The organism is Arthrobacter sp. NPDC055585, assembly GCF_053619115.1.
The window spans coordinates 55,774-112,274 of sequence record NZ_JBSHIT010000007.1 but is presented as its reverse complement, the minus strand read 5'-3'; the positions used below and the strand labels follow the sequence as shown (position 1 = coordinate 112,274).

Sequence of the window (56,501 nt, the reverse complement as noted above, 5' to 3'; positions counted from 1 at the left end):
CAGCAGGACATTCAGTCCGGCGGCACCGATCGCCGCGTCGGTCTGCCCCTGGCGCCACGGACGGCCGAGCGTGTCAGTGATGACGACGCCGATGTCCACGCCAAAGTCCCGCTTCAGCCCCCGGCACAGGTCCCGGGCGGAGGCGTCCGGATCGGCGGGAAGCAGCAGGATGGTCCCGTCCGGAGTGTTGCTGGCGTCCACGCCGGCAGCCGCGGCGACAATACCCAGCCGGTTCTCGACGATCCGGGTGACACCGCCGGGATGTTCCCGGGTGGCCACCACACGGACGGTTTCCTGCTCCACTGCGTCGTCGCGGAGCCCTGCGTCCAGAATGCGGCCTTCGGCTTTGGAAACGATCTTGGACGTCACGGCCAGGATGTCTCCGTCCCGCAGGTCCAGTCCGCAGGCTGCGCCGATGATCTTCACCAGGTCGTCTCCGGGCTGGATTTCCCCTATGCCGCGCACCGGGGTGAGCACCAGGGTGCCCGAGGCAGCCGGAGCGTGGCTGGTACCGGGCCGAAGGTCTTCCAGAGTCACCGGTGCAGCTCCGGCAGTACTGAAGCACCGAATACTTCGATCCAGTCGCGCTGGTTACGTCCCACATTGTGCAGATAGACACGGTCGAACCCGAGGTCCAGGAATTTCTGGATGTACGCCCGGTGGACGTCCGGGTCCTCGGAAATGAGCAGCCGTCCGTCAAAGTCCTCGGGCCGCACCAGGCGGGCCATCTGCTCCAGCTCGAAGGGCGAGCGGATGTCCGCCTTGGGGAACTTCATGCCGCCGTTGGGCCATTCGGTCATGGCGTTGGCGAGGGCCTCTTCGTACGTGGGCGCCCAGCTCATGTGCAGCTGCAGGACCTTGGGCATTGTGTCCGGATCCTTGCCGGCCTCGCGGGCACCGGCGTCGAACCGGGCAAAAAGGCCTTCAATCTTCTCCAGCGGCGCACCCACAGTAATCAGGCCGTCGGCATGCTTTCCCGCGCGCTTGGCCGTTACCGGCCCGGCGGTGGCCACGAGGATCTCCGGGGCAACTTCGGGCATGGTCCAGAGGCGGGTGGATTCCATCTTGTAGAACGTGCCGCTGTGCCGCACGTCCTTGCCTGCCAGTGAGGCGGCGAAGAGCTTGGAAATGATCTCGATGGCTTCGAACATCCGGTTGATGCGTTCCGGTGCCTCGGGCCAGTACTGGGCGGTGATGTGCTCGTTCAGTGCCTCGCCGGATCCCAGGCCCAGCCAGTGCCGGCCCGGGTACATCGCAGCCAGCGTGGCGGACGCCTGCGCCACCATTGCCGGGTGCCAGCGGAAGGTGGGTGCGGTAACCCCGGGCCCAATGTCTCCCTTGGTCCGCTCCCCCAGCGCAGAGAGGACGTTCCACACGAACGCCGACTGTCCCTGCGCCGGAACCCACGGCTGGAAATGGTCCGCCGCCATGACGCCGGAGAAGCCGTGTTCCTCGGCGTAGGCGGACAGTCCCACGGCCTCAGTGGGGTGGAACTGCTCGAGCATGGCCGCATAGCCGATCCGCAACGGGGTTTTCATGCAGCCACTATAGGCCAGCAAAGATACCCCGCCGGGGAACGGCGTGTTTCGGGCGTGCTAAATTCAGCCGCGCGCGGTGACCTGAGGAAGGAGGTCCTCGGCGGGCGGGGTCCACACGGCCGGATCGGCCTGGACCTGGTCGCCGGAACGGATGTCCTTGACCTCGTGGGTGCCGTCTTCGGCGGTGAACCAGACAAACGGAATGCCGCGGCGGTCCGCGTACTTGATCTGCTTGCCGAACTTCTCGGCTTTGGCTGCCACTTCGACGGCGATGCCGCGCCCGCGCAGCGCCGCGGCGACGTCCTGTGCGGCGGACCATGACTCGTCGTCGGCCAGGGTTACCAGGACGGCGGTGGGAACCGAGCGGCTGGCCTCGGCGAATTCCTGGCTGAGGATGCGCATCACCAGCCGGGTGACACCGATGGAGAGCCCGACGCCGGGGAAGGTCCTGTTGCCCTTGGAGGCCAGGGAATCATAGCGGCCGCCGGAGCAGATGGACCCGAGCTGTTCGTGGCCAACCAGCACCGTTTCATAGACAGTTCCGGTGTAGTAGTCCAGTCCACGCGCGATCGACAGGTCCGCGATGACCTTGCCCGGGGCACGGCGGGCGGCTTCGGCGATGACCTGTTCCAGCTCGTCCAGGCCGGTGTCCAGCAGCTCGTTGTTAACCCCGAGGGCACGGACCTGCTCCACGAAGGACACATCATCCGTGCGGATGGAGGCGAGCTCCAGCGCCAGGGAGGCCTGCTCCGCGGTGGCACCGAGTTCTTCCTGCAGCAGTTCGGCGACCCGCTCCGCACCGACCTTTTCCAGCTTGTCGATGCTGCGCAGCACACCGGCGGTGTCTTCCAGCCCGATGCCGCGGTAGAAGCCTTCGGCCAGCTTGCGGTTGTTGACGCGGATCCGGAAATCCGGGATGGGAAGGGCTCCGAGTGCTTCGGCAATGACCAGCGCCAGCTCGACGTCGTACCGGAACGGCAGTTCGCCGTCGCCCACCACGTCAATGTCCGCCTGCGTGAACTCGCGGGCGCGGCCTTCCTGCGGGCGTTCTCCGCGCCAGACCTTCTGAATCTGGTAACGGCGGAAGGGGAAGGCCAGGTGTCCGGCGTTCTCCACCACATAGCGTGCAAACGGAACCGTCAGGTCAAAGTGCAGGGCAAGCTGGTTCGGGTCCTGCTTGGCCGGGGTGTCCCCCTCCTCCGCCTGCAGCCGGCTCAGCGCGTAGACTTCCTTGTCGATTTCGCCCTTGCGCAGCAGCTGTCCAACGGTTTCCACCGCACGGGTTTCGATGTTGGCGAAGCCGTGAAGTTCAAAGGTGCGGCGCAGTACGTCCAGCACATGGAGTTCAACGAGGCGCTCCTGCGGTAGCCATTCAGGGAAACCGGACAGTGAGGCCTTGCGTGCCATGCGGCAGACTCCTTAGGGATCAGGCGGCCAGCTGCGCGGCGCGGGGCAGCGCGCGGCGGGCCAAAGACTGGGAAAACACACAGGCGGCGTGCCTAAACTGTGTGCGGCACCCATTTTAGCTGTTCCCGGGCTCCGGACCGCCATTGCAGGGTTCCAGGGCCCGAAGCACCCATTCCGCATTCCCTACCCCAGGAGGACGGCAGTGAGAGCCGCCAACCAAAACAACCGGACCGCCCGGCAGCTGCGGGTCCGCATGGAGGCCAGAGAGGCGTTCGAGCGCGAACTCCGCCGCCGCCGGCTTCGCGACAACGCCTTTGCGGGAGCGGCCGGAATGCTTGTCCTGGCGCTGACGGTGGCGCTGCAGGTCTTCTGGTTCTCTTCCAACCCCACCGCAGATGACCTGGAACAGCTCAGGGACCAGGCACGGATCGAGCAGAGCGCCCCGGCTCCGTCCCCGGAGCAGGCTTCCCCGTCGCCCGGCCCATGACCCGGCTGCGCAGGGACTCCGTAATAACGCAGGAGACCGGCGGGTACCCGATAATGGGTAAGGTAACGTCAGGGCTTGAAGTTCCGGGAACATTTTGCCGCCGACGGCGCGGCAGACGGCGCCCGGTACGGACAGCCTTCAACCCGGTGACGAGAGATTCGTTTACCCTGAAGTAATGGCTCTGCGGGATTCGCTCAGCGGCCATCCATCGAGTGAAAGACTTTTAGCGGTGACAGACAGTCAGAAATCCGACGAAACCACCGGGAACGTTCCGGAAACCCAGCGGCCCTCAGCCCCCAGCCCTGCAGCATTTGCGGCCCGGCGTCCGGCGCCCGCTCCGGCAGCCCCGCGTCCCGGAGCCGCTGCGCCGGCACCCGTAGTGGCTGCTCCCGCTGCGCACACAACTCCGCTTGACGAAGCCGCGCAGTTTGCCCGCGTCGAGGAGGACGGACACGTCTTCCTGATCGTTGAAGGCGAAGAATTCCCCGTTGGGCAGTACCCCGATGCCACCCGCGAGGAAGCACTGGCCTACTTCGTGCGCAAGTACGACGACGCCGTCAGTCAGGTGATCCTGCTGGAACAGCGCATTGCCGCCAAGGCACCGGCATCAGACATGCACAAGACCCTGAAGCACCTGGCTGCCCAGGTGGCAGAGCGCAAGATGGTCGGCGATGTGCTGGCACTGGATGCCCGCATCGCCCAGCTGCAGGCCGGGATCAAGGCCGCCGAGGCAGCCGAGCGCGCCGAAGCGGAGGCTGTCCGGGCCCGTGAGCTCGCTGCCCGCGAAGCAATCGTGGCCGAAGCCGAAGAGATCGCTGCCAAGGACCCTGCCACCATCCAGTGGAAGACCAGCAGCAACCGGATGAACGAGCTGTTTGAAGCGTGGAAGGCAGCGCAGAAGAACGGCCCCCGTCTGGGACGCAGCAACGAAGATGCGCTGTGGAAGCGTTTCCGCTCCGCACGCACCGTCTTCGACCGGCACCGCCGCGCCTACTTCTCCCAGCTGGACAATGAGAACGCCGAGGCCAAGCGCGCCAAGGAAGCACTGATTGCCCGCGCCGAAGCGCTCTCTGATTCCACGGACTGGGGCAACACGGCCGCCGAGTACCGCCATCTGATGGACGAATGGAAAGCTTCCAAGCGCGCCAGCCGCAAGGACGACGACGCCCTGTGGGCCCGTTTCCGTGCCGCGCAGGACAAGTTCTTCGCTGCCCGTCAGGCTGCCAACGAAGTCATCGACGAAGAGTTCGCTGCCAACCTCGTGGTCAAGGAAGCCCTGCTGAAGGAAGCCCAGGAAATCCTTCCCGTCACGGACCTGAACGCTGCCCGCAAGGCCCTGCAGTCCATCCGGGACCGCTGGGAAGAGGCAGGCAAGGTTCCCCGCGCTGACATGGGCCGCATGGAAGCCGGCATCCGCAAGGTCGAGGAAGCCGTGAAGGCAGCCGAGGACGAGCACTGGCAGCGCAGCAACCCCGAGACGAAGGCACGCACCAACAGCGCGCTGACCCAGCTCGAGGCTGCAATCGCCACCCTGCGCGAGGAACTCGCTGCAGCGGAGAAGGACGGCAACGCGAAGAAGATCGCCAACGCCCGTGAAGCCCTTGAGGCTCGCGAGCAGTGGCTCGAGACCCTTCGCCGTTCGGCCCAGGACTTCTCCTAGGCAGTAGGTCTCCCAGACACTAGGCACCACAGGCCCGGACCCCGCTTTTCCACAGGCGGGGTCCGGGCCTTTCGCTTTTCCCGGCAGGCAGGAAGTCTTGGGGAATGATCCTCCCCTGCCCGGATCCCGGCGGCATCCCCGAGGTGACGTCCACGGGCGGCGCTATCTTCCACGCCGGCGGCGTCTTCACCCTTCCGGAGCTGCAGGGCATGTGCCGGGACGGACTGGTGACGCACGTGTACGGCTCAACGTTCCTGCGCTGGGATGTGCAGGCCTCCCCGCTGGCACGCGCCCTGGCGGCGCAGAACAGCCTGCCGCAGCCGGTACGCGGCCGCTACGCCTTTGGCTGGCTCACTGCCGCCTGGATTTACGGCTGCGCGCCGGCACCGGACCGGCTGGCACTGCTGACCGACTTCCGCCGGCGCAGTACAGCCTTGCCGCCGTTCAGCGGCGCCGTGCTGCATGAAGTGGCCCTGGGCCCGGCCGACCGGACCCGGCTGGGACCCGTGCCGCTGACGGGCCCGCTGCGGACCGCGTACGACGTCGCACTGCATTTCGCGCCGGAGGAATCAGTTCCGGTGCTGCTCGCCATGGCCGCCGGCCCCGGCTTGAACTGCCGGCCTGCGTACCTGCGCACACTGCTTCAGGGCGGCCACCGCATCCCGGGGACCCGGCGCGCGCTGGCCGCCGTCGATCAGGTTGAATTCGAGCAGGCGAAAGCGGAGCTGCCGGCAGGCGAGGCAGCCGGGCGATAACCCGGCGCAGGTCCCTATACCCGGCGCTGGTCCCCGGTGGTCCGGTAGACGTCGTAGACGCCGTCGATCCGCCGGACGGCGCTGAGGATGTGACTGAGGTACTTGGGATCGCCCATCTCAAAGACGAACTTGGACATCGCCACGCGGTCGCTGGAGGTGTTCACACTCGCCGAGAGGATGTTCACGTGGTTTTCGGAGAGGACCCGGGTGACGTCGGAGAGCAGGGACTTCCGGTCCAGTGCTTCCACCTGAATTTCCACCAGGAACACCGAGGACTGCGTCGGTGCCCAGTCCACGGCCACAATGCGGTCCGGCTGGTCCCGCAGTTCCTGGACGTTGCGGCAGTCAGTGCGGTGCACCGAGACACCCGAACCGCGTGTCACGAACCCAATAATCGGATCCGGCGGCACCGGGGTGCAGCAGCGGGCAAGTTTCACCCAGACGTCGCCGACGCCGCGGACGGTCACGCCGGAGTCGGAGAACTTGGGCCGCTTGGCATTGGCTGAGGAAACCGGGGTCTCCGCAAGATCCTCCTCGGCACCCTGGTGTCCGCCCATGAGGGAGACCAGGTGCTCGATGACGTTCTGCGCCGAGGTGTGCCCGTCACCGACGGCGGCGTAAAGCGCCGAGATGTCCTGATGGTGCAGTTCCTGGGCCACGGCGATCAGCGCGTCGTGGGTCATTAGCCGCTGCAGCGGCAGGTTCTGCTTCCGCATGCCGCGGGTAAGCAGGTCCTTGCCCTTTTCGATCGCCTCTTCGCGGCGTTCCTTGGTGAACCACTGGCGGATCTTGTTCCGGGCCCGGGGGCTCTTGACGAAGCCCTGCCAGTCCTGGCTGGGGCCGGCGCCCTCGGCCTTGGAGGTGAAGATCTCCACCCAGTCGCCGTGCTGGAGCTCGCTGTTCAGCGGAACCAGTTTGCCGTTGACACGCGCGCCGATGGTCCGGTGGCCCACTTCGGTGTGGACGGCGTAAGCGAAGTCCACCGGAGTTGACCCGGCGGGCAGGGCCATAACCTCGCCCTTGGGGGTGAACACAAAGACTTCGCGGGCGTTGATCTCGAAGCGCAGTGAATCGAGGAACTCATCCGGGTCCGAGGTTTCCTGCTGCCAGTCCACCAGGGAGCGCAGCCAGCCCATGTCCGAATTGTCCGGAGCGGCTGATCCGTTCTTCGCGCCGTCCTTGTACTTCCAGTGCGCGGCCACACCGTATTCGGCGCGGCGGTGCATGTCGTGGGTGCGGATCTGGATTTCGACGGGCTTGCCGCCGGGACCGATCACTGTGGTGTGCAGTGACTGGTACATGTTGAACTTCGGCATGGCGATGTAGTCCTTGAACCGCCCGGGCAGGGGGTTCCAGCGCGCATGCAGTGCACCAAGGGTGGCGTAGCAGTCGCGGACCGAGTCCACGAGCACCCGTACGCCCATCAGGTCATGGATGTCATCAAAGTCTTTGCCCCGCACGATCATCTTCTGGTAGATCGAGTAGTAGTGCTTGGGGCGGCCGGTGATGGTGGCCTTGATCTTGACGCTGTGCAGGTCCTCGGCGATCTGGCTGCGCACGGTGGACAGGTACTTCTCCCGCTCCGGAGTGCGGTCCCCCACCATGCGGACAATCTCGTCATACACCTTCGGATGCAGTGCCGCGAAGGAAAGGTCTTCAAGTTCCCACTTGATGGTGTTCATACCCAGCCGGTGTGCCAGCGGAGCGAAGATTTCCAGTGTCTCCCGCGCCTTCCGGGCCGAAGACTCCGGGGAAACGAAGCGCCAGGTCCTGGCGTTGTGCAGGCGGTCCGCCAGCTTGATCACCAGCACGCGGATGTCCTTGGCCATGGCCACGACCATCTTGCGAACAGTCTCGGACTGCGCGGCATCGCCGAAGGTCACCTTGTCCAGCTTGGTGACGCCGTCCACCAGCATGGCCACTTCCGGGCCAAACTCGCTGCGGAGCTCATCCAGTGAGTAGGCGGTGTCCTCAACCGTGTCATGCAGCAGGGCGGCCGCGAGGGTGGTGCCGGTCATTCCCAGCTCGGCAAGGATGGTGGCGACGGCAACCGGATGGGTGATGTACGGGTCGCCGCTCTTGCGCTTCTGGCCCTCATGGCAGCGTTCAGCAACCAGGTATGCCCGCTGGATGAGATCCAGGTCCTCGCGCGGATTGCTGGCGCGGACCGTGCGCAGCAGCGGTTCGAGCATCGGTGAGTAGGCGGTGCCGCGTCCGGCCAGGCGGGCCAGCCGGGCCCGGGTTCCGTGCCGCCGGACCGGGGCAGGTTTGGGCGCAGGCTTCGGGGCAGGGGTGAGTTCCTGCCCGGGCCCAGGTTTAACCTGGACTGCCGCAGGCGTCTTGCTGCCCGAACCCTTCTCCGGGGAGTTCACCGTTCCCGGGACAGAGTTATTCTCCCGGTCTTTTCCTGCGCTTTCGGCAGGCGTCGCGCTCTCGGCCAACTGCTGCCCTTTCTTTCCAGATATCTGCCCAGTCTATGCCCCCGGACTGCTGCACTTACACCACCGGTTCCGTTCTTCCCCTGACGGGAGTAACGGAACCGGCGGAAGCAAAGCGGTGTGGGACTTAGGTGGCGGCTGCGGGTGCTGCGGCCGAAGCCTCGTGCTCACGCCGCTCAGTAACCCGCTTGCTGTGCTTCACGATCTCCGGCTCGCGGCGGCGCAGCCAGGCGTACAGCGGTGCGGCCACAAACAGGGTTCCCAGGGTGCCCAGGATGATGCCGATGAACAGCGCCAGGGAGAGGTCCTTCAGGGTGCCGGCGCCGAGCAGGTAGGCACCGATGAACAGCACCGAAGCGACGGGCAGGACGGCTACAACGGAGGTGTTGATCGAGCGCACCAGCGTCTGGTTCACGGCCAGGTTTACCTGTTCCGCGAAGGTCCGCTTGGTCTGTTTCTCCAGGTTGGCCGTGTTCTCCCGGATCTTGTCGAAGACCACCACCGTGTCATAGAGCGAATAGCTCAGGACGGTCAGGAAACCGATGATGGCCGACGGCGTCACCTCAAATCCGCTGAGCGCGTACAGCCCTGCAGTGACGATCATGACCACCACCAGGCCGGTAATTGCGGCCAGGGACATTTTCCAGGTCCGGAAGTACAGCGCCATCAGCAGGGCCGCGAGGGCCACGAAGACAATAAGGCCGATCAGGGCCTGACGGCTGACGTCATTGCCCCAGGTCGGGCCAATGAACGTGGAGGTCACCTGGTCCTCATTGACGCCGTAGCCCTCGGCCAGGGCGGTCTTGACGGCCAGCGTCTGGTCGTCGCTCAGTTCCTCGGTCTGGATGCGCATGGTGCCCGGGGAAATGTTAGTCACCCGCGGGTCGGAGCCGGAGACAATTTCGTTCACGGCTTCCTCGCCCACGGACACCGAGGTGTCCTGGACGCCGGAGACCGTGAATTCCGAGCCTCCGCGGAAATCGATGCCCAGGTTGAAACCGCCCTTGACGACCGGAATCAGAATGGAGAGGAGGACGGCGGCAGCGGCAACCATAAACCACAGCCGGTAGCGGCCCACGAAGTTGTAGGACCGCTTGCCGGTGTAGAGCTCATTGCCGAACCTGGCGAACGCGGGAAGCTTACCCATCAGTTGCCCTCCTTCTCCGCGTCGCGGCCGGAGCCTGCCATTGAATCCTGTTTATCCTCTGCCTCACCGGGCTTGTCGGATGTGTCTTTACCGCTGCGCTCCGCAGCTGCCCGGCGCTCAGCGATGGTCATGCGGCGCTCAGCCTCGCGGGCGGCACCCTTGTTCTTGGTCTTGGCGGTGCTCGCTGCCTTGGAGGCACCGGCGGCCTTGCCCGCAGGAGCAGGGGCAGCGGCGTCGTTGTCCGCGTCAGCGGCTGCCGGCTCGCGCAGGCGTCCGGCACCGCGGTACACGGGCACAGCTCCCAGGCGGGTTGCGTCCAGCCCGGACCACTTGTGGCCCTTGCCGAAGAACTTGGTCTTGGCCAGCAGCACCATCACCGGGTGGGTGAACAGGAAGACGACGAGCAAGTCGGCAATTGCGGTCAGGCCCAAGGTGAAGGCGAAGCCCCGCACGTTGCCCACCGCCACGAAGTACAGCACGACGGCGGCGAGCAGGTTCACTGCCTTGGATGCCAGCACGGTGCGTTTGGCACGCTTCCAGCCGTTGTCGACGGCGGAGACCAGGCCCCTGCCGTCGCGCAGCTCGTCGCGGATGCGCTCGAAGTAGACGATGAAGGAGTCGGCGGTGAGGCCGATGGCCACAATCAGGCCCGCAACACCTGCCAGCGAGAGCCGGTAGTTGTGTGACCAGCCGAGGATCGCGATGGCCAGATAGGTCAGGATACCTGCGACGATCAGCGAGGTGATGGTCACGAAGCCGAGCGCCCGGTACTGGAAGAGCGAGTACACGGCAACCAGGATCAGGCCGATCACACCGGCGATCAGGCCCATACGGAGCTGGTCGGCGCCCAGCGTGGCGGAAACCTGCTGCTCGCTCTGAATGTCGAAGCTGATGGGCAGGGCACCGTACTTCAGCTGCTCGGAGAGCGCCTTGGCGGTTTCCTGCGTGAACTGTCCGGTGATCTGGGCATTGCCGTCAGTGATCAGGACGTTCATGGACGGGGCGGAGATGACCTGTCCGTCCAGGACAATGGCGAACTGGTTCTGCGGGGAGCCGTCGCCGAAGCCGAGCAGCCGCTCGGAGACGGCGCGGAACTTCTCCGTGCCTTCGCCGTTGAAGTCCAGGTTCACGGCCCATTCGTTCAGGGACTGGCCCTGGCCGCCCTGTGCCATGCCAAAGCTGGCGTCTTCAAGCATTGAACCGGGAACTTCCACCGGCCCCAGGATGTACTTGCCGGCGGTGCCCGGCTCACAGGCCACCATCGGTTTGTCTGCCGGAGCAGGTTCGACCGAAGCTTCGAGCGCAGCGGGATCCAGGCAGTTCGTGGACTCGAACTCCTTGTACAGCTCGGGGGTCACCCAGTTCATGTCCGAACCGTTTTCCGGTTCAGCCGTGGGCTGGGGCAGCGCCTCGTCCGGGGTCGGCGTTTCCGCCGCGGGTGCCTGGCCCGGTCCGCCCATGATGACGGAGCGGAACTCCATGGCAGCCGAGGCCTGGATCAGTGCCCGGGTCTCGGCCGTGGGCGTGCCCGGAAGCGAAACGACGACGTTCCGGCCGGACTGCGTGGTGATCTCAGCTTCGGAGACGCCGCTGCCGTCCACGCGCTGGCGGATGATCTCCACAGCCTGGTCCAGCTGCTCCTGGCTGATCTGCGAATCACCGCCCTGCACCTTGGGGGCAAGGATCATCTGGGTGCCGCCCTCGAGGTCAAGGGCGAGCTTGGGAGTCCAGCTGGCGTTGCTCCACATGGAGCCGCCGCCGAGCAAAAGGGCCAGGGCAGCAAAAAGGACGCCCAGCCAAATGAGCGTCTTTTTTGCTGCCGGGCCGGAGCCGGTTCGAGGCATAGGGGTTTTCCTTTAGGGCGTAATCGCCGGAGACAGGTGGATCCGGCGGGCCTGCGTCAGTGGTCTTGCCCGCAGGTCCTCGGAGAGTCTAGTTGTCTTTCTTGTTCTCACGGTCGAGGCGCTTGAGCGTTTCGTCCGGGGTCTCATCCTGCGGCGCCTCGGCAGCGGCATCACGCGGACGCTCCTGCGCAATCTCACCGGTAAGCGAAGATGCATCATCCGGAACGACGGCGTCCTCGGTTTCGGTTTCTTCGGGCTGGGCAGAGACAACCTTGGTCAGCGCCTGCAGGTGGATGGTGGCGGTGTTGCCGGGAGAAAGTTCCAGGACAGCCTTATTCTCTTCCTGGTCCACGGAAACGATGGTGCCGAAGAGACCGAACTGGGTCATTACCTCAGTTCCGGGAACCATCTGGGTGCGCTGCTCCTGGATGGTCTTCTGGGTCTTCTTCTGCTTGCGGAACATCATAAAGATGAACACACCAAGCAGAAGCGGCAGCAGGAGGCTGGACAGCGAAAAACCGCCCTGAGCGCCTGTATCGGTGGTCGTCTGGGCCAAGACATTCAAGAACACGAAGGGTTCCGTTTCTGTTGCGGTATGTATCGGTATGCCGGAATCAGCGCACCGGCGGAGCGGACGTCAAAACAGTCTAAGGGGAAAACGCCTCACCGGGCGCTTAAGTTTCCGCCTGCTTTTCATTGTGCAGTCATCTGCCGCCGAATGCATCCCGGGGCAGAAGCTGCTCAGTCCTGGCCGGGCTCCCCCGGCGCAGGTGCTGCCTCGCCCGTAAACAGTGCCTCGGGGATGAGCTGGGCAGCGGCGTCGGGCATCCGCAGACCAAGGTGTTCCCAGGCCGCGCGGGTGGCAATGCGGCCGCGCGGCGTGCGGCCCAGCAGGCCCTCGCGGACCAGGTAGGGTTCCGCCACGGTCTCCACCGTTTCCGGCTCTTCGCCGACGGCGATGGCAAGGGTTGACAGACCCACCGGTCCCCCGCCGAACTTGGTCACCAGAGCATGCAGCACGGACCGGTCCAGCCGGTCCAGGCCGCGCTCGTCCACCTCATACATATCCAGCGCAGCCCCGGCGGAGCGGGCATCGATCTGGTCGATGCCGTGGACCAGCGCCCAGTCACGCACCCGCCGCAGCAGGCGGTTGGCAATACGGGGTGTTCCCCGGGAGCGGCCTGCAACCTCGGCGAACCCGGCGGAGTTAACCTTCATGTCCATCAGCATGGCCGAGCGGCGAAGCACCAGTTCAAGTTCAGCCGTGGAGTAGAACTCGAGGTGCCCGGTGAAGCCGAACCGGTCACGGAGCGGGCCGGGAAGCAGGCCGGCGCGGGTGGTGGCGCCAACGAGGGTGAACGGCGGCAGGTCCAGGGGAATGGCTGTGGCGCCGGCTCCCTTGCCCACCACAATGTCCACGCGGAAGTCCTCCATGGCCATGTAGAGCATTTCCTCAGCCGGACGGGACATCCGGTGGATTTCATCCAGGAACAGCACCTCCCCTTCCGTCAGGGAGGAAAGGATGGCCGCCAGGTCTCCGGCATGCTGGATCGCCGGCCCCGAACTGATGCGCAGCGGCGCATTCATCTCCGCTGCGATGATCATGGACAGCGTGGTCTTGCCCAGCCCGGGAGGTCCGGAGAGCAGCACATGGTCAGCGCTGCGTCCGCGCAGGCGGGAGGCCTCCAGGACCAGGGAAAGCTGTTCGCGGACCCTTTTCTGGCCTACAAAGTCATCGAGGTTCTTTGGCCGCAGGGCTGCTTCAATGGCCTTGTCATCCGGGTCGGGGGCAGCTGCGGTCAGCGCTTCGGAGGCTGCCACGCTAGCCTGCCCGCTGCGGGGACCGCGCACGGGCGCCGTCCTGGCCCAGGCGGCGCAGGGTCAGGCGCAGGATTTCTGCCACGTTGCCGGCAGCGGCTGCGTCGGGGTGTTCTGCGGCCGTGGCTTCAACTGCGGCGGCAGCGTCCTTTTCCGACCAGCCCAGTCCGGTCATGGCGGAGAGAACCTGATCGTTCCAGGCAGGTACGCCGGCCGGGGCTTCCTCGGTGCCGAGCGGAACCAGCTTGTCCGCCAGCTCCAGCACGATCCGCCGCGCACCCTTGGGCCCGATCCCGGGAACCTTGCTGAAGGCCTTGTCATCCCCTGTGGAGGCAGCGATCCGTACAGCTTCCGGAGTATGGACGGCCAGCACGGCGAGGGCGATGCGGGGGCCCACTCCGCTGACCCCGAGCAGCGTTTCGAAAACTTCACGCTCCCCCGGTTCAGCGAAGCCGAACAGGGTCATTGAATCCTCGCGCACAATAAGTGCCGTGTGCAGCAGCGCTTCGGCTCCGGTCCGCAGGGACATCAGGGTCTGTGGAGTCGCCTGCACGGCCATGCCGATGCCGTTGACGTCAAGAACGGCGGAGGCAGTGCCGACGTAGGTTACGACGCCGCGTAGGGAGGCGATCATGGGGAAACTCCGTGCGTTGATCCGGGAACAAAATAGAACATATCTACGAACAGCCTACTGTCCCGGCCCCGGTTTGCCGGAACTTTAGTAGCGGGGGCGTTTCGCTTTGGCTTCTGCTTCCGCCCACAGCCGCTGTGCGGGGGTGAGCCCCGAAGCGGCCGGTCCACCGCCCGAAGACGCCGATCCCTGGGTGGCAGCCTGGCCCGGTCCCACAGCGCCGCGCCGCCAGGCATGCGCGATAGCCAGCGCGAGGGCATCGGCGGCGTCGGCCGGACGCGGCATTTCGGTGAGCCGCAGAATCTTGGTGACCATCCGTCCCACCGCTTCCTTGTTGGCCGACCCCGACCCGGTCACGGCCGCCTTCACCTCGGTGGGGGTATGCAGGGCCACCGGAATCCCGCGGCGGGCGGCAGCGGCAATAACGACGCCGGAAGCCTGGGCTGTGCCCATAACGGTGCTGACATTGAGCTGGCTGAATACGCGCTCCACGGCAAGTACATCCGGGGAATGCGTATCCAGCCAGAGCTCAATCGCTTCGGAAATTGCCAGCAGCCGCGCATCGAGGGCGGTTCCGGCCACCGTTCCGGCAACCCCCACGGCCACCATGGTGGCGCGCCGGTTACCTTCGACGTCGACTACGCCCAGTCCGCAGCGGGTCAGTCCCGGGTCAACACCCAGGACCCGGAGAGGCACGCGGTGCTCAGTCTTCTTCGAGCTGCGCGAAAACGTCCGCGGAGATGTCGGCGTTGGAGTAGACGTTCTGGACGTCGTCCAGTTCTTCCAGGGCGTCTACAAGCTTCATGAACTTCCGGGCGGCGTCGGCTTCCAGATCCACCAGCATGGAGGAAACGAACTCGACTTCATCGGTCTCGTATTCGATGCCGGCTTCCTCGAGGGCCGCCACCACGGCACGCAGGTCCGTGGGATCGCAGTGGATCTCGAAGTTGTCGCCGGATTCCTTGACCTCGTCAGCACCGGCGTCGAGCACAGCCATCAGCAGGTCGTCTTCGGTGAGTTCCTTCTTGGGCAGGGAGACAACGCCCTTCCGGTTGAACATGTAGGAGACCGAGCCGGGGTCGGCAACCGAGCCGCCGTTGCGGGTGATAGCCAGGCGGACCTCGGATGCGGCACGGTTCTTGTTGTCCGTGAGGCACTCGATCAGCACGGCGGATCCCTGGGGTCCGCGTGCTTCGTACATGATTTCCGTGTAGTCGACGACTTCGCCGGTCAGGCCGGCTCCGCGCTTGATGGCGCGGTCGATGTTGTCATTGGGCACAGAGGTCTTCTTGGCCTTCTGCACGGCGAGTTCAAGTCCGGGGTTGCCAGCCATGTCGGCACCGCCGGCACGCGCTGCAACTTCGATGTTCTTGATCAGCTTGGCAAAGGACTTGGCACGCTTGGCATCAATTGCGGCCTTTTTGTGCTTGGTGGTTGCCCATTTCGAGTGGCCCGACATGCTTTACGCGTCTCCTCTGATCATCTGGATAAATAGTTCGTGGATGCGGCGCTCCCCCGTTACTTCCGGGTGGAATGAGGTGGCCAGCAGTTTTCCCGAACGCACTGCGACAATTCTAGCGACTGAATCTTCCGTGCCATTTCCAGCGTCAGGTCCGCCGTCGTCCATTGGGACCTGCGCCAGGACCTGCACGGAGGAGCCTACCTTCTCCACCCACGGCGCGCGGATAAATACTGCGTTCACGGGATCAGCCTGCCGGGAAGGATCCTGGCTGGGCAGGGACTGCAGTCCTTCAAACGGAAGGCTGGTCTCGAAGGACTCGCGCTGGCGGCCAAACGCGTTGCGCCGCACCACTATATCCAGCCCGCCCAGCGTCTGCTGCGGTTCCCCGGCGGCGTCCAGCGCCGGGTCGGTAATCCTGTCTGCCAAAAGGATCATGCCGGCGCAGGAGCCGTAAACCGGAAATCCGGAGGAAATCCTGGCCCGCACCGGCTCGGCGATTCCATACAGCCGCATCAGCTTGTCAATCGTTGTGGACTCACCGCCGGGCAGCACCAGTCCGTCCAGGGCGTCCAGTTCCGCCGGGCGGCGCACCAGTGTGGTCCGGGCCCCGGCAGCTTCCAGAGCCTGAACGTGTTCGCGGACTCCGCCTTGAAGTGCCAGCACTCCCACCAGCGGTGCCGCAGGGCCCTGTGGCGTGATTTCGGTCATTGGATCATTCTAGGTTGCCCGGCGCTTCCCGAACCGGTTCGTGACGGTGGGATATATTCGGTATCCATGAGTTCTTTCTCCATTCTGGTCGGCAAACTGGTCCGCGGCGCCTCACGGCTGCGCGGCGGGGGCTCTGCCCTCCCCGGCCTCGTTGTGGAGAAGATCGACCCGGATTTCATCCGGCGCACGCTCTCCACCCTGCCGCTCGGCGTCGCCGTAGTCTCCGGGACCAACGGCAAGACAACTACCACCAAGATGGTTGTTGAGCTGCTGGAAGGCCAGGGCCTGAAAGTCTTTACCAACCGGACGGGCAGCAACTTCACCCGCGGCGTGGCCGCTGCACTGCTTGGCGAGGTGGACCTGCGCGGCCGCCTGGATGCGGACATCGCGGTGCTGGAGCTGGACGAGGCGCATGCCGTGCACTTCGTCAAACTCATCCAGCCCCGTTATGCCCTGCTGCTGAACGTCCTGCGCGACCAGCTGGACCGTTTCGGCGAGATCGACAAGACCACCCGGCTGCTGGAGCAGATCGCCCGGGCCACCACTGAAACGGTGGTCCTGAACCGCGAGGATCCGCGGGTGGCTTCCATTGCGGAATCCCTCTCCGGCCCCAAGGTCGCCTACTTCGGCCTGGACGCGTCACTGCGCAGCACGTTCCCCAACGACGACGAGATGCGCGGCTCCCGCTCCGAAGCGATCGCCGCAGCCCAGCCCGCCGACGTCGTTCTTACCCGCGTTGCCGAGACCGAGGCGGACTTCCTCGTTGACGGTACGCCCACCACCACCGGGCTGAAGCTGCGCGGTGTGTACAACGTCTTCAACGCTGCCGCCGCACTGACCTTCGCCCGCCAGATCCTGGGCGCCAAGGCAGACCGGACAGCGCTGTTCGAGTCGCTGTCCAATGTTGAACCTGCCTTTGGCCGGGGCGAGTCCCTGACCGTCAACGGCGCGCCGCTGGAACTGGTGCTGGTGAAGAACCCTTCCGGGTTCCGCCTGGGCCTGAAGTCCTTCGCCGCACACGGCTACGCCACCATGATCGCCATCAATGACAACTACGCCGATGGCCGGGACATGTCCTGGCTCTGGGACGTGGACTTCGAGACCCTCTCCGGCGGCGTGGACATGGTGACCGGCGTCCGCGCCTATGACATGGCGCTGCGGCTGAAGTACGACGACGTTCCGGTGCGCGAGGTGATGCCGGACATTCCGGATGCACTCGCCAGGTTCATTTCCGGCGCCGGCACACAACCCATGCGCATCTTCTGCACGTACACGGCCATGCTTGCCGTGCGGCGCGAACTCTCCAAGATCACGAAGGTTGAGGTGGTCTCATGAGCCGGGACATCCACATTGTCCAGCTGTATCCGCGGGACATGAACATCTACGGCGACTGGGGCAACGTCCTGGTCCTGAAGCAGCGCCTCAAGTGGCAGGGCTACAACCCCGTGGTCACCGAGTACAACCCGGGCGACGAGTTCCCTTCCGACGCCGACCTGATCGTCGGCGGCGGCGGGCAGGACAGCGGACAGGTGGTGATCCAGCAGGATCTGCAGGCACTGGCACCCACGCTGCGTTCTCTCGCCGATGACGGCCTCCCGATGCTCGTGATCTGCGGGCTCTACCAGCTCTTTGGCCGCTTCTTCAAAACGCACGACGGCGTCCTCATCCCCGGCATCGGTGTCCTGGACATCGAAACCCACGGCGGACCGGACCGGCTGATCGGCAACGTGCTTTCCGTTAGTGAAGAGTTCGGCGAGATCCACGGCTATGAGAACCACAGCGGCCAGACCTTCCTGGGTCCGGATGCGAAGCCCCTGGCACTGGTTCGCAAGGGCGAGGGCAATAATTCCAAGGACGACACCGAGGGTGCCCGCTACCAGAACGTGGTGGCCAGCTACCTGCACGGTTCGCTGCTTCCCAAGAACCCGGCCATTGCGGACTTCCTGATCGAACAGGCCGTCACCCGCCGCTACGGCTGCTACGATCCGGCTCCGGTGTCCGATGCGGACCTTGCCGAGCTCGCCCGCCTCTCCGAGCTGGCCCGTTCCCACGCTGCCAACCGTCCCCGGTAGTTTCTGCCGGCCCGCTCCCTCGCCTGGGTGGCCGGCCGCCAACTGCATCCGACGCCGTTAGCTGGGGCCTGGGATTCCCAGCCGTCGTTACCGCTGTGGCAGTTGTGACCCCACCATTACCACCCGTAACGGTGAGTGGGAACCGTGGAAACCGTGGCCGCGTCCTACTGCGAACCTTCGAGGACTCTCGGTCTTTGGCGTCCCGTCATCCTTTGGGGAGCAAACGTCCCTATGAAGCCCTCTTAGCGGCAGTAACTCATCGAGGGTTCGGCTGCCTTCCCTCAAGACCGCGTTATCTCCCCGAACAATCCTGTCCCCTTCCCTGAACCAGCCAGACGGCGTGTCTCGGTTCCATTCGCGCACGTTCCCACCCGTGGTTACCGGTGGGACGGCCGTGATCCCACCGGCCCCATGCGCAACGATGAGTGGGAAACGCTGCAAACTCCCTCGGTCCTGGAGCACCACCCTCCACTCCACCCGGTCCTGGATTCCCGGCCGTCGTTACCCCTGTGGCAGTTGTGACCCCACCAGGCAACACCGTAACGCTGCGTGGGAACCTCGGCACATCGCTCCGAAGGTGACGCACCATCGATCGCCGGACGGGCCGGGTTAGGCGGCTTTAATACTCGAAGCGAGCTCTGCGAGCGAAGAGTTTCGTTGCCGCCGTTCCGGCCCGCCCGGCGGGCCCCACGCACGGACGCACGGACGCACGGACGCACGGACGGAAACTAACGAACAACCCGATACCGCAGATGCACCCCGTCACCGAACGACGCGTCCTCGACCAGCTCCAGATTCACCCGCTGGTCCAGCCCGCCAAACAGTGAGATGCCCGCACCGAGCAGTATCGGCACCACATGCAGCTGAATCTCGTCCACCAGCCCGCGCTGCAGGCATTGCCGTGAGATCCTCCCGCCGAGCAGGCTCACTGCCTTCTCACCGGCGTCGGCCTTGGCCCGCTCCACGGCCCCCGCGATGTCATCGACCACGAACGTGTACGTAACACCGTCCTTCACCACGGGTTCCTGTGCCTGATGTGTCATCAGGTAAACCGGCACTCCCGGCAGACCGCCGTAGGGTTCTTCCCCGTCCTCGACAGTCCGGGCCCGGTTGGCCCCGCCGACGACGGCGCCCACCTCCCCGACGACCCGGCTCACCAGTGCGGTGTCCTCGTCCGTCGCATCGACGTCGAACATCCAGTCCACGCCGCCTTCCGGATCCGCCATATACCCGTCCAGCGTCACCGTTGCATGTATCAGCACCTTCGCCATGACGAACTCCTCACCTGCGGTCGGCCATCAGTCGTGCTGGCCGTTCTACCGCCTGATCCGCTGCACGTCCAGCCTCCCCGGGAACCCTGAACGCGCAGTCCACGAAGTGGCTGGGAACCCAACGTCACCAACCGGCAGCCGGGCCGGGTTAGGCGGCTTTAATACTCGAAGCGTGCTCTGCGAGCAAAGAGTTTCGTTGCCGCCGTTCCGGCCCGCCCGCCGGGCCCAAGCCCGGGGGCCCAAGCCGCCGGGCGCAAGCCCACACCGCACAGAATTAGCGCGCAGAAACGTCCTCGGACACCAGCCACTCATGCGCCCCGTCCTCGCCTGCCCCCATGGACTCCACCACGGAGATCGTCCGCCGCCGAACCTCCGCCTGCTGCGCCTCGGATGCACACGCACCCTGCGGCAGGTCAGCAGCCACCGAGCACCAGCGGTACGGGTCCCGCACGATCACCGACGGCGCCCAGGCGAGGTCGCTGACCCGCCAGTCGGCGCCGTCGTTCTCCTGAACGAACTGCGCCCGGACAATCAGGCCCTCGTTGTTCACCGCGTACCACGGCGAAAGCTCGGTGACCGCGTTGCCTAGGCCGTACACAATCCACGTTCCGTTGTAGTTCTCGATCGGCAGCACCGAGTGCGTGTGGTGGCCGTAAATCAGGTCGAACGCGCCGCTGTCCGCCAGGGCATGGGCGGTTTCGGTCTGCTGGGAGTTCGGCATCGAGGCGTACTCTTCGCCGGCATGGACCGCACCGATCACAATGTCCGCACCCTGCTCCCGGGCGGCCTGGGCCCGGGAGATCATGTCTTCGGCGTCGAGCATGTCCACCTGCCAGGGATAGTCGGCCGTGAGTCCATTCAGCCCGTAGGTTGCCTGAATGACACCGATCCGCGCACCCGAGGTATCCAGAATGAGCGGAATCTCGGAGTCCGCTTCGGTCGCGTAGGAGCCCGTGTGCTCCAGACCCAGCGAGTCAAGGACGGCGAGGGTGCGGTTCAGCCCCTCGGTTCCGGCGTCGACGGTGTGGTTGCTCGCCGTAGTGCAGGCCTGATAGCCGACGGCGGCGGCAGCGGTCAGGATCTGCGGCGGCACGTTAAACATCGGGTAGCCGGCATACGGACCGTCCGCCTCGGCAACCGGGGTCTCCATATGGCAGACGGCGAGGTCCGAGCCGGAAACGTAGGGGCGCATGCCCTCAAGCAGCGGCTCGAAGTCCAGCGGCTGCTTTCCCGTTGCCGCAGCATCGACCCGTGCCTGGTCCCAGAGCTGAGGATGCACCAACAGGTCGCCGGCAAGCATCACTGTTGTGCAGCGAAGCCCGGGACACTCCAGGCGGGTGCCCGGCGTCGCAGACGGTTCGGGCGCGGGCTCTGCGGAGGACGACGCGGACGACGCCGCAGCAGAGGGAGATTCGCGGACCTCATCGGATGCCGCGCTGCACGCGCCAAGCACCAGCGAGGAAGCCAGTACCAGCGCTGCCAGGAGCTGTCCGCTGCGGGAAGCCAGTGGGCGGTGTCCGTTCATCATTCCCCCGAGTGTGTTTGCGTCAAGCCGCGTGCCGGTCCAATCCGACCAGGGATGAGCATACGCGGCCCGTCGGCTGGTTGAGCAGGCTACGCTGTGAAAGTCTTTATTCCCATGAGCAACGCACTACTTTCGCCAAGCACCCTGCCGTATGGCCTGCCGGATTTCGCAGCCATAACCACCGCTGATCTTCTCCCGGCGTTCAAGTCGGGAATGGAGGAACAGCTGGCCGAAATTGGTGCCATCACCTCCAATCCGGAACCGGCCGGTTTCGAAAACACGATCGCGGCGCTGGAGGCCTCCGGGCAGGTCCTGGCCCGGACGGTGTCCGTGTTCTCCAACGCGGTGATGTCCCATGCGACGGATGAGATCCAGGCCCTGCAGCAGGAAATCAGTCCGCGGCTTTCGGCGCACCAGGACAGCATCTACCAGGATCCAGCCCTCTTCGAGCGTGTGAACGCCATATCCGCCGAAGGCCTGGATGAGGAGTCCGCCCGCCTGCTTGCGGAATACCGCCGCCGCTTTGTGCGTGCAGGTGCGGCCCTGGACGACGCCGGCAAGGCACGGATGCGGGAGCTGAACACCCGCTTGTCCGAGCTGGGGACCACGTTCTCCCAGCGGCTGCTCGCGGACACGAATGACTCGGCGCTCGAGCTGGACGACGAAGCGGAACTCGAAGGTCTTTCCTCCGACGACGTAGCGGCTGCGGCGGCAGCGGCCCAGGCGGCCGGCTCCAGCGCCAAGTACCTGCTGACCCTCATCCTGCCGACCCCGCAGCCCGCCCTCGCGAAGCTGAAGAACCGGGACGTCCGGCAGCGGCTTTTCGAGGCATCGGTTCACCGCGGGTTCCGGGACAACGAGAACTCGACGCTGGCGGCAGCAGCCGAGATTGCCGCCCTGCGCGCTGACCGTGCAGCCCTGCTCGGGTACGAAAATCACGCAGCCTACGCTGTGGAGGACCAGACCGCACCCACGACCGGTGCCGTCGAAGAGATGCTCGCCAAACTGGTTCCCCCGGCTGTCCGCAACGCCGGGGCAGAGGCCGGAAAGCTCCGCGCTGCTGCGGCACGTGACGGGATCGACGACTTCCAGCCCTGGGACTGGGCGTACTACTCCGAGCAGGTCCGGCGCGATGAATATGCCGTAGACCTTGAGGCACTGCGTCCCTGGTTCGAACTTGAACGGGTCCTGCATGACGGCGTGTTCTACGCAGCCAACCGCCTCTACGGCATCACCTTCACCGAGCGGAATGACCTTACGGGGTACCACCCCGACGTCCGGGTCTGGGAAGTCCGGGACGAAGACGGGGCCGGGCTGGGCCTGTTCCTGGGCGACTACTTCACCCGGGACACCAAGAGCGGCGGAGCCTGGATGAACGAACTCGTCTCCCAGTCCCGTCTGCTGGGCCACCAGCCGGTCGTGGTGAACAACCTGAACATCTCCAAGCCGGCCGAGGGCGAACCCGCGCTGCTGACCTTTGACGAGGTCGTCACCGCCTTCCACGAATTCGGCCACGCGCTGCATGGCCTGTTTTCACAGGTCCGGTACCCGCTGTTTTCCGGAACGGCAGTGCCGCGCGACTTCGTGGAGTATCCGTCCCAGGTCAACGAGATGTGGATGCTGGACGACGAGGTGGCTGCGAACTTCGCCCGGCATTACCAGACGGGCGAGCCGCTGCCTGCCGGCACATTGGAGAAGATCCGAAACGCTTCCCTCTGGGGCGAGGGTTTCCGGACCGCAGAGTACCTCGGCGCCACCCTACTGGACTGGGCCTGGCATATGCTTCCCCCGGGCCAGGACCCCGTAGCGGATCCGGAGGCCTTCGAACACAAGGCGCTGATCGAGGCGGGAATCGACCCGGCCCTGGTTCCGCCGCGGTACCGCACCGGATACTTCAAGCACATCTACGCCGGAGGCTACTCCGCCGGCTATTACTCCTACATCTGGAGCGAAGTGCTCGACGCCGACACGGTTCAGTGGTTCACCGAGAACGGCGGGCTGAAGCGTGAAAACGGTGAGGCGTTCCGGAGCAAGCTGCTTTCGAAGGGCTACTCCGAGGATCCGCTGCAGTCCTTCCGCAACCTGCGCGGACGGGATGCGGACCTCGCTCCCCTGCTGGAACGCCGGGGCCTGTCCTGAAAACCATGCCCACCATTTCCTCCTGCCAGCGCCTGCAGCACGCCTGGTTCTCAGCCATCGCCTCGTCGACCGGCGGCCGTTCCTTCGGCACGCACGAATCGCGCTGGGTCTGGCTTCCGGCACGCCGGCAGCTGATGCTGATGTTCCCGGAAGAGATTTCCCCGGCGGGAATCCGTCCCGGGCTGGCCGAGGGCTCCCGGCTGGGTGCTTCCTCGGTCACTGCCTGGCTGGGCGGTTCCGTGGACCACGCACCGCTGGAGACCTTCGGTTTCCGCCGCGGGCCGCAGACCTGCTGGATGACCGCGCCGGTGCGCGCACCGCAGGCCTGGTCCGCTGAAGGAGCGGCGGTTGAAGTCCAGCCGCGGGAAGTAACCGGGGCGGACGCCGAGGAACTGCGGGTAGGACACTCACAGCCCCGGCAGGCCTGGCATATTGCCGCCCGTGATGCTGCCCGGATGACCGGGCGCGCCTATGCGTTCTACCCCACGGGGATTGCGGGGCTGTCCAAAGTGGCCGGCATCTTCTCCCTGGCAGTGGGAGCCTCCAGCCGGCGCAGGGGATTCGGCACCGCGCTGCTCAGTGCCGGTGCCGCCGCAGTGGAGGCTGCCGGTGCCGAGCACCTGGTGGTGAACGCCACCGCAGACGGCCAGGATCTGTGTTCAGCCCGTGGATTCTCCCTGGTTGGGCGCGGGCGTACGTACTCGATGGCGCTGGGCTAGCAAACAGCTGGGCTGCAAAAAAGCGCACCGGCTCCGGGAGAACCCCGGAACCGGCGCGCTTTTTGCTGCAGTGCCTACCAGCCGCGCTCAGCGAGACGGTGCGGCTGCGGAATCTCGTCCACGTTGATGCCGACCATGGCTTCGCCCAGGCCGCGGGAGGCCTTGGCGATCTCATCCGGATCGTCGTGGAAGGTGGTGGCCTTGACGATCGCGGCGGCCCGCTGCGCCGGGTTGCCGGACTTGAAGATGCCGGACCCGACGAACACACCGTCTGCACCAAGCTGCATCATCATGGCGGCGTCGGCCGGAGTGGCGATACCGCCCGCCGTGAAGAGAACCACGGGAAGCTTGCCGGCGGATGCGACTTCCTTGACCAGTTCGTACGGAGCCTGCAGTTCCTTGGCGGCAACGTAGAGCTCGTCCTCGGGAAGCGAGGACAGCCGGGCAATCTCGGTGCGGATCTGGCGCATGTGCATGGTGGCGTTGGAAACGTCGCCGGTTCCGGCTTCGCCCTTGGAGCGGATCATGGCCGCGCCCTCGTTGATGCGGCGCAGCGCTTCACCCAGGTTGGTGGCCCCGCAGACGAAGGGGACAGTGAACTTCCACTTGTCGATGTGGTTGGCGTAGTCCGCAGGGGTCAGGACCTCGGACTCGTCAATGTAATCGACGCCGAGGGACTGCAGCACCTGGGCCTCAACGAAGTGGCCGATGCGGGCCTTGGCCATCACGGGGATGGACACGGCGTCGATGATGCTGTCAATCATGTCCGGGTCGCTCATGCGCGAAACGCCGCCCTGGGCACGGATGTCAGCGGGGACGCGTTCCAGTGCCATGACGGCAACGGCACCGGAATCTTCCGCGATGCGTGCCTGTTCGGCGGTGACGACGTCCATGATTACGCCGCCCTTGAGCATTTCAGCCATGCCGCGCTTCACGCGGCTGCCGCCGGTCGACGCGGCTGGCTGGGACGGAGTTTCTGTAGGCATAGCAGGCTCTCTGATAGTTCGGCAGGAAAGCCAATAATAAGCCCGCGTATCGTTCCCGGAGGGATCTGCTACGTATCTTTACCCATGTCCTGGTCCAGGTCCTCGCTTACGGCGCCGGCGGCGGACTGGCGCCGCACGGCACCCATGCGCTGGGCGATGGTGACGCAGCTGGCCAGGCACAGGGCAACCAGGACCACCAGCAGCACCACTTCAGGGATCCCCAGCCCCACCAGCCCGGTGGCGGTGAGCAGGAAGACCAGGCGTTCGGCGCGTTCGGCCAGGCCCACATTGGCGTTGAAGCCCAGGGACTCTGCCTTGGCCCGGATGTAGGAGACCAGCATGCCCAGGACCAGGCAGATGATGGCTGCGACGCCGATCGCGTCGTTTTCACCGCCGGTGAAGAACCAGATGCTCACGCCGGCGAAAAGCGCGCCGTCGGCGAAGCGGTCCAGGGTTGAATCCAGGAAGGCACCCCATTTGCCTTTGCGTTCCTGCTGGCGGGCCATGATCCCGTCAATGACGTCGGAGAACACGAAGAGCACAATGAAGATGGTGCCCCAGAAGAGCTGGCCCAGCGGATAGAAGACCAATCCGCCGACCATCACGCCGAGTGTGCCGATGATGGTGACAGCGTCAGGTGAGACCCTGTGCCGGATCAGCCAGGAGGCAAGGGGAGTAAAAAGTGCGGTAAAGAAACCGCGGGCATATTTGTTCAGCACGTTCTAAGCCTCGTTGGTTCCGGCGGCCGGGGCCGGCCCGCCGGAAGAAGTTTCGTCTGCGGAGGCAGGCCAGGCGTCGGCGACCATCTGCCGCACTTCGCCCAGGGTCTGCGTAATTGCCTTGGTATGGGCGATGATCGGCAGGAAGTTCCCGTCCCCGCTCCAGCGCGGCACAATGTGCTGGTGCAGGTGGGCGGCAATGCCGGCACCGCCTGCAGCGCCCTGGTTCATGCCCAGGTTGAAGCCTGCCGGCGCGGAGACCTTGCGCAGTACGCGCATGGCCGTCTGGGTCAGGGCAGCGATTTCCGCTGTTTCCTCAATGTCGACGTCGGTGTAGTCCGGCACATGGCGGTACGGGCAGACCAGCAGGTGGCCGGCGTTGTACGGGAACAGGTTCAGGATGACAAAGGCGTGCCGGCCGCGGTGGACGATCAGCGCTTCCTCGTCCGTATGGGACGGGGCAGTACAGAACGGGCAGTTGTCCTTGGAAGAGACCTGGTCCTGCCCGCCCTTGATGTAGGCAAGCCGGTGGGGAGTCCAGAGGCGCTGGAAAGCGTCCGGCACTCCGGCGAGTTCGAAGGTGTCCGTCACATCGCCGTCGTGCGGATACTGTTCCTGGCTTTCCATCTGGACTCCCCCGTACCGCTACTTGTCCCGGTTCCGGACAGCTTCGACGATCCGCTTCACGGCTTCTTCGACCGGCACGCCGTTGTCCTGGCTGCCGTCGCGGAAGCGGAAGGAGACCGCGCCTGCTTCTGCGTCCTCACCGCCGGCGATCAGGACGAAGGGAACCTTCTCCTTGGAAGCGGTGCGGATCTTCTTGGGGAAGCGGTCCGTTCCGGCGTCGACCTCGGCGCGGATGCCCGCTGCCTTCAGTTTGTCCACGACGTCGTACATGTAGTCGTTGAAAGCCTCGGCGACCGGGATCCCGACAACCTGGACCGGAGCCAGCCAGGCCGGGAAGGCGCCGGCGTAGTGCTCGGTGAGCACGGCCATAAAGCGCTCAACCGACCCGAACAGGGCACGGTGGATCATGACCGGGCGCTGGCGGGTGCCGTCGGCTGCCTGGTATTCGAGTTCGAAGCGCTCGGGCAGGTTGAAGTCCAGCTGGATGGTGGACATCTGCCAGGTGCGGCCAATGGCGTCGCGGGCCTGCACGGAAATCTTCGGACCGTAGAAAGCGGCTCCCCCGGGATCCGGAACCAGGTCCAGGCCGGAGGCTTCAGCAACCTCGGCCAGGGTGCGCGTGGCTTCTTCCCAGACCTCGTCGGAACCGACGTACTTCTCCGGGTCCTTGGTGGAGAGCTCGAGGTAGAAGTCGTCCAGGCCGTAGTCCTTGAGCAGGTCCAGGACGAAGTTCAGGGTCTTGGTCAGCTCGTCCTTCATCTGCTCGCGGGTGCAGTAGATGTGGGCGTCGTCCTGGGTCATGCCGCGCACGCGCGTCAGGCCGTGGATGACGCCGGACTTCTCGTAGCGGTAGACCGAGCCGAATTCGAAGAGCCGCAGCGGCAGTTCCCGGTAGGAGCGTCCGCGGGAGCGGAACACCAGGTTGTGCATGGGGCAGTTCATCGGCTTCAGGTAGTAATCCTGGCCGGGCTTGGTGACTTCGCCGGTCTCCGGGTCGGTGACTTCGTCAACGTGCATGGGAGGGAACATGCCGTCCCGGTACCAGTCCAGGTGGCCGGAAACCTCGTACAGGTGGCCCTTGGTGATGTGCGGGGTGTAGACGAATTCGTAGCCGGCCTCAGTGTGGCGCTGGCGGGAGTAGTCCTCCATCGCCTTGCGGATGATGCCGCCCTTGGGGTGGAACACCGGCAGGCCGGAACCCAGTTCGTCCGGGAAGGAGAACAGGTCCAGTTCGGTGCCCAGCTTGCGGTGGTCGCGGCGCTCAGCCTCGGCCAGGCGCTCCTGGTAGGCCTTCAGGTCATCCTTGGTGGGCCAGGCGGTGCCGTAGATGCGCTGCAGCTGCTGGTTGGCCTGGTTGCCCAGCCAGTACGCGGCAGCGGAGCGGGTCAGAGCGAAGGCATTGGAGATCAGCTTGGTGTTCGGCAGGTGCGGGCCACGGCACAGGTCGCACCAGACGGTGTCCCCGGACTTGCGGTCAACGTTGTCGTAGATGGTGATTTCGCCGGCGCCGACCTCGATGTTCGCGCCCTCGCCTGCTTCCTCGGCGCCGTCCTTCTTGCCCAGCAGTTCGAGCTTGTACGGCTCATTGGCCATCGCTTCGCGGGCTTCGTCTTCGCTGACCACGCGGCGGACGAACTTCTGGTTCGAGTTGACGATCTTCTGCATCATCTTCTCGAGGGTCTTCAGGTCCTCCGGGGTGAAGGGCTCGGCGACGTCGAAGTCGAAGTAGAACCCGTCCTTGATGTACGGGCCAATGCCCAGCTTGGCGTCAGGGCGCAGCTGCTGCACGGCCTGGGCCATCACGTGGGCGGTGGAGTGGCGCAGGACGTTCAGGCCGTCTTCGGAATCGATGGTTACGGCTTCGATGCTCTGGCCCGGAGCCAGCGGGGTGTCGAGGTCCTTCAGGACTCCGTCGACACGCATGACCACGACTTCGCGGCGCTCAAAAAAGAGCTGAGCACCGGTGGTGCCAGTATCCACCGTGGTCTCTTCGCCGTCGACGATGAGGGTGAACTGTTCCGGCACTGACACGTTGTCTCCTTGATTCGTTTGTACTGGCGCTTGAGCACGGGTTTGCCCGTGCAGCTATGGTGCGCGCCCTTACGATGTTATCCGCTGTTCTTCAGCCCGACCAACCGGCCGCGCGGCCGGTCCGCCCGGTTTCCGGTGCCCTGCCCGGCATCCTTTCGGGCTTTCCGCGGCAGGGGGAGGGAGGCGGTGTCTGCCAGGTCCCAGGCCTGGAGTGCCTGCAGGCTCATGCCGCGCGGGCCGGTGCGCCGGGTGAGCCCACGGATCAGCATCAGTTCGGTGCCGAAGAGCAGCGGACCGGTTTTCTCCTGCGCCTCGGTGAAGAAGGTGCAGTCCACGCAGCCGGTTCCGTCGTCCAGGCTGATGAAGACCACCCGGCGTCCCCCGCGCATTGGCGGGGTCTGGGTGGCCACCCGGATACCGGCCACCAGCACTTCCGAGCCGTTGCGCAGCTCCAGCAGCGATTCGGCTTTGGTCACGCCCAGGGCAGCGAGCAGTGGCTCGTAGCTGTCCACCAGGTGTGCACTGACGTCGACGGCGAGCAGGTCCAGCTCCGTGCGGACCCGCTCGGGGAGACTTGGTTCAGGCAGCTGCGGAACAAGGTTGGCCAGTTCGGTGTCCCCCAGGGGAAGCGCCAGCTGGCCCGGGATTGGATCGTATTTCCGGGTTCCGGATTTGCCGGATGTTTCGGCCAGGTGCTGCAGCAGATCCGCCCTGCTGCCGCGCGACCCGGTCTCCCGGGAGAGCGAATCGAAGGCGCCCAGCTGGGCCAGGCGCTGGATTGACGGACGGGAGAGTTTTGCGCGGGCCCGCAGGTCCGCCAGGGAGTCGAACGGCTGCCCGGCGGCGATCCGCCGCACCTCCGCGGCGGAGAGTCCGTAGATCCCGGCGAAGCTGAGCCGGATCCCGAACCTTCCGGGACGCGCCTTGCGGCCGGGCGCTTCGGGGACGGCCGGCACCCATTCCACCCGGTACTGCTCGCCGCTGCGGTTAATATCCAACGGCAGGATGGGAATGCCCATCCTGCGCGCTTCAGCCACCAGCAGCCTGCGCGGGTACATGCCCGGATCGTGTTCGAAGATTCCAGCCAGGAACGCTTCGGGATGGTGGGCTTTCAGCCAGGCCGACTGGTAGGTGGGCACGGCGAACGCGGCGCCGTGGGCCTTGCAGAAACCGAAACTGCCAAAGGCCTTCAGCGTTCCCCAGACGTTCTCGATGGTCTGCGCGTCGTAGCCGCGCTTTTCTGCAGCCTGCCGGAAGAAATCCTCCACCCCCTGTTCGGCGGCGGGATTGCCCAGCAGCCGGCGCAGCTCATCGGCTTTGGCCAGCCCGCATCCGGTAAAGACGTCGAAGGTCCGCAGTACCTGTTCATGGAAGACCGTCACGCCGTGGGTCTCCGCCAGCACCGGGCGCAGCGATTCGTGCGGGTACACCGCAGGAGCCCAGCCGTGGCGGTGTTCCAGGAACGGCCGCACCATGTCCGATTTCATGGGTCCGGGCCGGAACAGGGAAATGTCGATGATCAGGTCGTTGAAGTCCCGCGGCGCCATCTTGCCCACCAGTTCCCGCTGGCCGGGTGACTCGATCTGGAAACAGCCCAGGGTGTGGGTGCTGCGGATCAGCTCAAAGGTCGGCTCATCATCCAGCGGAACGGCATCCAGGTCGATCCGCCCGTCGTCGGCAATCCACTCCGGACGAGGTTCCGCTTCCCGGACGTGTTTTCCGGCTTTGGCGACGTCGTCTCCGCCGGAATGCACCCGGACCACCTCGTTCAGCGCGAAGGCCATGGCGGACTGCATCCGCACACCCAGCACGTCGAGTTTGAGCATGCCCATCGGATCCATGTCGTGTTTGTCGAACTGGGACATGGGCAGGCCCAAACCGCTGGGCTGCACCGGGGTGCGGTCCAGCAGGGAGGTATCCCCCAGGATCACTCCGCACGGGTGCATGGAGATGTGCCGGGGCAGGCGGTCCAGCCGTTCGGTCAGGTCCACCAGCAGATCCAGCTGCCGGTTCTGCTGCACGGCTTCTGCAACGCCGCGCAGTTCGGGTTTCTCTGCGAGCGCCTCACGGAAGTGGCTTGCCGAGAAGCGCCACAGCGCCTTGGCCACGGCACCGACCTCCTCTTCGGGCAGGCCCAGGGCCAGTCCGGCGTCGCGCACCGCTCCGCGAGCCCGGTAACCGTTCTGCATGCTCATCAGGGTGACCCGCTGCGCCCCGAAGCGTTCGAAGATGCGGTGGTACACGTTGTGCCGTTCAGCGCTTTCAACGTCAATGTCGATGTCCGGAAGTGTCGAACGGTCCCGGGAGAGGAAGCGCTCAAAAATCAGGTCGTGTGCCAGCGGGTTCACATGGCTTATGCCCAGCAGGTAGTTCACCAGCGACGAGGCGCCTGAGCCGCGCGCCGCTGCCCGTACCCCCATGTCACGGATCATGGTGGAGACTTCGGCAACGGTCAGGAAGTAGGCAGCGAAGCCCAGCCGTTCGATAATCCCCAGCTCGTGTTCGAGCCGGTTGCGCATGGCGGCCTCCGCTGAACCGCGCAGGTGCCCGAAGCGCCTGCCGATTCCTGCCTCGCAGCGTCCGCGCAGTTCGAGGACAGGTTCGGCATCGATCCCGATGACCCCGGCTTCCGGTACCACCGGCTGCTTCCATCCCATGTCTGAGGCCGGGTCGATCCGGCAGGCATCTGCGAGCGCCTCGGTTCCGGCAAGCAGCTTTACTGCCCCGGAGCGCCCAAAGCCTGCTTCCTCGCTGATCTCCGCGGCGAGCGCTGCCATCTGTTTCCCCGGTTTCAGCCAGCCCTGCCCGTTGGGCTGCAGGTCCTGCAGCTGCGCCATGGAAGTCAGGGCGCGTGCGGCGTCGAGTACGTCCGCAGTGGCGGCTCCGTCTTCATCCACGTAGCGCACCGCGTTGGTCAGCACCGCCGGGATGTGCATTTCATCGGAGAGCCGGAACATCCGCACGGCATGGGCCAAGCTGAGGTTGGTGCCCGGGGAACTGAGGTGGGTGACTACCTCCACGGCGAGCGCAGCGCGCGGCATAACTGAGAGCCAGCGCCGGAACAGGGTGCGGGCGACGGCGTAGCTGCGGCTGCGCATGGCACGTCCGACGTCGGTGTACGGTCCTACGAGCACGCTCAGTACAGGCTCCCCGTCGACGCCCAGTACACGGGCGGCAAGCTGTTCCAGGGTGACGCCGGCCGGGCGGCCTGCACGTCCCCGGGACGGCGAAGTTCCGGTGTGGGCGTCAGAGATAAGCCGGCACAGCGCGTGGTAGCCTGCTCCCCCGTTGTGTCCGTGGGCCAGGATGACCGCCCGCCCGGTAACTTCCGCCTCTTTGCCTTCCCCGTCCAGCAGCGCCAGGTCCACGCCGACGATTGGATCAATGCCGGCGTCCATGCAGGCGCGCAGGTGCTTGACCGTGCCGTACAGGCCGTCCCTGTCGGTGCACGCGAGCGCGTCGGCGCCGTCAGCTGCGGCGGCCTGCGCCAGTTCTTCAGGCCAGGAGGTGCCGTAGTGCGCGGAAAAAGCTGTGGCCGCGTGGAGGTGGGTAAAACTCATGGCACAGTACTCATTGACCCGGTACTAGGCACTTTCCCGGAGCGCATCATGAATGCGGATCAGCCGCCAGGTGTTGGAGGCAGCCTGCCGGGAAATGTCCAGCGTGCGCAGCGGCGAGCGGGGACTCAGGCGTGCCTGGACCCGCCAGATCTCTGAATCCACCAGTCCTGGGCCGTGTCCGCGTTCTGCCCGGGGTTCCTCTTCCCACCAGCGCCGCCGCTCATACCAGCGCACTGGATTGGCAGCGACCTTGTAGGTCCGGCCCTGCCAGCTAAGGCGCAGCGGTATGCCCGCCGGTGAGCACACCACCTCAATTGCTTCACTGAAAAGTCCCATGGCTGCCCCTCGCTGTGCCTTCTAGCTGTACCTGAATTGGTATCCGGCCGGTGACCTGAACCGGTGCCCGCACCGTGTTCCAGGACAAAACCGCATTCGAACATATATTCGAACCTCCAGTGTACGACTCCACTCTGACAATCTGCACAGTGCTCCCTAGGAGGCCGGTGGGAGTTCGGATTTACTCAGCCGCAGCCTCCACCCGGGACTGGGTTGAGAGCGGAATCTCACGGATGAACAGGCAAAGCACACCGCCTGCCGCCACCAGCGGGATGCTGAGCAGGAAGATCGGCGGCAGTGCCGTGCCGAACGCCGCCCCAATAGCCTGCTGCACCGGGCCGGGCAGTCCCTGCAGCACGGCCGGTGTCAGCGAATTGATGCTCTCCTGGGGCAGCATCCCCGCGGTCCCTGCCGGTGCTGCCGCGAGCTGGTCGGTCAGGCGCTGGATGAAGATCGAGCCGAAGGCAGCGATTCCGAAGGAGGCACCGATCTGGCGGAAGTAGTTCGCGGCGGAGATGGCCGTACCCATGTTCTGCGGCGGAACGCTGTTCTGCACGATCAGCACCAGGTTCTGCAGCAGCGCTCCAATGCCCATTCCCAGCACTGCCATGCCGATGGCGGTGAACCAGTACGGGGTGTCCTGGGAGATCCGGGAGAGCAGCACCAGTCCGGCGATGACCACCGCGCATCCGGCAGCGGGATAGATCTTGTACCGCCCGGTCCGGGAGATCAGCTGGCCGGTACCGATCGAAGTCAGCAGCAGTCCGGCCATCATCGGCAGCATCATCAGTCCGGATTCGGTGGCGGTGGCGCCGTTGACCATCTGCAGGAACGTGGGCAGGTAGGAGATGGTGGAGAACATCGCTATTCCGACGGCGATGCCCGCCAGCACCGGGATCAGGAAGTTCCGCAGCCGGAACAGGCCCAGCGGCAGGATCGGCTCGCTGGCCCGGCGTTCCGCCCACACGAAAGCAGCTCCGGCCAGCACGGCGGCTGCGGCCAGCCCGAGGATCTGCGGGCTCCCCCAGTCATAGGTGGTGCAACCCCAGCTGGTCACCAGAATCAGCGCAGTGGAGGCGACGGCGAGCAGCCCGGCACCGGCATAGTCCAGCCGCGGCCGGGACCGTTCAACCTTGGGCAGGTGCAGGGAGGTAAGGACGACGGCGAGCGCCACGGCTCCGATGGGCACGTTGATGTAGAATACCCAGCGCCAGGACCAGGCGTCGGTGATCCAGCCGCCCAGGAGTGGCCCGCCGACGGAGGCGAGCCCAAAGGAGGCGCCGATCAGCCCCATGTAGCGTCCGCGTTCCCGCGGAGAGACCAGGTCCCCGATGATGGCCTGCGCTCCGATCATCAGTCCGCCGCCGCCCACACCCTGCAGCGCCCGGAACGCAATCAGCTGGCCCATGTTCTGGGAGAGCCCGGAGAGGACAGAACCCAGCAGGAACACGGCGATTGCGAAGATAAAGATGTTCTTGCGGCCGAACAGGTCTCCGAGCTTGCCGTAAATGGGCAGCCCGATGGTTGCCGCCAGGATGTAAGCGGTCACCACCCAGGAGAGGTGTTCGAGTCCGTTCAGGTCACCCACGATGGTCGGCAGGGCCGTGGCAACGATTGTCTGGTCCAGCGCCGCGAGCAGGACCGAAAGCACCAGTCCCGTAAAGACCAGTACCCGTCCGCGCCGTACGCCCTCCTCCTGCCGGGTCTCCGCACCGCCTGTGTTGACGGGTACGGCAGCATGTGCACCTGAGGCCATTAGCGTTTTGCCTCACCTTCCAGTTGAACGTTGGCTGTCTTGGCCAGCGGGATCTCTTTGATAAAAAGCGTCAGCACAAACGCGGCGCCCAGTGCGGGGATGCCCAGCAGGAAGATCGGAGGCAGGGCGGTACCGAAAGCGTCGGCAATGAAGTCCCGTGCCGGAGCCGGCAGCCCCCTGAGCTGGTCCGGGCTGATGGAGTTCACTCCCTGGCCGGTCACTCCGCGCACTGCCGCCGGGGCATTGGCCACCTGGTCGTTGAGCCGGGAAATGAACACGGACCCGTAGACGGCGATCCCAAGCGTTCCGCCGATCTGGCGGAAATAGTTCGCGGAGGAAACCCCTGTGCCCATGTTCTGCGGCGGAACGCTGTTCTGCACGATCAGTACGACGTTCTGCATCAGCATGCCAATTCCCAGGCCCAGCACGAACATCCCCAGCGCAGTGAACCAGTACTGGGTCTCCGCGGAGATGCGGGAGAGCAGCAGCAGGCCAAGGATCATAATCAGCGCCCCGGCGATGGGATAGATCTTGTACCGCCCGGTGCGTGAAATCAGCTGCCCGCTCCCGACTGAGGTGATGAGTACACCGGCGGTCATGGGCAGCATCATCAGCCCGGAGTCTGTGGCGCTGGCTCCGTTGACCATTTGCAGGAAGGTCGGCAGGTAGGAGATGGACCCGAACATTGCCAGCCCGACGGCGAGTCCCACCAGGGTGCACACCACAAAGTTCCGGTTTTTGAACAGGCGCAGCGGCAGGATCGGTTCGTTGGCCCGCAGCTCAACGGGAATGAAGACCGCTATGGCTGCCAGGGCGGCTGCGCCGAGGCCCAGGATGGTTGGAGAAGTCCAGGCGTAGGTGGTTCCGCCCCAGCTGGTAATGCCCACCAGCGCCGCGCTCGCAATCGCCAGCAGCACGGCACCGGGATAGTCCAGCTTGATTCCCGCGGCGCTGCGCTTGGGCAGGTGCAGTGAGGTGATGATCAGGGCCAGGGCGATCGCTCCGAGCGGCAGGTTGATGTAGAACACCCAGCGCCAGGACCAGTACTGCGTCAGGTAGCCGCCCAGCAGGGGTCCGCTGACGGAGGCAACGCCGAAAGCTGCGCCGATCAGGCCCATGTACTTGCCGCGGTCGCGTGCCGAGACGATGTCCCCGATGATCGCCTGTGATCCGATGATCAGCCCGCCGCCGCCGACTCCCTGCAGCGCCCGGTAGGCAATCAGCTCTCCCATGCTGTGGGCCTGGCCCGACAGCGCTGATCCGAGCAGGAAAACCACAATCGCAAAGATGAAGATGTTCTTGCGTCCCAGCAGGTCACCGAGCTTGCCGTAGATGGGCAGCCCGATCGTGGACGTCAGCAGGTAGGCGGTAATGACCCAGGACAGGTGGTCCAATCCCCGCAGGTCCCCCACGATCGTGGGAAGCGCGGTGGAGACGATTGTCTGGTCCAGTGCAGAGATCAGCACCGCCATGATCAGGCCGCTGAAAACCAAAGCCAGCTGGCGGCGACTGTGCGGCGCCGGGGCTCCCGGACCGGATTGGGGCGGCGGTTCAGGCGGGGCCGGGGCAGAGGCAGAGGCAGAGGCAGCAGAGGAAGCCTGCGAAGCAGGCGCGGTAGCCGTTTGGTATGAAGACGCCGGCGACCCGAGATCAGTGGCTGCCTGTGCTCCCGGGTGGGTTGCTTCGGCTCCGTGGGCAGTGAATCGAGCGGCCAATGACGCCTCCTAGGGAAGCCATCCGTGGATGGTCCGGAACCAAAACCCACTACCCATTCGACGCCCGCCCTCCGGCCAAGTCAACGGTCCGCGGCAGCCGGTGAGATCTGAATGCCGCAGGGCCCCGGGAGGGGCTGTCGCTGCGGAGGCATGAAGTTCCGCAGCCGGCATTTGCTCCCTGCTTCCGGCATTGTTCCGCAGGTGGGACGGGCGCAGACTTGCACTAACCGCGGACAGGCCACGGCGCCGAAACCCGCACCCGGTCCACCATTGCTTTCGGGGTACGCCATGAATTGGACAACATGAATTGGACAATGAGCGTCATCTTTCGCGCCATACCGCTTCTGATGGGCGCTGTGTGCCTGTCCTACGGCCTGTACATCCTGGCCGGGCCCGATGACGCCAGCCACTTCGTTGCCGGCCACGTCAATGTGGGATTGACCGCCATCTGTTATGCGCTGTTCACTACGGCGGCCACCATCATCCGGCAGCTCATCGACCGCTACGGGCGCGTGTGGGGCATTGCCCTGCCGCTCTCCGGCTACGCAGCTGCTGCTGCCGCAATCATCTGGGGCATTGTCCTGGCCAACCGGGAGAACACCGCGGAGAACCTCACCGCCGGCTTCGTAGTAATCGGTGTCGGGCTGGTTGCCTCCTGCGTCAGTACTGTCGCGGCTGCCTCCACAAAATTCACGCTGATTCAGTCAGCACAGCTCCTCGATCCCCTGGACGGCCCGCCGGAAGGCGCCCACACCCGCGCCGCCGGCCTCGTGCTGATCACTGTTCCGGCTGCGGCGGCCGTGGCAGGCTTTTCCCTCGCAACCGGCCTGCTGCTGCGCGGAGACACCCCGGGATTCGTTGCCGGCCATGTTCTGATCGGGCTGGCCGTGATCTGCACGTCGCTGATCGCCCTGGTTGCGAGCATCGTGCGCCAAATACGCAACGCCTTCAGCGACAGCGAACGTTTGGTCTGGCCCTGGTTCGTCGGTGCCGCGGGCCTGGTCAACCTGCTGCTCGGGCTCTTTGTGCTGCTCAGTTCAGCCGAGCCCTACCGGCTGGCCCCGGGATGTGTGCTGATTGGCCTGGGGCTGATCTGCTTCAGCATCCTGTCCAAAGTGCTGCTGCTCGCGCTCGTCTGGCGCCGCACCTTTGCCCTGGCCAACCGGATTCCGCTGATGCCCATCGGAACGGCGCTCACCTGCCTGTTCTTCGCCGCGTTCCTCTTTGAAGCGGCAGGCACGGATCCGTCCTTCCTCGTCCCGGCACATGTGCTGGTGGGACTCGGAGCTGTCTGCTTTACGCTCTTCTCCATCGTGTCGATCCTGGAAGCAGGAACCTCGGAGTAGCGGCGGGAGGGACCCGGGGCTCAGCCGGCAAACTCAATACCGGCCGCCGGGCGCGGCCTAGTGAGCCAGTAGCTTGAGCCATCCGGGCTGCGGCGGACGATTCCTTCATCCACCATGGCCCGCCGGAACATTGCCGGGTCGTTGGTGAAGGCGGCCAGCCGTGAAGTGACCTCCGCTTCCGTCAGCCGGGCCCGGCCCGCCGGATTCCCTGCACCGTCCTCGCCGGAACCGAGGGTGCCGTGCTGCGAGAAGATCTCCCCGGCCAGATAATGCAGGACTTCCAGGCGGTCAGTCCGCTTGGAAGGCAGGCTGCCGGCGCTTCCCGGACCCAGGTGCCGGAGCGGGGACTCATCCCGGGGCGGTCGGTCCGCGGCGAGCAGGCGGGAGAAAAGCTCCGGTACCGGATGCAGGCCGTCTTCCCCGGCCCGGACCAGACCTGCCTTCACCAGGACGTTCAGGGATTTGGTTTCCGGCCGGTCCAGATCATGACCGGAGAGCGGATCGCCGTGTCCCGCTGCAGTGATGATCCTCGCGTACAGGTCCAGCCGGCGGGAATCTGCGAGCGCGGCGGCCGCCGCTTTCCAGCGAGAGCTGCCGGAGGTGCCTGGGTCTTTCAACTGCCGTGCCTTTCACAGGATGCATTCGGGTGCGGACGGATCTGTCCGGTCCCGGATCTGTGACGTAGCCTACTGCAACAGGAATCCGGACCCGAAGGAGCTGCTGCATGGAGTCGTGCTATCCCGTGCGCTCCTTTGCCGCCGCATCCGTGGCGGCCGCGGGAAGCGCGGTCGCGGAACTGGCCTCCCGTCTCTCCGGTGTACCGGTGCACGCCGAAGCCGACCCGGATCTTGCCCGTGCCTGGTTCGGCATGTCCTTCCGCCCGGCCGGCTGGGCGGTTCCCCCGCCCTGGGATCCGCTCTCCCGCGACTATCCGTGCGCGGACGGCTGGATCCGGCTGCACACCAATGCCCCGCACCACCGCCGTGCTGCGCTCGCCGTCCTGGGCCTGCCCGCAGATACCGGTCCCGAGACTGCCTCTGTGGCGGTGCGGGCGTGGAAGAGCGGAGAGCTGGAAGAGGCCGTAGTGGAAGCCGGCGGCTGCGCGGCACAGCTGCGGACGGCAGAACAGTGGCAGGCCCATCCCCAAGGCCAGTCCGTCTGGGCCGAACCTCTCATCGGCTGGACCCGGCGCGCACCCCGGCTGCCGGCCGAAACCTCCGGAACCGCTGAACGGCCGCTGAAGGGTGTCCGGGTCCTGGACCTCACCCGTGTCATCGCCGGACCTGTGGCTACCCGGTTCCTCGCCGGGTTCGGAGCACGGGTCCTGCGGATTGATCCACCGGATTGGGAGGAGCCGGCTCTTGAAGCGGAAATGACGGTGGGCAAGAGCTGCGCCCGGCTGGACCTGCGCACGCCCGACGGCGCAGCGAGGGTCCGCGAGCTCATCTCTTCGGCTGACCTCGTGGTGCACGGCTACCGTCCCGGTGCCCTCACCGGACTGGGACTGGACGAACACCGGCTCCAGCAGCTGCGCCCCGGCGTCGTCACCGTGGCGGTCGATGCCTGGGGCTGGACCGGACCGTGGCGCGGGCGGCGCGGCTTCGACTCCCTGGTGCAGACGGCGTCAGGCATTGCCGACGCCGGCATGGCCTGGTCCGCTGCGGATGCGCCGCTGCCGCTGCCCGTCCAGGCACTGGACCACGCCACCGGCTACCTTGCTGCGGCGGCAGCCGTGCGGGCCTGGACCCGGAGGCTGGACGGTGAGGTCTACGCTGCGCGTCTGTCCCTGGCCCGGACGGCGGCGGAACTGCAGCGCACTGCGGACGCCCGCCGGCCGGTGCCCCCGCCCTGGCTGTCCCCTCCGGAGGGTCCTGCACCTGCCCTGCCCCGGACTGCGGAGCAGACCCGCTGGGGCCCCGGCGAGCGGCTGGCACCGCCGGTGCTCTTCAGCTCTGAAGGACCGGTTCCCGCCATGGTGTGGGATCTGCCCGCAGCACCTCTGGGTTCGGCTCCCGCAGCCTGGTAGCCGGTTTACCGGGAAGGTTCAGCTGCGGCTGAACGCGTCCAGCCGTGCCTGCACTTCGTCCTCATGCCGGGTGCGCAGTTCGTATTCGATGAACGCGTCGATCATGGCGCGGTAGGTTTTTTCCACCACCGTGGAGTCCTGTTCCTGTGCCTTCGCGGCTTCCCGCACGTGGTTGATGACTTCCTCGACGCGGTCCCTGGCGCGGACCTGGGCGTCGTCGTCCTTCAGTCCCCCGGCCAGGCGGACCAGGCGTTCCCGGCGCCAGATCAGCGCCACTATTTCTTCGTCTATCTCGTCAATGGCCGTGCGTACGGCCCCAAGCTGTTCGGTAGTCGGGTCTGTTTCCACTGTTTCTCCCATGGCTTCCAGTTTACCGGGGCCCGGCAGCAGCCTTTTCCGGTTCCTCCGCCCGTCCCAGTTTCGAAGGCCACCAGATACGCCGGCCGATGTCATAGGAGAGCGCCGGCACCAGCAGCGAGCGCACCACCAGGGTGTCCAGCAGCACGCCGAAGGCCACAATGAAGGCCAGCTGCGCCAGGAACAGCACAGGGATCACCCCCAGCGCCGCGAAGGTCGCTGCGAGCACAATACCTGCCGAGGTGATCACCCCGCCGGTGATCATCAGTCCCCGGATAATTCCGTCCCTTGTGCCCAGCAGGATGCTCTCCTCCCGCACGCGGGTCATCAGGAAGATGTTGTAGTCCACGCCCAGGGCCACCAGGAAGATGAACCCGTACAGCGGCACGGCAGGATCGGCCCCGGGGAAGTCCAGCACGTAGTTGAACAGCAGCCCGGAGATGCCCAGCGTCGCACCGAAGGAGAGCATGACGGTGAGGATGAGCAGGAACGGCGCCAGCACGGCCCGCAGCAGGAGCATCAGCAGGAAGAAGATCACCACCAGCACCACGGGGATGATGAGGTTGCGGTCATGCTCTGCGGCGTCGTTGGTATCCACGGTGGTGGCGGTGGTGCCGCCCACCAGGACGTCCGGGGTGTCCGCCAGTTTTCCCCGCAGCTCACGGACCGTGTCCTCTGCCGCCGTCGAGTCCGCGTTCTCCGTCAGGGTGGCCTGCAGCAGCACCTGTCCGTCCACGGTCTTCGGGGAAGCATTTTCGGCCCCGGGGATCGGCGGGACCTGCACTCCGTCCTCCGTGACTGGCAGGGAACCGGACGGGGTGCCCTGTGCCACCACGGTGACGTCGGAGATGCCGCTGGTGCCCAGTACGGTGTCCGCGACGGACTTCAGTTCGGATTCGGGGGCGACGATCAGCACCGGACTGCCGGATCCGGAGGGGAAATGCTCGCCCAGGGCTGTCTGGCCTTCCTTGGCTTCGGTCTGCCCCAGCACAAAGTCGCTCTGCGGCACGCCGGAGGCGCGGAAGTCCACCACTGCCACCGCGGCGGCGGCCAGCACGACGGCGCAGATCAGCCAGGTGCGCCGGGAATGGTTGCGCACGGTGCGGGCCACTGCCGGCCAGAAACCGCGCGCCTGGTGATCGCGGTCCGGGTGCGGAGAACCGAACGCCGGGCGGCGCGGCCAGAACGCTGCCCTGCCAAAGACGAAGAGCAGCGACGGGAGCAGGGTCATGGCCGCCAGGTAGGAACAGACGATCCCGAGGGATGCCACCGGCGCGAGCGCCTTGTTCGAGTTCAGGTCGCTGAGCAGCAGGCACAGCAGGCCGGCCACCACGGTGCCCGCGGAAGCGGACACGGGTTCAAGGGTGCCCCGCAGCGCAGCCCGGGTTGCGCCCCAGCGGTCCGCATGGTCACGCAGTGCTTCCCGGTAACGGGATACATACAGCAGGGAATAGTCCGTGGCGGCGCCGATGCCGAGAATGAACAGGATGCCCTGCACCTGCCCGTTCAGCGTCACTGCACCCGCCTTGGCCAGCCAGTACACAGCCAGGATTGCGGCCGAGAGGGCCAGGATGGAAGTCAGCAGCACCAGGATGGGCAGCAGCGGCGAACGGTAGACAATCACCAGGATCACCAGTACGGCGACAACCGCAACAATCAGCAGGGCACCGTCAATACCGCCGAACGCCTGTGAGATATCCGCCAGCTGACCGGCCGGTCCGGTCACATATGCGGTGAGCCCCTCGGGCAGCCCGTCCTTGGACACCGTGCTGAGGTTCTCCACGTTGTCCGCAGCGGCATCGTTGTCCGTGATGGGCACAAAGATCTCGGCCGCCTTACCGTCCTCCGAGAACTGGGCGGGAGACACCCCGCCGCTGACCCCGGGCGCGTCGGCGAAGGCCTTCTCCCGGTCCTGAATGAAGGTGCGGTCAGCATCCGTCAACCCGCCGTCGTTGACGTACAGCACGACGGCGGGAACCGCGTCGCTGTCAGTGAACTCCGGCTGAAGTTCACTGACCTTCGTGGAGGCGGAACTGGCTGGCAGATAGGACGCCTGGTCATTCTGCTGGACTTCGCTGATCTTGCCGAAGTACGGTCCGCCCACCCCGCCAAGGCCGAACCAGATGACGATCAGCAGTACGGGAATCACGATCCGCAGCCACGCCGGAGGACCAGAACTGCGCCCGGTCTCCCGGGGCGGACCGTCCCGCGGCGGACCCTTCCGGTCCGGAGACGCGGCCGCCCGGGCAGCGGCGTCGTCAGAGGAGCGGCCGGACCGTGACTGCCCGGAATTCGGAGGGATCGCTGTGCTCATGGGCCTCATCGCATTCTCGCGAGAGCGCGGGCTGACCCTAGCCGGTCTTCGCCCCGCCGCTGGACGTGCACTGCCTCATTCCATAAGAGACCCCGCCACCTGCTGCGTCAACGGCATCAGCCCCGGGCCGGTCCGGCAGGGCGCGAAAATACGTCAAGGTCATGTTCTGGGTTTGCCGGGGATTCGGTGGGAAGATTTCCTACATGCTGCCCCAGTTGAGCGTCGTCACCCTAGGCGTGCGCGATGTCGAAGTGTCCTATGCCTTCTACGGCCGTCTGGGCTGGGAACCCCTGCAGTATGTGCCGGGAGAAGTGGTGTTTTTCCAGGTGGGGCACGGGATCCTGCTCTCCTTCTTCCGCAGCGACCATCTGGCTGCCGAGTCCGGAGCCACCGGATCGGCAAGCCTGGCCCCGTTCACCCTGGCCCATAACGTTGATTCGCCCACGGACGTGGACGCGATCCTGCATGAGGCCGCGGCCGCCGGAGGTTCCATCGCCGCTCCGGGCATGCAGATGAGCTGGGGCGGCTACTCCGGCTACTTCACGGACCCTGACGGTTTCCGCTGGGAAATCTGCCACAACCCGGGGCTGCAGATTGCTGCGGACGGCACCGTAAGCCTCTCCGTCCTGGATCCCGGCGACCCGGGCGAGGCACTTCCCACCGGTTCGATTTCCTAGTCCCGGCTTTCCCGGCCGCACCGGCAGCGCCCCGGAACAGCACGGCGCTCTAGAACAGCCCGGTGCCCTAGAACAGCACGGCCTCAGCCTCGGTTTCGGCGCCTCGTCCAGCGTCCGGGTCGAGCAGCCAGGGTCCGTCATGGCGCACATTGCCCACCGCTGGGTTCGCCGGTTCAATCTGCCATTCGCTGGCCGCAGTGTAGGCGTTTTCCAGGGCTGCACCCAGAAGAGAGAGCGCTGCGGTGGCGCTCAGGGTTCCGGGAATGATCCACCGGTCCAGGTCTTCGCCGGCCAGCGGCAGCGGCATCCTCTCATGCAGGGCGCCGAGCCGGGACAGGACCGGATTTGGATCTTCCGGATCCGGCGAGGCAAGCGTGATCACCGAAACGGAGAGCAGCCAGCGGTTCGGATCCCCGGGGTCCAGCGCCGGATCCGCCCACCATTCGTAGAGCCCGGCGAACCAGTGCAGCAACCCGTCAGCCCGCCGGACAAAACAGGGCCTCCGGGTGCCGCCCGGACCGGCCTGCCACTCGTAGTACCCTTCCATCGGCACGGCGCACCGCCGGGCCAGCACGGCGTCGCGGAACGTGGGCTTCTCCAGCAGGGTTTCGCTGCGGGCATTAAACGCCCGCACGCCCACCGAGATGTCCTTGGCCCAGCCCGGAACCAGTCCCCAGCGGGCCACGTGCACCTGGCGCACTGCGGCGCCGCCGAGCAGCCGTTCCAGCACCACCGGCACATCCGAGGTGGGCGCGACGTTCCAGGACTGGCGCAGCTCAAGGTTCGCGTCTGCCTCGGCTTCGGCCTCCGCCACCAGGTCGCCGACCGCCCGGGCCATCACGTATCGTCCGCACACGCCTCCAGTCTGCCCTGCACCACCGCGGCCGGCCCAACCCGGGACCGGCCTGCAGGCTGGACCACACTGCCGATAGTGTTCCAAGCATGAACATCAGGGCCTGCGGACGCCTCCGCGGGGCATTCGAGAGGCACCAGATCCCCCTCTGCCTCGCTGCCCTCGCGGCGGGATTCCTGGCCGGCGCGGCGGTCCCCGGGGCTCAGACACTGTCTGTCCTGATCAATCCGGCGCTCGGCCTGCTGCTCTACGCGACCTTCCTGGCCGTGCCGTTCGCCAGGTTTCGGGCGGGGCTGCTGGACCTGCGGTTCCTTGGGCTGCTGATACTGGTGAACTTCGTGCTGGTTCCGGCACTGGTGTTTGGACTCTCCCGGTTTGTGGCCCATGACGCCGCACTCCTGACCGGGGTCCTGCTGGTCCTGCTGGCTCCGTGCATCGACTACGTGATCGTTTTTTCGTCCCTGGCAGGGGCCGCCCACGAGAAGCTGCTGGCAGCCACACCCCTGCTGCTGATCACCCAGCTGCTCCTGCTGCCGGTCTTCCTCTGGCTGTTCACCGGCGGTTCGCTGACGGGTTTCATTGAACCCGGACCGTTCCTCGAGGCCCTGGTGCTGCTCATCCTCCTACCCCTGGCAGCGGCAGCGGCAACGCAGCTGCTAGCGGACCGCCGTCCGGCTTTCGGCGCACTCGCAGCAGCCGGCAACGCCTCCATGGTGCCGCTGATGCTGGTGGTCCTGTTTGTGGTCGCTGCATCCCAGTCCCGCCGGATGCTCGACGCCGGTGCCGCCCTGGCCGGGCTGGTTCCCCTTTACGCGGTGTTCCTCGCCGTCATGGTCCTTGCCGGAGCGCTGACGGGACGGGCCGGCGGACTCGACTACGCCAGCGCCCGTGCACTCACCTTCAGCGGCGCGACGCGCAACTCCCTGGTGGTGCTGCCCCTGGCACTCGCGCTGCCGGAAACCGCCGGACCCGCAGCTGCCGCCGTCGTGACCCAGACCTTCGTGGAACTGGCCGGCATGGCCCTGTGTATCCGGCTCATCCCGCGGCTTCTTCCGCAGCCGGAAGGAAGCTCCCACGGCACGTCCCGGGAATCAAACCGCAGGCGGCGGCGTTGATACCGGCAGCGATCAGCAGCCCATAAACCCCAGCAAGGAGCTCCAATGTCCGTTACTGCCGAAGCGTTCACCCCCGAGGCCGGAACCATCACCATGTTTTCCACCAGCTGGTGCGGGTACTGCCGCCGGCTGAAGTCCCAGCTGGATTCGGCGGGTATCGGCTACACCGAGGTGAACATTGCGAACACCGAGGGCACGGCGGAGCTGGTGGAGTCCCTCAACGGCGGCAACCAGACCGTGCCGACTGTAATCTTCCCCGATGGCTCTGCTACAACCAACCCCTCCGCTGCCGAGGTGAAGGCCCGTCTGGGCCTCTGACCTCACCTTTTCCTAATCTGATGCCGGGAGCCGCGAAAGTGACTCCCGGCATCGGCGTCCCTAGGATGGAACAGTAGCCCCGGAACGCCGGGGTGCCCCTGAGACATCTTCCGAGAGGCAGCCCTCCCCCATGGTTCACAAGGTCCAAGCAGTAGTAGTCAAGGAAAAGAACGCCCCGGTCTCTCTGGAGACCATCCTGGTTCCGGATCCCGGGCCCGGAGAGGCACTGGTGGACATCCTCACCTGCGGCGTTTGCCACACGGACCTGCACTACAAGCAGGGCGGCATCAGCGATGACTATCCCTTCCTGCTCGGCCACGAAGCCACCGGCGTGGTTTCCGCCGTCGGTCCCGACGTCACCGAAGTTGCCCCCGGCGACCGCGTGATCCTGAACTGGCGTGCCGTGTGCGGCGAGTGCCGCGCCTGCCGCAAGGGCCAGCCGCAGTACTGCTTCAACACGCACAACGCCACCCAGAAGATGACGCTGGAAGACGGCACGGAACTCTCGCCCGCACTGGGCATCGGCGCGTTTGCCGAGAAGACGCTGGTTGCCGCCGGCCAGTGCACCAAGGTGGACGACGACGTCGATCCTGCCGCGGTGGGCCTGCTCGGCTGCGGTGTCATGGCCGGCATTGGTGCCGCCATCAACACCGGTGAAGTTCAGCGCGGCGAGTCCGTGGCCGTCATCGGCTGCGGCGGCGTGGGCATTGCCGCCATCGCCGGTGCCAAGCTGGCCGGTGCCACCACCATCATCGCCGTGGACATCGACCAGGCCAAGGTTGACCTGGCCCTGGCCAACGGCGCCACGCACGGCATCAACTCCCGCGAAGAAGACCCGGTGGAAGCCATCCGCGCGCTCACCGGAGGCAACGGCGCCGACGTCGTTATTGAAGCCGTGGGACGCCCGGAAACCTACAAGCAGGCCTTTTACGCCCGCGACCTCGCCGGCCGCGTAGTGCTGGTGGGCGTGCCCACCCCGGACATGCAGATCGAGCTGCCGCTGGCGGACGTTTTCGGCCGTGGCGGATCCCTGAAGTCCTCCTGGTACGGTGACTGCCTGCCCAGCCGCGACTTCCCCATGCTGGTGGAGCAGTACAAGCTCGGCCGGCTGGATCTGGACGCCTTTGTCTCCGAGCGGATCGGCCTGGGTGACATTGAGGAAGCATTCAACAAGATGCATGACGGCAAGGTCCTGCGCTCGGTGGTGGAGCTCTAGTGGCCGCGCGCATCGACAAGGTTGTTACCTCCGGCACCTTCAGCCTGGACGGCGGCACCTGGGACGTAGACAACAACGTCTGGATCATCGGCGATGACCTGCAGGTGATCATCATCGACCCGGCCCACGACGTCGACGCGATTGCCGAAGCCGTTGGTGACCGGGAAGTCATGGGCATCCTGCTCACGCACGGCCACGATGACCACATCCGTGCCGTGGCCGAGGCCCAGGACCGGTTCAGCGCCCCGGTGTTCCTGCACGAGGCAGACCGGATGCTCTGGGACGCAGTGTTCCCTGACGAAACACCCGATGACGTCATCGAGGACGGGGACACCTTCGAAATCGCCGGCGTCACGCTAGAGGCACTGCACACCCCGGGCCACTCCCCCGGCTCGGTCTGCTTCCTGCTGGAAGATGAAGAAGGCAGCGCACCGGTGCTGTTCTCCGGCGACACGCTGTTCAGCGGCGGACCCGGAGCCACGGGCCGTTCCTACAGCGACTTCGGCACCATCATCGACTCGATCCGGGAGCGCCTGCTGACCCTGCCGGCTGAGACCACGGTGAACACCGGGCACGGCGATTCCACCACGATCGGCGCCGAGGCACCGCATCTGGAGGAATGGATCGCCCGCGGCCACTAAGGCAGCACAGTTCCACCCCGAGAGGGCAGTTACGGCTCGTTTGACGCTTCAAACCGGCCGTAACTGCCCTTTCGGCGTTTTTTTGGAGGGGGGTGGGCGTCAGGAGACAGCGGCAGCCTTGACCTGCCAGCCGTGGCGGCCCGGTACAGCCGTCCAATCGACCGGGTCGCCGGCCGGCTTCAGGACGTCGTTCAGCCACCAGGTTTCCGCCGGAGCCCAGCCAGCCAGCATGGTCTTCATCCCGGCGGCGTCCAGCACGGCCCCGGCGGTCCGCAGGTAACCTGCCACGCTGAGGTGGACGCCGTCGTAATCCCGGGCCACGGCCTGCCAGTCGGGAATGGCCCAAAGCCAGGTGTAAGCCTCCGAGTTTCCTGAACTGACCGCCCAGCTTCGTCCGCGCGAGCGGGTCACCTCAAGCGGATACGCGGAGACCAGGTCCTGCCAGCTGCGCGCATCCCGGATTTCGTAGACCCGGGCACCCTCTGCGGCCCTCAGCGGGTACGTTCGTGCCGTGGACCAGGGCAGCGGATCTTCAACCATTCTCAGCCCTGCCGGACCGTTGCCAGGAATTGCCGGGGTAGTGGCCGGAACATCGGAGAGCGCCGGGATGGACCACCACCGCCCGGTCCAGTTGGCAACCAGGGGTGTGTTGCCTTCTTCGGCGGCAATCGATTCACGCCAGCGTCTCAACCCGGCCGCGCTGCCGGTCAGGGTTGGCGGGTCCGTTCCGGGAACAGTAGTGCTGGCTATCCATTGGACGTAATACTGGGTCAGCGCGCCGGGAGCCAGCCACCACTGCGGGCGGGCGCGGACGACGGCGATGGCCAGCGGGAGGAGCAGATCCCTCGGTTCGGGTTCAGCCAGGACGCGTGCGGTGTCCGACGGCGGCTGCCAGTACGAAGCGTCTTTCACGACACGGTCCAGGCTTTGGAGTACTTGTGCAACAGTTATCTCCGGCCGGTGCGGCAGGGCCTCAAGAAGCTGCAGAACTCTCCTGGATTCCTGCGATATGCCTCCAAGCAGCGGGGCGCTGCTCCCGCAGGAGAACGCCCGCTGTTCCGGGGCAAGGGACCGGGCGAGGTCCAGGCAGAGTTCCCGTCCGCGAGGTCCAGCCAGCAGCAGCCGTGCGGCGGGAAGTTCTTCCATACTTCAAAATTACCAGCGCTGCCCGGTGCCCGTACCGCGGGTCCACCGGATTGCTCAGTGCTTTCCCAAACGGGTTGCCGAGCGCAGTACGGCCCTGTCCCGGACGGCCACCAGGACCCGCCGCAGGGATGCCCAGTCAACGGCATCCAGCGGGAGTGCGGCCAGGGCACCGGGGCGCCGGAATCCGTAGGCGAATCGGGCCCGCACCACCAGTAGGGTCTGGTTTGGCCGCAGCGGCTGCAGCAGCCACAACCAGGTGGACCGACCGTCGCCGTCAGCCCAGAGCATCCAGTCCCGGGGCTGCACCTCCTTGATCCGCAGGCGGCGGCCGGTGCCGGTGGCCAGCAGGTCGCCGATGTCCAGATCCCGCAGCTGCGGCACGGCGCGGTCCGCCTCGCGCTGGTCCGGCAATCCCACCCGGTCAAAGACATACCAGCCCGCCCGGCCGTGTCCGATCCGGTTCAGGAACGGCCAGATGTCGCCTGCCGCCGCCGGAATGAGGATGCTTCGGGTGTACTGCAGTACCTGGCCGCTCAGGACAGCGTCCCCGGGCATCCGGTGCCCGGCCCCGGGCACTGCTGCATGCCGCAGGGGCCGGACGAGCCGGAGATAGACCCCGGCCGCTGATCCCGCTGCGGCGGCGGCCGCCAGCATCCGCCGGTACGGCCTGCCCGCCGGGCCGAAGGCATCACGCCACCCTGCCACGAAACGCGCTAGTCCTGTTCCAGGATTGAGAGGATGTTCCCTGACGGATCCCGAAACCAGGCCATGGCACTGCCTCCGCGGCGGAAGATGCCGTCTCCGTCGGCGCCGCCGGGGCCGTCAAGCGGCTCGATCTCCACGCCCCTGGCGCCTAGTTCACGGACGGCTGCTTCCACGTCCTGTACCGGGAAGTTCAGTACGGTGTAGGCAGCCGGGGCATGCCCGGTCTTCTCGTAGACCAGCACGTGTTTCTGCGGAGCCAGCTCGAGCCGCAGCCGTCCCTGCGCCTGTGTGAAAGGGAGCTGAAGCGTGGTGCCGTAAAACCGGCGGGCCGAGTCAACATCATTCACGGCGAATCCGCTGAACGCCTTGCCGTACTCGAACATGGGCACTCCTTCGGGTTGCCGTGCCCTCGATGATAGTCCCCCGGCCGGGTCTGCGGCACCGGCGGTGCGGTTACAGCCCGTCGGGTTTGGTCACCACTGTGTGGGTGGCGTGGTCATAAAGGAAGGTTACGGGTCCGCCGGAGTGCTCCAGGCGGTAGTTCGCGCCGTCGAAGTGCGCGCCGTGGCCGTAATTCTCAGCCCATCCCCGGTTCAGCGCCGCCTTGAACTCATACTCTCCGGCGGGCAGGTCAACGCTGAGCTTCCACAGCTCATCACTTCGGTCGAAGCCCAGCTGCACGGTGTCAGCCGCGGGGTCCCAGTCCGCGCCGCCCAGCGCCGAACCAAAGGAACCGGGCACGGCGACGGCAGCGGGCTGCGGGAAGGACGGTCCCTCATAGTGGTCTTCCGCGTGCGCACCGCCGGCCTGCGCAACGGGCTCGGCCGCAGTGTCGGATTCGGTGAGGGCTTCCTCCAGCACCGCCTCGCTCTGCGCTTCGGCGCTGGTCACCGCAGTGACGGAGTGCCTGCTGCCGCTCAGTGCCTCGTGCAGGTGCTGCACGTCGGGGAACTCGGTCAGGGCGGAACGCCCCTCGGGTGTGATGCTCCAGCCGGCCCGTCCCTCCTTCAGGATCCAGCCTGCCTTGACGAGTTTGGTGCTGGCGGTGACCAGGGCCCGTTCGCCGCGGGCGACTCCGCTGGCCAGCAGCTCTGCCTCGGTTCCCTCCAACGGAACCTGTTCAAGTGCCTGCCGCAGCACCTCCGCGCGTGAAGTCTTTTTCTCTGCTGAGGGGTCCCGGCCTGCAAGGACCTCGAGGATGGCCTTAAGCCGGAGGGCAGTATTTTCGACGCTCTTCTTGGGCAACGTGCGGGTCCTTTGCTTGAGGGGTCTGAGCTTGAGGGTCTGAGGCGGGGGTGCGCGCCTGCTTCCGCTGCCCGAGCCTAACGGGATTGGGCAGCAGTTGGAAAGACGGACCCGCCGGAAGCTGCGATCCGTGCCAGGTGCCCGGGATCCTGCTGCCGCAGCGGCGCGTAGCTACTGTACGCAGCAAGCAGGGCGGCCTCGGCCTGCGCCACCGTCAGTCCCGGGCGCAGGTCCTCCGCTGCACCTGCGGTGTCCGGGTTCCATTCAAGCCCGAGTGCGCTGTACACGGCGGTGAGGACCTCACGCAGCGGGGCGGAATCCCGGATGACCACAACCGAGGAAAAGAGCCAGGCGCCGGAAACCACACGCTGGGCGGTACCGACCAGTTTGAGCCTGGCATCGGTTCCTGTCCCGCCGTGGACGCTGTATTCCCCCGGGCAGTACTCCCCGGGGATTTCCCCTACCCCGGCCGGCACCCCGGCATCCTGCAGGGCGCCGGCGAGCAGCCGGGCAAAGCCGGCGAAGCGCGCCAGGGAATGTGCGACGGCGTTGGGCTCGGGCTCGATGTGGTCAAGGATCAGACAGCCCTGATGGTAGGCCGCGGCACGTCCCCCGGCCTTGCGGACCAGCGGTTCGAAGCCCAGGTCCCGGCAGGCGGCAGCGGCGGCGGGGAATCCGGGCAGCCGGGCGTCCCGCTGACCAAAAGCCACCGTGGGACGCGGCTGGTAGATCCGCAGGGACGGACCCAGCTCTCCGCCGCGGGCAGCGGCCAGCAGCTCAAGCGCCTGCTGCAGGTCTTCAGCAGCGCCAAAGGACTCCTGCTGGCGGTAGACGTCCAGGACACGCTCCACCGGCACCGGCTCAGCTCCTGCCCAGCGGGCGGACGGTGAGGATCTGCTCGCTGCGGCCAAACGGGCCGGATTCGTCGTGCAGCACGGAAGAGGTCAAACCGATTCCGTCCGTACCGAAGGTAACCCGGGTATCCAGGCCCAGCCACTGCCCGGCGGGCCGGCGGTAAAGATGGATCTGCAGGTCCACGTTGGGGAACATCCAGCTGTCCCCGCCCGGGGGCACCCGCGCGGCGATCCCGTTGGCGGTGTCCACCAGGCCCAGCAGGCGCACGGTCGGAGAGGCGGCGGCGCCGTCGAGCATCTCAAACGGCGAGCGCACCCATACCTGGCCGCGGCCGGGACGCAGCCCCGGAACCGCCCGGAATTCGAGGCTGTTGATGAAGTCCCCCGGCCAGGCAGTCATTCCGCTGAAGCCGTCGGCCTGCTCGGGACCGGGCATCGGTGAATCTTCCAGGGCAGCCACCTCGGCGGTGTCTCCCACCGCCAGGCGCCAGGCGGTGGCCCGCACGGCGGTACGTCCGCCGGCGGTCATTTCGGCCTCAAGCAGCTCGATGGTGCGTCCGGCGCGGATAACCTTGGTGGTCACCTCGAAGACTCCCTGCGGAATGACGCCCAGGATCTCGAAGCTGACACGGGCCAGACGCATGTCGGGACGCGGATCGGCCTGTTCCAGGCAGTGCACCAGCAGTCCGGCCACCGGCGCCATGTGCTGTTCTTCCGCGTTCCAGGCTCCCTGCGTGTGACGGGTGGATTCGAAAGTCCCCTCACCCAGTGAGCGGTAGTACGATTCGGCCACTTATCCTCCTGGCGCGGTCTGGTTTATGCGATCTCAGGCTATCCTGCCCGGGGCTCCGGCACGGTGCACAACCCTTCCCCGTGTCTGCCCGGCGGTGTTGAATGGCCCGTGGAGCACACCCCGTGAAGCCAGCAATCAAACGAACCGAGGAACCATGAAGTACACGCATCTGGGCCGCGCCGGCCTGCAGGTCTCCCGCCTTTGCCTGGGCACCATGAACTTCGGGCCGAAAACCCCGGAGGAGGAAGCCCACGGCATCATGGACGCAGCCCGGGAGGCGGGCATCAACTTCTTCGACACGGCCAACGTGTACGGCTGGGAGAACAAAGGCCTGACCGAGGAGATCATCGGCCGCTGGTTCGCCAAGGGCGGCGGCAGGCGCGAATCAACGGTCATCGCCACCAAGCTTTACGGTTCCATGGGCCCGGGCCCCAACCAGACCTTCCTCTCCGCGCTGAACATCCGGCAGGCCCTGGACGCCAGCCTGAAGCGGCTGCAGACGGATTACGTTGACCTCTACCAGTTCCACCACATTGACCGGAACACACCCTGGGACGAGATCTGGCAGGCCATGGAGACCGCAGTGGCCCAGGGCAAGATCATCTACAACGGCTCCAGCAACTTTGCCGGCTGGAACATTGCCCAGGCACAGGAGAGCGCCCGGCGCCGCCGGTTCGCGGGGCTGATCTCCGAACAAAGCATCTACAACCTCATCAACCGTTCCGTGGAGCTGGAAGTGATTCCCGCCGCGCAGCAGTATGGCCTGGGGCTCATTCCCTGGTCCCCGCTGCAGGGCGGCCTGCTGGGCGGCATCCTGAAATCCCAGGAGGAGGGCGGGCGGCGTGCCGAGGGGCGGGTCCAGGACCTGCTGGCCAAACACCGTGACCAGATCCAGGCCTATGAGAACCTCGCGGCGCAACTGGAGATCGAACCGGGAATCCTCGCCCTGGCCTGGCTGCTGCACCAGCCTGCCATCAGCGCCCCGATCGTGGGCCCGCGGATCATGGGACAGCTTGACGACGCCCTGGCCTCCCTGGAAGTCGAGCTTGACCCGGCGACCCTGAAGAAGCTGGATGAGATCTTCCCCGGCCACAAACCGGCTCCTGAGGATTATGCCTGGTAGCCGGATGCCGCGTGTGCCCGCCCGGCTTCAGTCCGCGGCGGCTTCGGCAGGTTCGATGAGCTGCGGGCCGTTGTTCCGTACCGAGTTGACCTCGCTGGAGACAACCCGCGGGCTGAGGACCGGCTCCGGGATGGCATCCAGCAGGGTCGCGATGGCCTCTGCGTCCGTCAGCTGAGGGTCCAGCCACTCGGCGTAGAGCTCCGGGGGCACTATCAGCGGGGTCCGGTCGTGGATGTGGCCAAGTTCGTCAGCGGCCTCCGTGGTGATGATGGTAACGCTGAGCAGCCACTTGTGCTCATCGTCGTCGGGAAGGTTCGGGTCCGGCCAGAATTCATACAAACCGGCGAAGGCAATCGGATTCTCCACGGTGGGATGCAGGTAGGTCGGGACCTTCCCGTCCTCGGTCTTCTCCCACTCGTAGTAGCCGTCCGCCGGTACCAGTGCCCGCCGTTTTACAGCTGCCTTACGGAACGCCGGCTTTTCCAGGATGGTCTCCCGCCGTGCGTTGATCATCCTGGCACCGATCTTGGGGTCCTTGGCCCAGACCGGAACCAGGCCCCACTTCGCCGTAGCCAGGCGCCGTACGGTGCCGTCCGGGCCGCGCCGTTCCGTGATGATGCGCACGTCATCGGTGGGGGCAACGTTCCAGGAAGGAGCTACGTCTTCGCCCACCACCTGATCCGCCGCGAAAGCCGAAACCAGGTCCGACGTGGCCCGGGCCATCACATATCGTCCGCACATGAGAAGCATTGTGCCGCAAACCGCCGCCGGAACCCAGAGGCGTAAAGCGGCAGGCCCAGCCGGAGAGCATTCGAACGTATGTTCTACTTAAGGCATGGACCCTCAGGCTGCGGCGCGGCTGGCGGCCAGATATGCCAGGCGCGCGGAACCCATCGGGCTAACCCCCGAAGAACTTGATTTTGACCACTTCCCGCCCACCACCTCCATGCCCGCGATTCCCGTCTGGGCATGGATCAGGTTTCCCGGCTGCGCAGAGCACGTTGCCGGCGAAACCTGCACCTGGTCAGCGAAAGCAGTGCAGGTGCTGTGGGAAGACGCAGGCACCAGGCGCTCCACGTGGGTCTGGGCATCAGCTGTTTCCCGGCGCTCCTCCGGCCGTTCCCGCACTGCCCTCGGCGAAAGGACGCCGGCTCGCCGGAGTAAAAATGGAAATGGCAGCTAGTTCGGTTTCCCAGCAGAAAGGTCTTCCGGCTCTTGTTCGCCCCGTGCACCTGCATCCGCTCTGCCGATCCCGCTACCGGCCGGATCGGCGTCGCCGTTTATGACCCGTTTTGCCGCCAGCGCATGCACCGCATCAGCGGCTCCACCCTGCGCGAACCCAGTTATGGCAGCACCCAGCGCTAACCGGCGCGGAAGCCCCGGAGGCCTAGGGCTGGTTCATCGAAGTGATCTGCAGCAGGTTGCCGCAGGTGTCGGAGAAGACCGCCGCCGTCACCGGTCCCATCGAGACCGGCGGTGAGCTGAATTCGACCCCCAGTCCAAGCAGACGTTCGTATTCGGCCTGGACGTCCTCCACGGCAAAGGAGTTGAACGGAATCCCGTCGGCAGCCAGAGCCTCCTTGAAGGGGGCAACAGCAGGATGGGAACTGGGCTCAAGGAGCAGTTCAACGCTGTCCGGCTCCCCCGGATTGCCAACGGTGAGCCACCGCGCACCACCAGCCGGTTCATCCGCCCGCTTCTCGAATCCGAGTACACGGGTATAGAAGTCAAGGGCCTTCTCCTGGTCGTCGACAAAAATACTGGCCACTGTGATTCTCATGCTGGTTCCTCTCCTGCGTGCCGGCCATCCCCTCCACTTGTAGGCAACGGGCAGCCCCGCCGCAAGAGTGCCGGCTGCGAACTTTAGGACTGCACGTGGTTGCGGCGGTTGCGGTGCTCCAGCAGCAGGCGGGCCCCGTTGAGGATAAGGGTTTCCACCGGAACTTCCTGTTCCGCGGCCAGTTCTTCCAGCTCCCGCCCCAGCTTGGGCGGAATGTACACCTCAACGTTCATGCGCTTAACGGTATCGCCGCCGGGGACGCCCGCCGAACCAAGGTGCTGCCCGGCGCCTGCCCACGGCAGGCTCAGCCGGCCGTCACCAGCCCGGCCGCGGACCCCTCCGGCGGGCCGGCTGTCCCGGCTAGGCGACGCCGCGGACGATCCGCGGAGCCCCGCCGTCGTTGTAGTCCACCACCACTGACGCGGCAGAACACGGATCGCAGGCCGCCAGATAGATTTCCTGGCCCCGGACGTACCGGCGGTTGGCAGGCGCCTGCGGGTTCGGATCTGAGCCGTCCCGCTGTTCCAGCCGCCGGCAGGATGTCTCGAAAGACACATCCAGAAACACGGTGGCGTCCCATATGCCGGACAGTCCGGGCCTGTGCAGGAAGAGTCCGTCGACCAGCACCACTGCCGATTCCGGCGCCTGAAGCTCCGGCGGCTGCACCGGCCGGTCGGATTCCAGGTCGTGGCTGGCAGTGCGATACCGGCCCGAACCGCCCGGCCGCAGCGGATTCACCACGAGCTTCCGGAAGGCGCCGTAATCATAGGAATCCTCATAGAATCCGCGCGGAGAGTACCGGCCCTGCCGGTAGCGCTCGCGGCTGGGCCGGAGGAAACCGTCAAGCGAAATCCGGATGACAGGGCCTGGCAGGCGCGCACCCAGCGCGTCGGCGAACGTGGTTTTTCCGGCGCCGTCAACACCGTCGACGCCGATGAACACGCGGCCGCAGGCACCGGCGGGTGCGGGCAGCATCGCCGCCACGGACCGCAGTGCCTGCTCTGCCCGGGGTGTTAGGTCCACAGCACTGCACCCTATCTTTCAAAATGCCGCACAGTGCTAGTCTTGGTTCATCGAAAGTATGTTCTAATCACCCGACGGCAGCGGAGGAGGCACGGGCACATGCCAGTATTTAGTTCCTCCGGCAGCTCCCGGCCCGCTGCCCAGCCCGACGCCGATGCAGCCTCCGGTTTTCCCAGCCCGTCGCGGGACTATTTCGACGGCCGCATTGACCTCAACCGGCACCTCATCCGGGACATCACTTCCACCTACATTCTGCGGGTATCCGGGGACTCCATGTCCGGCACCGGGATCAGCGACGGAGACGAACTCATTGTGGACCGTTCCCTCACCCCGCGGGACGGTTCCGTGGTCATCGCCGTCCTGGACGGGGAACTCACGGTGCGCAGGCTCCGGCTGACCGGCCGGGGAATCGTCCTGGCAGCAGAAAACCCGGCCTATGAGGACCTGGCCGTCCCGGATCCGGCGGCACTGACCATCTGGGGCGTTGCGACCCGCTGCCTGCACCGGCTCTAGCCGCGCACCCCCTTGAAGGCCTGCGGCTGCGGGCTATTCTGGGACCCCGGGCGCAGCGCAGCGCCGCAGGAGACAGGTGCCGTCCATGCAGCAGCTTCCCGTGCCACGCATCATCACCCAGAACCGCCTCAGCCGCGCCCCGCTTTCGGAACTGGACCGCATCACCGAACTCGCCTCAGACCTGGCCGGGCAGTTCGAGCTGGTGCCGCTCCTCGGACGTGTCCTCGGGCACGCCGTAGCCCTCCTGGGCTGCGAGAGCGGATCCATCTCCATTGTTCACGAGGCGGAGGGGTACTACCGCAAGGAAGTTGACCAGGGTGTCGGCTGCCATCAGGGCCAGACGTTTCCGCTGACTGAAGGTCTCACGGGGCAGATCGTCAAAACGCGCGGAACGGTCATTCTCGACCGCTACGCGTCCATACCGTCGGGCCATATTGACCCCGGCGACCCCAGGTGGGCAAGCGCCGTCATTGGAGTGCCGATCGCCTGGGACGGCGCGATCATCGGTACCTTTGCCATCTTCAGCAGCGGCCCCGGACGGATCTTCACCGCCGAAGATGCCTCCCTGGTAGAGCTCTTTGCCAACCACGCTGCCATCGCCGTCATGAACAGCCGGCTTCACCAGGCCGCCGCCGCAAAGGAGCGGGAAGCAGCGGTTGCCGGCGAGCGCGAACGGGCTGTGCAGAAGGTCCACGAAACCATTGGCCGCTCACTGAGCTCATTGCTTCTCCACCTCGACCGCGCAGATAAAGCCACCCCGGGCGGCTCACCATCCATTGCGCACATCGACTCTGCCCGGGTGCTCGCCCACGAAGCGCTCTTCGATGCCCGGCGCACCGTGCTCGGCCTGGCACCTTCCAGCCTCGCGGGCCGCACGCTTGAGGAAGCCGTGCGGCAGGAACTCGACGCCGTGCGGGCCGGCAGCCCCGTCGAGGCCACCTTCCTGGTGTCCGGGGAGCCGCACGATCTGGCTCCGGTCGTGGCATACCAGCTGTTTATGGTGATCCAGGAAGCCGTGGCCAACGTCGTTGCCCATTCCCAGGCTGCTGCCTGCCGTGTCGGGATCTTCTACGGTGAATCCGGCGTGCGGGTTGTCGTCGAGGAC

Annotated in this window: 53 protein-coding genes (2 of these 53 only partly in view); 17 read left to right on the top strand and 36 right to left on the bottom strand. The window is 66.0% G+C overall.

The genetic code is table 11. From position 1 onward, the window contains the following. The 3 genes from ACWGQ2_RS12965 to hisS form a co-directional block, all read right to left on the bottom strand. Positions 1-537, bottom strand: the 5' portion of a protein-coding gene (locus ACWGQ2_RS12965; RefSeq protein ID WP_452017883.1) for a coenzyme F420-0:L-glutamate ligase. It extends 390 nt beyond the left edge of the window; only the first 537 of its 927 coding nucleotides appear in the window; its start codon is at positions 535-537; the stop codon falls past the left edge of the window. Continuing rightward, complete coding sequence (locus ACWGQ2_RS12960) at positions 534-1,538, bottom strand: TIGR03557 family F420-dependent LLM class oxidoreductase (RefSeq protein WP_452017881.1); 1,005 nt, start codon at positions 1,536-1,538, stop codon at positions 534-536. Before ACWGQ2_RS12960 ends, ACWGQ2_RS12965 begins: the two co-directional genes overlap by 4 nt. A 63-nt stretch (positions 1,539-1,601) precedes the next feature. Then, a complete protein-coding gene (gene hisS / locus ACWGQ2_RS12955; protein ID WP_452017879.1) occupies positions 1,602-2,945 on the bottom strand; it encodes a histidine--tRNA ligase in 1,344 nt (447 codons plus the stop codon). Positions 2,946-3,147: 202 nt separating this feature from the next. On the opposite strand from hisS, the gene ACWGQ2_RS12950 reads away from it, so the two are divergent. From ACWGQ2_RS12950 to ACWGQ2_RS12940, 3 genes are all read left to right on the top strand, one after another. Further along, positions 3,148-3,432 (top strand): hypothetical protein, encoded by a 285-nt coding sequence (locus ACWGQ2_RS12950; RefSeq protein ID WP_452017877.1) that lies wholly within the window; start codon positions 3,148-3,150, stop codon positions 3,430-3,432. A gap of 175 nt (positions 3,433-3,607) precedes the next feature. Continuing rightward, on the top strand, positions 3,608-5,092 hold the full coding sequence (locus ACWGQ2_RS12945) for a DUF349 domain-containing protein (protein ID WP_452017875.1): 1,485 nt from the start codon (positions 3,608-3,610) through the stop codon (positions 5,090-5,092). A 104-nt stretch (positions 5,093-5,196) separates the two neighbouring features. Then, entirely contained in the window at positions 5,197-5,847 is a 651-nt protein-coding gene (locus ACWGQ2_RS12940; RefSeq protein ID WP_452017873.1) for a hypothetical protein, read from the top strand. Positions 5,848-5,861: 14 nt separating this feature from the next. On the opposite strand, the gene ACWGQ2_RS12935 is transcribed toward ACWGQ2_RS12940, so the two are convergent. The 9 genes from ACWGQ2_RS12935 to pdxT all read right to left on the bottom strand — a co-directional run bounded on the left by ACWGQ2_RS12935 (position 5,862) and on the right by pdxT (position 15,895). Further along, the gene (locus tag ACWGQ2_RS12935; RefSeq protein WP_452017871.1) at positions 5,862-8,288 is read right to left on the bottom strand and encodes a RelA/SpoT family protein; all 2,427 of its coding nucleotides are present in this window, start codon (positions 8,286-8,288) and stop codon (positions 5,862-5,864) included. Positions 8,289-8,412: 124 nt separating this feature from the next. Continuing rightward, positions 8,413-9,432: a protein translocase subunit SecF gene (gene secF / locus ACWGQ2_RS12930; protein WP_452017869.1), complete on the bottom strand. Its 1,020-nt coding sequence runs from the start codon at positions 9,430-9,432 to the stop codon at positions 8,413-8,415. Continuing rightward, positions 9,432-11,276 carry a protein translocase subunit SecD gene (gene secD, locus ACWGQ2_RS12925; RefSeq protein ID WP_452017867.1) on the bottom strand — a complete coding sequence of 615 codons (1,845 nt, stop codon included), beginning with the start codon at positions 11,274-11,276 and terminating at the stop codon, positions 9,432-9,434. Before secD ends, secF begins: the two co-directional genes overlap by 1 nt. Before the next feature lie 88 nt (positions 11,277-11,364). Next, positions 11,365-11,841 carry a preprotein translocase subunit YajC gene (yajC, locus tag ACWGQ2_RS12920; RefSeq protein ID WP_452018140.1) on the bottom strand — a complete coding sequence of 159 codons (477 nt, stop codon included), beginning with the start codon at positions 11,839-11,841 and terminating at the stop codon, positions 11,365-11,367. 176 nt (positions 11,842-12,017) lie between these two features. Next, a complete protein-coding gene (gene ruvB, locus ACWGQ2_RS12915) occupies positions 12,018-13,097 on the bottom strand; it encodes a Holliday junction branch migration DNA helicase RuvB (protein ID WP_452017865.1) in 1,080 nt (359 codons plus the stop codon). Position 13,098: 1 nt separating this feature from the next. Then, entirely contained in the window at positions 13,099-13,728 is a 630-nt protein-coding gene (gene ruvA, locus ACWGQ2_RS12910) for a Holliday junction branch migration protein RuvA (RefSeq protein WP_452017863.1), read from the bottom strand. A gap of 84 nt (positions 13,729-13,812) precedes the next feature. Further along, positions 13,813-14,421 carry a crossover junction endodeoxyribonuclease RuvC gene (gene ruvC, locus ACWGQ2_RS12905; protein WP_452017861.1) on the bottom strand — a complete coding sequence of 203 codons (609 nt, stop codon included), beginning with the start codon at positions 14,419-14,421 and terminating at the stop codon, positions 13,813-13,815. 7 nt (positions 14,422-14,428) lie between these two features. After that, positions 14,429-15,184: a YebC/PmpR family DNA-binding transcriptional regulator gene (locus ACWGQ2_RS12900; protein ID WP_452017859.1), complete on the bottom strand. Its 756-nt coding sequence runs from the start codon at positions 15,182-15,184 to the stop codon at positions 14,429-14,431. Between the two features lie 3 nt (positions 15,185-15,187). Next, positions 15,188-15,895: a pyridoxal 5'-phosphate synthase glutaminase subunit PdxT gene (gene pdxT / locus ACWGQ2_RS12895; protein WP_452017857.1), complete on the bottom strand. Its 708-nt coding sequence runs from the start codon at positions 15,893-15,895 to the stop codon at positions 15,188-15,190. A 66-nt stretch (positions 15,896-15,961) separates the two neighbouring features. On the opposite strand from pdxT, the gene ACWGQ2_RS12890 reads away from it, so the two are divergent. Both ACWGQ2_RS12890 and ACWGQ2_RS12885 read left to right on the top strand, forming a co-directional pair. Continuing rightward, positions 15,962-17,230 carry a MurT ligase domain-containing protein gene (locus ACWGQ2_RS12890; protein WP_452017855.1) on the top strand — a complete coding sequence of 423 codons (1,269 nt, stop codon included), beginning with the start codon at positions 15,962-15,964 and terminating at the stop codon, positions 17,228-17,230. Then, complete coding sequence (locus ACWGQ2_RS12885) at positions 17,227-17,967, top strand: type 1 glutamine amidotransferase (protein WP_452017853.1); 741 nt, start codon at positions 17,227-17,229, stop codon at positions 17,965-17,967. Before ACWGQ2_RS12890 ends, ACWGQ2_RS12885 begins: the two co-directional genes overlap by 4 nt. Positions 17,968-18,695: 728 nt before the next feature. Here ACWGQ2_RS12885 and ACWGQ2_RS12880 read toward each other — a convergent pair. Beyond that, positions 18,696-19,238 (bottom strand): dihydrofolate reductase family protein, encoded by a 543-nt coding sequence (locus tag ACWGQ2_RS12880; RefSeq protein WP_452017851.1) that lies wholly within the window; start codon positions 19,236-19,238, stop codon positions 18,696-18,698. Between the two features lie 274 nt (positions 19,239-19,512). Further along, on the bottom strand, positions 19,513-20,766 hold the full coding sequence (locus tag ACWGQ2_RS12875) for a CapA family protein (RefSeq protein WP_452017849.1): 1,254 nt from the start codon (positions 20,764-20,766) through the stop codon (positions 19,513-19,515). A gap of 111 nt (positions 20,767-20,877) precedes the next feature. Between ACWGQ2_RS12875 and ACWGQ2_RS12870 the strand changes: the two genes are divergently transcribed. Next, complete coding sequence (locus ACWGQ2_RS12870) at positions 20,878-22,902, top strand: M3 family metallopeptidase (RefSeq protein WP_452017847.1); 2,025 nt, start codon at positions 20,878-20,880, stop codon at positions 22,900-22,902. Between the two features lie 5 nt (positions 22,903-22,907). Then, a complete protein-coding gene (locus ACWGQ2_RS12865; protein WP_452017845.1) occupies positions 22,908-23,621 on the top strand; it encodes a GNAT family N-acetyltransferase in 714 nt (237 codons plus the stop codon). A gap of 74 nt (positions 23,622-23,695) precedes the next feature. Here the strand turns inward: ACWGQ2_RS12865 and pdxS are convergent, their stop codons facing one another. The 8 genes from pdxS to ACWGQ2_RS12825 form a co-directional block, all read right to left on the bottom strand. Next, the gene (gene pdxS, locus ACWGQ2_RS12860; RefSeq protein WP_325788823.1) at positions 23,696-24,607 is read right to left on the bottom strand and encodes a pyridoxal 5'-phosphate synthase lyase subunit PdxS; all 912 of its coding nucleotides are present in this window, start codon (positions 24,605-24,607) and stop codon (positions 23,696-23,698) included. Between the two features lie 68 nt (positions 24,608-24,675). Further along, positions 24,676-25,326, bottom strand: a complete 651-nt coding sequence (pgsA, locus tag ACWGQ2_RS12855) for a phosphatidylinositol phosphate synthase (protein WP_452017843.1) — start codon at positions 25,324-25,326, stop codon at positions 24,676-24,678. A gap of 3 nt (positions 25,327-25,329) precedes the next feature. Beyond that, positions 25,330-25,953 carry an HIT family protein gene (locus ACWGQ2_RS12850; RefSeq protein WP_452017841.1) on the bottom strand — a complete coding sequence of 208 codons (624 nt, stop codon included), beginning with the start codon at positions 25,951-25,953 and terminating at the stop codon, positions 25,330-25,332. 18 nt (positions 25,954-25,971) lie between these two features. Beyond that, positions 25,972-27,984 (bottom strand): threonine--tRNA ligase, encoded by a 2,013-nt coding sequence (thrS, locus tag ACWGQ2_RS12845; RefSeq protein WP_452017839.1) that lies wholly within the window; start codon positions 27,982-27,984, stop codon positions 25,972-25,974. Positions 27,985-28,061: 77 nt separating this feature from the next. Continuing rightward, on the bottom strand, positions 28,062-31,544 hold the full coding sequence (locus ACWGQ2_RS12840) for a DNA polymerase III subunit alpha (RefSeq protein ID WP_452017837.1): 3,483 nt from the start codon (positions 31,542-31,544) through the stop codon (positions 28,062-28,064). A gap of 24 nt (positions 31,545-31,568) precedes the next feature. Beyond that, entirely contained in the window at positions 31,569-31,880 is a 312-nt protein-coding gene (locus ACWGQ2_RS12835; RefSeq protein ID WP_452017835.1) for a DUF6504 family protein, read from the bottom strand. A 181-nt stretch (positions 31,881-32,061) separates the two neighbouring features. Then, entirely contained in the window at positions 32,062-33,636 is a 1,575-nt protein-coding gene (locus tag ACWGQ2_RS12830) for an MDR family MFS transporter (protein ID WP_452017833.1), read from the bottom strand. Continuing rightward, complete coding sequence (locus ACWGQ2_RS12825; protein ID WP_452017831.1) at positions 33,636-35,129, bottom strand: MDR family MFS transporter; 1,494 nt, start codon at positions 35,127-35,129, stop codon at positions 33,636-33,638. Before ACWGQ2_RS12825 ends, ACWGQ2_RS12830 begins: the two co-directional genes overlap by 1 nt. Before the next feature lie 536 nt (positions 35,130-35,665). Between ACWGQ2_RS12825 and ACWGQ2_RS12820 the strand changes: the two genes are divergently transcribed. Further along, entirely contained in the window at positions 35,666-36,697 is a 1,032-nt protein-coding gene (locus ACWGQ2_RS12820) for a DUF2776 family protein (protein WP_452017829.1), read from the top strand. 20 nt (positions 36,698-36,717) lie between these two features. Here ACWGQ2_RS12820 and ACWGQ2_RS12815 read toward each other — a convergent pair whose 3' ends face one another. Next, complete coding sequence (locus tag ACWGQ2_RS12815; protein WP_452017827.1) at positions 36,718-37,314, bottom strand: DUF2087 domain-containing protein; 597 nt, start codon at positions 37,312-37,314, stop codon at positions 36,718-36,720. 107 nt (positions 37,315-37,421) lie between these two features. Between ACWGQ2_RS12815 and ACWGQ2_RS12810 the strand changes: the two genes are divergently transcribed. Then, on the top strand, positions 37,422-38,723 hold the full coding sequence (locus tag ACWGQ2_RS12810; RefSeq protein ID WP_452017825.1) for a CoA transferase: 1,302 nt from the start codon (positions 37,422-37,424) through the stop codon (positions 38,721-38,723). 18 nt (positions 38,724-38,741) lie between these two features. Here the strand turns inward: ACWGQ2_RS12810 and ACWGQ2_RS12805 are convergent, their stop codons facing one another. Further along, the gene (locus ACWGQ2_RS12805) at positions 38,742-39,083 is read right to left on the bottom strand and encodes a chorismate mutase (RefSeq protein WP_452017823.1); all 342 of its coding nucleotides are present in this window, start codon (positions 39,081-39,083) and stop codon (positions 38,742-38,744) included. Between the two features lie 10 nt (positions 39,084-39,093). Further along, a complete protein-coding gene (locus ACWGQ2_RS12800) occupies positions 39,094-41,394 on the bottom strand; it encodes an MMPL family transporter (RefSeq protein WP_452017821.1) in 2,301 nt (766 codons plus the stop codon). A 203-nt stretch (positions 41,395-41,597) separates the two neighbouring features. Here ACWGQ2_RS12800 and ACWGQ2_RS12795 point away from each other — a divergent pair, with 203 nt between their 5' ends. Then, positions 41,598-42,071 carry a VOC family protein gene (locus ACWGQ2_RS12795; protein WP_452017819.1) on the top strand — a complete coding sequence of 158 codons (474 nt, stop codon included), beginning with the start codon at positions 41,598-41,600 and terminating at the stop codon, positions 42,069-42,071. 67 nt (positions 42,072-42,138) lie between these two features. Here the strand turns inward: ACWGQ2_RS12795 and ACWGQ2_RS12790 are convergent, their stop codons facing one another. Beyond that, positions 42,139-42,927 carry an SOS response-associated peptidase gene (locus tag ACWGQ2_RS12790; RefSeq protein ID WP_452017817.1) on the bottom strand — a complete coding sequence of 263 codons (789 nt, stop codon included), beginning with the start codon at positions 42,925-42,927 and terminating at the stop codon, positions 42,139-42,141. Between the two features lie 86 nt (positions 42,928-43,013). Between ACWGQ2_RS12790 and ACWGQ2_RS12785 the strand changes: the two genes are divergently transcribed. The 4 genes from ACWGQ2_RS12785 (at position 43,014) to ACWGQ2_RS12770 (ending at position 46,214) form a co-directional block, all read left to right on the top strand. Beyond that, on the top strand, positions 43,014-44,039 hold the full coding sequence (locus ACWGQ2_RS12785; RefSeq protein WP_452017815.1) for a bile acid:sodium symporter: 1,026 nt from the start codon (positions 43,014-43,016) through the stop codon (positions 44,037-44,039). Positions 44,040-44,084: 45 nt separating this feature from the next. Further along, positions 44,085-44,357, top strand: a complete 273-nt coding sequence (locus ACWGQ2_RS12780) for a mycoredoxin (RefSeq protein ID WP_452017813.1) — start codon at positions 44,085-44,087, stop codon at positions 44,355-44,357. Positions 44,358-44,487: 130 nt separating this feature from the next. After that, positions 44,488-45,573, top strand: coding sequence for an S-(hydroxymethyl)mycothiol dehydrogenase (locus ACWGQ2_RS12775; protein ID WP_452017811.1), 1,086 nt, complete (start codon positions 44,488-44,490; stop codon positions 45,571-45,573). Next, entirely contained in the window at positions 45,573-46,214 is a 642-nt protein-coding gene (locus ACWGQ2_RS12770) for an MBL fold metallo-hydrolase (protein WP_452017809.1), read from the top strand. The genes ACWGQ2_RS12775 and ACWGQ2_RS12770 overlap by 1 nt, the downstream gene beginning before the upstream one ends. 99 nt (positions 46,215-46,313) lie before the next feature. On the opposite strand, the gene ACWGQ2_RS12765 is transcribed toward ACWGQ2_RS12770, so the two are convergent. From ACWGQ2_RS12765 to ACWGQ2_RS12740, 6 genes are all read right to left on the bottom strand, one after another. Continuing rightward, positions 46,314-47,360: a hypothetical protein gene (locus tag ACWGQ2_RS12765; protein ID WP_452017807.1), complete on the bottom strand. Its 1,047-nt coding sequence runs from the start codon at positions 47,358-47,360 to the stop codon at positions 46,314-46,316. Positions 47,361-47,414: 54 nt separating this feature from the next. Further along, entirely contained in the window at positions 47,415-48,065 is a 651-nt protein-coding gene (locus ACWGQ2_RS12760; protein WP_452017805.1) for a hypothetical protein, read from the bottom strand. A gap of 8 nt (positions 48,066-48,073) precedes the next feature. After that, complete coding sequence (locus ACWGQ2_RS12755) at positions 48,074-48,448, bottom strand: VOC family protein (protein WP_452017803.1); 375 nt, start codon at positions 48,446-48,448, stop codon at positions 48,074-48,076. Positions 48,449-48,518: 70 nt separating this feature from the next. Then, positions 48,519-49,310 (bottom strand): pullulanase X25 domain-containing protein, encoded by a 792-nt coding sequence (locus tag ACWGQ2_RS12750; protein ID WP_452017801.1) that lies wholly within the window; start codon positions 49,308-49,310, stop codon positions 48,519-48,521. 77 nt (positions 49,311-49,387) lie between these two features. Then, positions 49,388-50,167: a lipoate--protein ligase family protein gene (locus ACWGQ2_RS12745; RefSeq protein WP_452017799.1), complete on the bottom strand. Its 780-nt coding sequence runs from the start codon at positions 50,165-50,167 to the stop codon at positions 49,388-49,390. A gap of 4 nt (positions 50,168-50,171) precedes the next feature. Then, positions 50,172-50,957 (bottom strand): thioesterase family protein, encoded by a 786-nt coding sequence (locus ACWGQ2_RS12740; RefSeq protein WP_452017797.1) that lies wholly within the window; start codon positions 50,955-50,957, stop codon positions 50,172-50,174. A gap of 154 nt (positions 50,958-51,111) precedes the next feature. Between ACWGQ2_RS12740 and ACWGQ2_RS12735 the strand changes: the two genes are divergently transcribed. Beyond that, complete coding sequence (locus ACWGQ2_RS12735; protein WP_452017795.1) at positions 51,112-52,080, top strand: aldo/keto reductase; 969 nt, start codon at positions 51,112-51,114, stop codon at positions 52,078-52,080. A 27-nt stretch (positions 52,081-52,107) separates the two neighbouring features. Here the strand turns inward: ACWGQ2_RS12735 and ACWGQ2_RS12730 are convergent, their stop codons facing one another. The 4 genes from ACWGQ2_RS12730 to ACWGQ2_RS12715 all read right to left on the bottom strand — a co-directional run bounded on the left by ACWGQ2_RS12730 (position 52,108) and on the right by ACWGQ2_RS12715 (position 54,883). Continuing rightward, on the bottom strand, positions 52,108-52,821 hold the full coding sequence (locus tag ACWGQ2_RS12730) for an SOS response-associated peptidase (RefSeq protein ID WP_452017793.1): 714 nt from the start codon (positions 52,819-52,821) through the stop codon (positions 52,108-52,110). Positions 52,822-53,467: 646 nt separating this feature from the next. Further along, positions 53,468-53,860, bottom strand: a complete 393-nt coding sequence (locus tag ACWGQ2_RS12725; RefSeq protein ID WP_452017791.1) for a VOC family protein — start codon at positions 53,858-53,860, stop codon at positions 53,468-53,470. 83 nt (positions 53,861-53,943) lie between these two features. Beyond that, positions 53,944-54,093: a hypothetical protein gene (locus tag ACWGQ2_RS12720; RefSeq protein ID WP_325788778.1), complete on the bottom strand. Its 150-nt coding sequence runs from the start codon at positions 54,091-54,093 to the stop codon at positions 53,944-53,946. A gap of 127 nt (positions 54,094-54,220) precedes the next feature. Then, a complete protein-coding gene (locus tag ACWGQ2_RS12715) occupies positions 54,221-54,883 on the bottom strand; it encodes a uridine kinase (RefSeq protein WP_452017789.1) in 663 nt (220 codons plus the stop codon). Positions 54,884-54,982: 99 nt separating this feature from the next. Here ACWGQ2_RS12715 and ACWGQ2_RS12710 point away from each other — a divergent pair, with 99 nt between their 5' ends. Together ACWGQ2_RS12710 and ACWGQ2_RS12705 are read left to right on the top strand one after the other, a co-directional pair. Next, on the top strand, positions 54,983-55,396 hold the full coding sequence (locus ACWGQ2_RS12710) for a LexA family protein (protein WP_452017787.1): 414 nt from the start codon (positions 54,983-54,985) through the stop codon (positions 55,394-55,396). An 85-nt stretch (positions 55,397-55,481) separates the two neighbouring features. Next, positions 55,482-56,501: the 5' portion of a hybrid sensor histidine kinase/response regulator transcription factor gene (locus ACWGQ2_RS12705; RefSeq protein WP_452017785.1), read on the top strand. It continues 801 nt past the right edge of the window; only the first 1,020 of its 1,821 coding nucleotides appear in the window; the start codon lies at positions 55,482-55,484; its stop codon lies beyond the right edge, outside the window.

Excerpts from the sequence above, each read along its gene's own strand:
- ACWGQ2_RS12735 (WP_452017795.1), top strand. The coding sequence starts at position 51,112 with ATGAAGTACACGCATCTGGGCCGCGCCGGCCTGCAGGTCTCCCGCCTT.
- ACWGQ2_RS12720 (WP_325788778.1), bottom strand. The coding sequence starts at position 54,093 with ATGAACGTTGAGGTGTACATTCCGCCCAAGCTGGGGCGGGAGCTGGAA.
- ACWGQ2_RS12805 (WP_452017823.1), bottom strand. The coding sequence starts at position 39,083 with ATGGGAGAAACAGTGGAAACAGACCCGACTACCGAACAGCTTGGGGCC.
- ACWGQ2_RS12960 (WP_452017881.1), bottom strand. The coding sequence starts at position 1,538 with ATGAAAACCCCGTTGCGGATCGGCTATGCGGCCATGCTCGAGCAGTTC.
- ACWGQ2_RS12755 (WP_452017803.1), bottom strand. The coding sequence starts at position 48,448 with ATGTTCGAGTACGGCAAGGCGTTCAGCGGATTCGCCGTGAATGATGTT.
- pdxT (WP_452017857.1), bottom strand. The coding sequence starts at position 15,895 with ATGACCGAAATCACGCCACAGGGCCCTGCGGCACCGCTGGTGGGAGTG.
- ACWGQ2_RS12875 (WP_452017849.1), bottom strand. The coding sequence starts at position 20,766 with ATGATGAACGGACACCGCCCACTGGCTTCCCGCAGCGGACAGCTCCTG.
- ACWGQ2_RS12710 (WP_452017787.1), top strand. The coding sequence starts at position 54,983 with ATGCCAGTATTTAGTTCCTCCGGCAGCTCCCGGCCCGCTGCCCAGCCC.
- ACWGQ2_RS12940 (WP_452017873.1), top strand. The coding sequence starts at position 5,197 with ATGATCCTCCCCTGCCCGGATCCCGGCGGCATCCCCGAGGTGACGTCC.
- ACWGQ2_RS12945 (WP_452017875.1), top strand. The coding sequence starts at position 3,608 with ATGGCTCTGCGGGATTCGCTCAGCGGCCATCCATCGAGTGAAAGACTT.
- ACWGQ2_RS12810 (WP_452017825.1), top strand. The coding sequence starts at position 37,422 with ATGGAGTCGTGCTATCCCGTGCGCTCCTTTGCCGCCGCATCCGTGGCG.
- ACWGQ2_RS12835 (WP_452017835.1), bottom strand. The coding sequence starts at position 31,880 with ATGGGACTTTTCAGTGAAGCAATTGAGGTGGTGTGCTCACCGGCGGGC.
- ACWGQ2_RS12765 (WP_452017807.1), bottom strand. The coding sequence starts at position 47,360 with ATGGAAGAACTTCCCGCCGCACGGCTGCTGCTGGCTGGACCTCGCGGA.
- ACWGQ2_RS12850 (WP_452017841.1), bottom strand. The coding sequence starts at position 25,953 with ATGGAAAGCCAGGAACAGTATCCGCACGACGGCGATGTGACGGACACC.
- secF (WP_452017869.1), bottom strand. The coding sequence starts at position 9,432 with ATGGGTAAGCTTCCCGCGTTCGCCAGGTTCGGCAATGAGCTCTACACC.
- ACWGQ2_RS12795 (WP_452017819.1), top strand. The coding sequence starts at position 41,598 with ATGCTGCCCCAGTTGAGCGTCGTCACCCTAGGCGTGCGCGATGTCGAA.
- ACWGQ2_RS12870 (WP_452017847.1), top strand. The coding sequence starts at position 20,878 with ATGAGCAACGCACTACTTTCGCCAAGCACCCTGCCGTATGGCCTGCCG.
- secD (WP_452017867.1), bottom strand. The coding sequence starts at position 11,276 with ATGCCTCGAACCGGCTCCGGCCCGGCAGCAAAAAAGACGCTCATTTGG.
- pdxS (WP_325788823.1), bottom strand. The coding sequence starts at position 24,607 with ATGCCTACAGAAACTCCGTCCCAGCCAGCCGCGTCGACCGGCGGCAGC.
- ACWGQ2_RS12725 (WP_452017791.1), bottom strand. The coding sequence starts at position 53,860 with ATGAGAATCACAGTGGCCAGTATTTTTGTCGACGACCAGGAGAAGGCC.
- ACWGQ2_RS12775 (WP_452017811.1), top strand. The coding sequence starts at position 44,488 with ATGGTTCACAAGGTCCAAGCAGTAGTAGTCAAGGAAAAGAACGCCCCG.
- ACWGQ2_RS12865 (WP_452017845.1), top strand. The coding sequence starts at position 22,908 with ATGCCCACCATTTCCTCCTGCCAGCGCCTGCAGCACGCCTGGTTCTCA.
- ACWGQ2_RS12800 (WP_452017821.1), bottom strand. The coding sequence starts at position 41,394 with ATGAGCACAGCGATCCCTCCGAATTCCGGGCAGTCACGGTCCGGCCGC.
- hisS (WP_452017879.1), bottom strand. The coding sequence starts at position 2,945 with ATGGCACGCAAGGCCTCACTGTCCGGTTTCCCTGAATGGCTACCGCAG.
- ACWGQ2_RS12830 (WP_452017833.1), bottom strand. The coding sequence starts at position 33,636 with ATGGCCTCAGGTGCACATGCTGCCGTACCCGTCAACACAGGCGGTGCG.
- ACWGQ2_RS12900 (WP_452017859.1), bottom strand. The coding sequence starts at position 15,184 with ATGTCGGGCCACTCGAAATGGGCAACCACCAAGCACAAAAAGGCCGCA.
- ACWGQ2_RS12840 (WP_452017837.1), bottom strand. The coding sequence starts at position 31,544 with ATGAGTTTTACCCACCTCCACGCGGCCACAGCTTTTTCCGCGCACTAC.
- ACWGQ2_RS12780 (WP_452017813.1), top strand. The coding sequence starts at position 44,085 with ATGTCCGTTACTGCCGAAGCGTTCACCCCCGAGGCCGGAACCATCACC.
- ruvA (WP_452017863.1), bottom strand. The coding sequence starts at position 13,728 with ATGATCGCCTCCCTACGCGGCGTCGTAACCTACGTCGGCACTGCCTCC.
- ACWGQ2_RS12880 (WP_452017851.1), bottom strand. The coding sequence starts at position 19,238 with ATGGCGAAGGTGCTGATACATGCAACGGTGACGCTGGACGGGTATATG.
- ACWGQ2_RS12820 (WP_452017829.1), top strand. The coding sequence starts at position 35,666 with ATGAGCGTCATCTTTCGCGCCATACCGCTTCTGATGGGCGCTGTGTGC.
- ACWGQ2_RS12730 (WP_452017793.1), bottom strand. The coding sequence starts at position 52,821 with ATGTGCGGACGATATGTGATGGCCCGGGCCACGTCGGACCTGGTTTCG.
- ACWGQ2_RS12890 (WP_452017855.1), top strand. The coding sequence starts at position 15,962 with ATGAGTTCTTTCTCCATTCTGGTCGGCAAACTGGTCCGCGGCGCCTCA.
- ACWGQ2_RS12885 (WP_452017853.1), top strand. The coding sequence starts at position 17,227 with ATGAGCCGGGACATCCACATTGTCCAGCTGTATCCGCGGGACATGAAC.
- ACWGQ2_RS12785 (WP_452017815.1), top strand. The coding sequence starts at position 43,014 with ATGAACATCAGGGCCTGCGGACGCCTCCGCGGGGCATTCGAGAGGCAC.